Raw genomic sequence first — 57,011 nt, 5'->3', positions numbered from 1 at the left:
TACTGGTACACCACGTTTATTTAGTTTTCCTAAAAACTTCGGTGCTTTTCCTTGACGAGCTAAATCCCAAAGCATACGAGTAGAAGCATACATTCCAGAGTTTCCAGCAGATAGAACAGCAGTTAAAATAACAGCATTCATAACAGAAGCAGCGAAAGCGACACCAGCTTTTTCAAATACAAGTGTAAATGGACTCACGGTAACATCGCTTGCAGCAAGACTATCTGTTGTATAAGGAATCAATAATCCGATTACAAGAATAGCAAAAATATAAAATAGTAAAATGCGCCAAAAGATAGAACGAATTGCTTTTGGAATGCTGCGCTCTGGATCAGAAGTTTCGCCTGCGGCTACACCTAATAATTCAGTTCCTTGGAATGAGAATCCAGCTGCCATAAAGACACCGATAATAGCCATAATGCCGCCGCTAAATGGTGCATCTGCAACTGTGAAATTTTTAAAACCGACTGGCTCTCCGCCCATAATGCCGAAAATCATCATAAATCCAACAATTAAAAAGAGAATAACAGTTGCTACTTTAATGAGTGCAAACCAATATTCCGCTTCGCCAAATCCTTTAACAGATAAATAGTTTAAAAGAAACATAATAGCTAAACAAATGGCACTCCAAATAAGAGAAGGAGTATTTGGAAACCAAAATTTCATAATTAATGTCACAGCAGCAAGCTCTGCTGCAATTGTGATTGCCCAGTTATACCAATAATTCCAGCCAAGTGCAAATCCGAGTGATGGATCAACGAATTTTGTTGCGTATGTGCTAAAAGACCCAGCGACAGGCATATATGCTGCTAATTCAGCTAAGCTTGTCATTAAAAAATAAACCATAATTCCAATTGCGACATATGCGACAAGTGCACCGCCAGGACCAGCTGAGTGAATAACACCACCGCTGGCAAGAAATAAACCAGTACCAATTGTACCGCCGAGAGAAATCATTGTAAGGTGACGCGATTTCAGACCTCGTCTCAGTTCACCTTGATTTTGTGTGGATTGTTGCGTTTTAGAGGTAGCTTGATCTGCTATGTTATTCATGTGTAACACTCCTTTTTTTAAGATAGGAAGGAGCGGGGGAATATAAAAAAACGCCAAAGGACTTTGGCGGAACGTTTCAAAATAACCACCCCATCATACCCTTCCGTTAAGATAGCACCCCACGTTTACACGGTATTTTGTAAACGTGACAGTTCTGTTCCTATTCGGAGACAGCCCCAACTTATATTCCCAGAGAAGAAATATAAACTTCGGCAACTTTTCCTTTCAAACGGGGTCATAGACATTCTCTGTGTCTCATCCGCTTTACTCTTAAAAGCCGCAACCTCTACCTCATCGGATTGATGAGGATTTGTTTATTGTTATGATTTTTAATATATGGCAATTGTAATGACTTTTTGAAAATATTGCAAGGGATTTTTGTAGGAAAGGATCAAAAAAGTTGGTTATTACATCGGAAACGTTTTCAAAACTCCGCCCGAACCTATTTTGTATGTAAATAGAATGATAAAAAAGTTGTTATACAAATGTTTCGCAAAAAAGAAGAGAAAATCCTTTAAAAATTAAAAGAAAATTCAGAAAAAGACAAAATGTAACGAGATATGTAATGTTAAATGAACATTCATTATTTATTGATGGACTTTTAAAAAGCGTATTGAAGGAAGGGGAATGCGTTTAGCAACAAACAGATTATACCATGTACAGGAGAAACGCTTTATATTACGGCTGAACAAAGATACGATAACGGATCACATATTGAAAATTATGTGCGGAAATTAAAAGAAGATGCTTCTTTGTTGTATTGAGGAAGTTAGTTTGTTGTTCGAAAAAGCGATGGTGTGATGATTGGTGACATTGGATTTAAAGGCGCACCAAATAGATAGAAAGAAGTGGAAATTGGATAGGGGGTCTTGAGGAACGTTGGAACAAGAGATATGCAACGGAAGCAGCTGAAGTGCTGGTTCTCTGGGCATTTCAGACTTCAAAAGTTGAAACAATGCGAGCTAAAATACTTCATAATAACATCAAGTCTATTCGTGTGCTGGAAACATGAAATACGAAACAAGTAGGCAAAACGGAAAAGATGATAAAGCAACAATTAAGATAGCGTAGAATAGATAAAAAAGCATGATCCTTTAAGCGGTATCATGCTTTTGATATTAAGGTAATATTTGTTTTTGGTCAGTTGGATAGTTAACGCTTTGCTTTGTTAACTGGGAGTGGTTACGAATAGATAAAAATAGAGCGATAATAATGATAAGTCCTACAGCGATATAAGAAAGTGTAATAATCGTTGGATCTACTTGGAGTGCTGTAAGAAGTGTTCGAATATTTGTGAAGATAATCAATCCACCAACAAGTACGCCAAGTAAATGAGACGGTACAATTCGAACTAACCATGCTGCAATCGGAGCGGCAATAATCCCACCTAGCATTAAAGCGAATACCCAAATCCAGCTTACTTGTTCCCATCCTAAAGAAATAAAAAAACCAATTGTCGCTGCTAATGCGACAGGAAATTCGCTCGTATCTACAGAACCAATCACTTTTCTTGCTTCATTCCCACGCGCGAGAAGTACTGGTGTAGTGATAGGGCCCCAGCCCCCGCCGCCAGTTGAGTCAATGAATCCCGCAAATAAACCGAGAGGAATCAGTTGTTTGCTAGACATACGTGTATTAGATGTAACAATTTGTTTTTGAATAATAAATCGTAATAAAATATAGACACCTAAAGAGAATAAAAATAAAGAAATGTATGGTTTAATTACGTCACCAGGTAAATTGCTTAAAAAACAAGCTCCGACAAAAGCGCCGATTGCCCCTGGTAATGTAAGCCTTGAAACAGTATATTTATCGACATTTCCAAAGCGTGCATGAGAAAATCCAGATGCGGCTGTTGTGACCACTTCAGCTAAATGAACAGAAGCAGAGGCAACGGCTGGTGCGATTCCAAACATTAATAATAATGAGGTAGATGTGACCCCGTACGCCATTCCAAGTGCTCCATCAATGAGTTGAGCAAAAAAACCAATAATAGCAAAGACAATTAATTTCTGCATATATAATCCCCCTGTAATAATAAATAAAAAGGCTCTTTTCTCAAGTGAGAAAAGAGCCTTTGGTTTTTCCAATCAGCATAATATAAATTTTTAATTATTATAATGCATATTAAAACCATAAATCAACTAGGTTTTGAAAAGTTTTTTGAATTGATTGAAATAACGGAATGATTATATAATAAAAAGATGTAGATGAGAGGAGGGAAAAGCATGTTAGCATTTGATCATCTTGTTCATGCTGTTCGGTGTACACCAAAAGAAGCGGAAAGACAAATGAAGGAACTCGGATTTCATACAGTACAAGGCGGAGAACATACGAACTGGGGAACATGGAATAGTTTAAGTTATTTTGATTTATCGTATATTGAATTTTTAGCAGTTAGGGATGAGGAACAAGCAAAGCAAGCGGATAATCCACTCGTTCAGGAGACTGTGGAGAAACTACAAAATGGAGAAGGAATGCTCCAAATTGCGCTTCGTACAAATCGTATTGAAGAATTAGCTACAAAATTCGTAGAAAAAGGCATACAAGTGAAAGGACCATTCGAAGGTAAACGAATGAGAAATGATGAACATCTCATAGAATGGAAAATGTTATTTGTGGAGCAGGAAGAAAGTAGTCCGAAATTACCGTTCTTTATACAATGGGAAGAATGTGATACAGATAGAAGGAGAGATTTACAACAATGTGGCGTCATTGCACCACATCGTAATGATGTAAAAGAAATGCAAACTATATACTATACTGTGAAAAATGTATGTGAAACCGTGGAACGATGGAAGGAGCTATTGGAAGTACAAGTAAATTCTCCTCAAGTTTATAAAGAATGGAATGCGATTTGTCAAAGTGTATTTCTTGGAAATGTAACGATTCAATTTTGTGAGCCAATCGGTGAAGGGATTATACAGGAACAGTTAGAACAAAATGGGGAATATCCTTTTGCGGTGGAATTACAAGGAACGCATCATCTTAAGAGTAAAAAACAAGTGTTAGGTAGTGTATACATCTATTAAGCAGAGGAATCGATGTGCAAGAAGTTTTAACTGAATTAGAAAAACGATTAAATTGATCTCATATCGTAAAGTGTACCGTTATTTCAAAAGGGTTTTCGCCAGATCAAAAGTATAAAATTGAACTAGAAAACCGTGAGCGTTATTTTATAAAAGTATGTGATCGTGTAGCTCGTAAACGTAAAGAGGAAGAATACGGATATATGAGTCGTTTGGAATTATTAGCGATACCAATGCCTAAACTACTTCATGTTGTAAATCTTGATTCATGCAATCAATGTGTACAAGTGTTTGAATGGATGGAAGGAGAAGATGGAAAAGATATACTTGCTAAATTGACTAAGAAAGAGCAATACATAGCTGGAAAAAGAGCGGGAGAAGTATTAAAGGCAATTCATACTGTGAAGGAAAAGAATGTAGAAGAATCTTGGAAAACGTTACGATGGAATAAATATAAGAAATACTTGCAAGCATTAGAAGAATATGAGACGGATTTTATTGATATAAAACAAGTGTTAACTTTTGTAGAAACTCATAAACATCTATTACAAGACCGTCCGGTTGTATTTTTACATGACGACTTTCACCCAGCGAATCTTATGTTTTATCGTAATGAGTTTCGTGCTGTTATTGACTTTGCAAGATTTGATTTTGGAGATCCAATTCATGATTTTTATAAATTACCTTTGTTTACAGTCGATACGAGTGTACCATTTGCAGTTGGACAAATTCACGGATATTGCGAGGGTGAACCACCGCTTCATTTTTGGAAGTTATATGCCTTGTACGCAGCAATGATTTTTCCCGCAGATATTGTGTGGACACATCGAATCACACCTAACTTAGTAGAGAAAATGAAAATAAGGTTAAGAAGAATTGTAGAAGAGCATAATGGTTTTACATCGTATATTCCAAATTGGTATAAACCTTTAATAAATATAGAATAACAGGAGGTGTACGTATGGATAAAATAGCAATTATTTCAGATATTCACGGCAATATTCCTGCGTTAGAGACAGTTCTTGAAGATATAAAATTAAGAGGGATAGAGCGAATTTTTTGTTTAGGTGACTTAGTAGGGAAAGGGCCGCAGTCTAGCGATGTCATTGATATTGTTCGTAAAGAATGCGAGCAAGTTGTAATGGGAAACTGGGATGACTTCATCACAAAGCCGACTGAATTTGAAACATTAAAGTGGCATCAAAATCAGCTTTCAGAAGAACAAATGGATTATTTAAGAGAACTGCCGTTTTCAATAGAATTTATGATGAGCGGAAAATTGATTCGGATGTTTCATGCTTCGCCTAGAAGTGTATATGAAAGAATTCAGCCACATGCTACAAGAGAAGAGCGGATGAGTATGTTTGAAAATAGTCATGTGACACAAAATATAGAAGGTGATAGAAAGCCAGATATTGTTTGCTATGGAGATGTCCACCAAGCGTTTGTGCAAAACTTTAAAGGAAAAACATTATGTAATGCTGGGAGTGTAGGAAATCCACTTGAGATTACACAATCTTCTTATTTAATCTTTGAAGGTATATATGATCAAAAAGAGCCGGCGAGTTTTTCGATTCAACTTGTCCGCCTCCCATATAACATTGAACTTGCGATACAAATAGCGAAAGAATGTAATATGCCAGAAATTGATGCTTATATACAAGAATTGACGACAGCTCAATATCGCGGATTAAAAAAATAGATTCATACAGTCACGTAAGGGCTTGTAAGAGAAAGTTCTATTTTGATATATTAATATACAGCTTTTGGTATATAAATTATAATGAATACATATAGTTGTTGAAAAGATTATGGGGAAAGGGAGGAATAGTATGAACAAAAAGTTTGGGATATTAATGAAAATTACACCACCGTTTAGTGTAGTTTTTCTGTTGATTGGTTTAACAATGGGAGTATTGGGCGTATTCGATCAGAATGTAAAAATGATAACCGCATCATTATTTATTATGATTCAATCTGTGCTTGCTCTCCTATATGTGAAATCTTTTAAACAAATATGGGGAAATAAGCTATAAATAGAAAAGGCGCAAGGAATTTCCTTACGCTTTTTTCTATTTTAGACAAGTTTTCATTGCACGATGTAAACGAGAGATCCCCTCATCTATTTGATTGATATTTACTTTTCCATATGATAATCGAATATAGCCATTCTTTGCGCCAAAAATACTACCGGGCATAAAGGCAATACCTTGTTTTAAACTTTGCATAATAAGTTGTTTTTCATTAATAGGTTTCTTTACTTTTCCCCATATGTAGATTCCGCCATTTGGATTTGAAAAAGAAATGTAGTCTTGAAGATAACAGTTTAAGGAATGAACAAGAAGATTTCTTTTTTGCGCTAGTTGTCTTCGCAGTTGTTCCATATGTATATGAAACGGAACGGTTTCAAAAAACTGTTGCATGAGCCACTGCGGGAGCACGCTCATTCCTAACTCCATTTGGTGACGCGCGTCCGATAATCTTTCCACTACAGACTGCGGAGCAACGAGCCAGCCGATTCGAAGGCCTGGTGCAATCATTTTGGATAAGGAATGAACATAAATAACTGTGCCATTTTCATCAATGGATTTTAAAGTCGGACAAGGCTTTTTCTTTTCCAGTGTTAGCAAACTGGATGGATCATCTTCTACAATTGGAATACGTAAATCTGCGCATAGTGATAATAGTTTTTTTCTCCGGTTTGGATGCAGCATCGTACCTGTTGGATTTTGAAAATTTGGGTTTAAAAAAATCATTTTAATACGGTGCTTACGATATAATTCATGCACATCTTCTGGATGAATTCCATGCTCATCAACAGGTAATGGGAAAATTCGAATACCAGCAGACTGGAAGAGCGGTAAAGAATAACAATGCGATGGGCTTTCAAATGCAACCGCATCGCCTGGGTTTAATAAACATTGTACAATTAGGTGAAGTGCTTGCTGTGCACCAGATGTAATCATAATGGATTGTTCTGTTGCATCAATATATAGATACTCTCTCATGTATTTTACCGCTGCCTGTCTTAACGGAAGATAGCCTTGTGGATGATCATAGCTAAGCGACTGAGTGAAAGGTTGCTTTTGTAAAATCATTTGCAGTTGTTCATGGGGAAATAGATCATACCCAAGTTCTCCGTTGGCAAAATCAATGATATTTTCATTTTGTTGTACTTGTTCCCGAATATGGCGAAGGAGCGGTAAATTTGGTAAGAACGTACCTCCTTCTACGAATCCTCTCCAGTTCGGTGTTAATGTAGGAGAAACGCCCCACATATGCGTACTCACACGTGTGCCTCTCCCTGTTGCACTCTCTACAATTCCCATAGCGCGAAGTTCATTATAAGCAGTTGTAACAGTACTGCGATTGATATTGAGATGCATTGCAAGCTTTCGTTCTGAAGGCAGAAAACTACCAGGAGGAAGCTCTCCGTACATAATACGTCTTTCAATGAAATCAACAACTTGTTGATAAATCGGAACTTTACTATTCGTATCTAATTTCCACTCCATTTATATCGTCCCCTTATTTCTCATCTATCGTCATTATAACAAATTGGTTGGGTGAAAAAACAGCCAATTGGATGGTGTAGTGTCCAGCCAATTTTACTATGCTAGTAGTGGAAGGGGAGATTAAGATGAAGCGATGGCAAATGGAATGGCTCCTCATATCAGTTGCTTTAGTATGGGGAGCGAACTATACAATTGGAAAATATGGAGTGGCATATATGTCATCCATTCAATTTAACAGTTTACGGTTTTTAGTAGCTTCTCCAGTATTATTAGTTATTACATTTATGTTGGAGCGCTCGTTACGTATTGAAAGAAAAGACTGGCTTAGATTAGTAGTCGTTGGAATTGTTGGAACAACGTTATATCAAACGTTATTTATGTTATCTGTCAAATACACTTCAGCAACAAATGCATCATTATTAATCGCAATGTCACCAATTTTTACAGGGATTTTAGCAGTATTACACAAACAAGAACGCTTTTCAATGAAAATCCAAGTTGGTTCGGTACTATCGTTTGGCGGGGCAGCGCTCGTATTATTAACTGGACATACGAGTCAATCTACATATGAGTATGCTTGGCTTGGAAATGGAATCGGACTAGTCGCTGCCATTGCATGGGGATGGTATCCAATCCTTGCGCAACCACTTATTACAAAGTATTCAGCGATGCGAGTAACTTCTTGGTCTACATTAATTGGAATTGTACCACTCGTTATATATTGTTTATTCCATGCAAGTGCATTAACATGGCCGGCAGATCTATTAAGCTGGGGATCATTAACATATTCAATTGTATTTGCGACCATTTTCGGTCTTGCAATGTGGTACGTTGGCATTAGTCAAATTGGTTCTACAAAAGTAATGGTTTATATGTATCTTGTTCCGTTGTTTGCGGTTATTTTTGCAGCGATGACCATCGGAGAGAGAATAACGATCATGCAGCTAATAGGTGGCCTTGTTATATTTATCGGTTTATATGTTGTGAAAAAAGGAACAATTAAAAAGTCTTCTTTCCATTTGAACAAGGTGAGTGAATGATGAAAATGACCTCTTGTGCAGAAGAAGCCAATGAAAACGTTTACTTCATAAGAAAAAGGAGTCCATCATCTATATACAGTAGGTGATGGACTCCTTTTTATCTCCAGCATTTCGGTAAAATACGTGTTGTTTTTCAAAGGAATCGGTTTTTATTATGTTGTTCTATAATCCTTATGTTTAAGTTTCTTTCTAATTTCTATAAAGGAAAGGATCATTATTAGTGTGCAAATTAATGTTAACCAATAAACGGTATTAATATTTGCTAATTGTTTTCCACATATAATGGGATTCACTACTGATTCATTGAAGTTATGTAATTTTTCTTAATAATATCTTTCGCGTTGTTAATAAGGAACGCAAGGAAAAGAACAGCTAGAATACCACTAATCCATGCATATTTGCTGCCAGTTGTATACTTATTATAGAAGGTTAAGATATTCCATATAACAAGAATGATTGAACAGATCGTAGAGGTAACGATTGAACCAAAACTTCTCATAATTGACACCTCACTTTTAAAATTTATTATATAATTATACATTAAAATAAATAGATTTAAAATAAAATGTAAAGGAATGATTCTAGTAGGTGAATACAGTTAGAAAAACTGTTGCGATTCATCTTCAAGTGATTAAAAGTCTTACTCCCACCTCATTTTTTTGCTTTCGCTGAACTTTGAGGTGGGAGTCTTACTGTTCGTTAAAGAATATAATAGGGGTATTTATAACAGTTCTGTTCGTACAGGGAAAGTAAAAAATATAATTTAGATATTCACAATCTCTCTATACTTTTCATAAATCGAAGCCGCCACTACTGTATCCAAAAAGGCAACCCCAACTGATTTAAATAAAGTAATCTCATTCGGATTTGCTCGTCCTTGTTTCTTCCCTATAATAATATCCCCAAGTTCACTATATATGTTTGAAAAATCCCATTCATTTTGTTTGCTTGCAATCAAGAAATCTCCAGCTTCATGTTGTACACCTTCTATTGTATCTACAATAATTTTATCACTGCGCTGTAATGTAGTGACATCAAGTTCTTGCATATGGGGCTGATAAGACGTAGTATACGTGAGTTAACATATTTGTGATACGATCACTTTAAGCGGTCACTTTAAGCGGTCACTTTAAGCGTCACTAGCCTACGATGACTTTAGCGATTTCTTCAGCCACAGACTTTTGCATGTCAGGTATAACGTGACTATACGTATTAAGTGTCGTCTGTATGTCTGTATGACCTAATCTATCCGCAATTAATTTTACGTTTACATTTCGCTGTATCAGAATTGTTGCGTGAGTATGTCTTAGATCATGAAAACGTATATATGGGAGACCCAACTTGTCCGATAGGCTGTGGAACGCAACACGTAAATTACGTGGAAGAATCGGCTTACCTTCCTGGGTACATACGACTAAATCGAAATCTTGGTATTTATCACCTGCAAGCAATCGCTCAAGGTCAATTCTTTGCTTACGTTCCTTTAATTCCTCGATAAGACCAGTTGGAATGTGAATAGACCGGATGCTTGAGGCGTTTTTTGCGCCTGATTTAACTTTAGCGGCCCTAGTTATGGTTTGACGTACGTAAATAATTCCGTTCTCGAAGTCGATATCTTGCCAACGTAGTCCTAGTATCTCACCTTGGCGCATACCTGTTTGGATAGCAATTGAAAAAGCGATAAAATGACGTGTTAGTGCGTCAAGTTTTTTGGACTCTTGTAAAAAGAAGTTTACTTCTTCAATTGTCCATACTTTAATCTCTTTCTTTGGTAGTTTTGGTAAGGTAATACCTACTGTTGGGTCTTCTTTAATTAACTTTAATATTTTCGCTTTTTTCAAAGAAACACTAACAATGCGGAAGATTAGGTGTATTGTGTAACTTGAGTAACGCTTTTCTGATACGAGATTACTTACGAAATTTTGTAGTAATACAGGTGTCATTTGTTGTAAGTCTAAATGCCCTAACCGTGGTTGTATTATATTCTTGTAATAACCGAGGTTCATTTCGTAAGTAGATTCCTGTATACTAAACTCTCTTTCTTTGAACCATTGGTTCATATAGGTTCTGTATGTCATCTTTGATGTACTAATAAATTCGTTGTTTAAAACTTCCGCTTTTAACTTTACCATTTCTTCTTCCGCTTCACGTTTTGAAGAAAACCCACGTCTTCTAACTTGTCTTCGTTTCCCAGTCATAGGATCCTTCGCAATATTAAATATGAAATCCCATTTACCTGTTTGTTTGTTTTGTTTAATACTTCCACTCATAATCTTATGACCTCCATTTATAAGTCACAAGATACGATATTTAACGTTTATAGATACATTCTATCGCTAAAGTCACCAATTGTGTAGGGGTGTAAAGAGTAGAAAAACGTAAATAAATTAATTTTTTTTTCAAAAAAAGTGCGCGAAGTTACAAAGTGATGCGTCAAACGTTTTGTAAGGAGTTCACAAGGAATTACACGGAGGTGGAAACGGGTGAGTACAGTGAGCGAAAATAGCAACTTAGTATCAATCGAAGCCCAAACGGAATATTCAATAACGAGTGGAAAGCGAGAGACACGTATATTCCTTAAGATGTATGTCGACGCAGTACACTCTGGTTTAATAGCAGATTTAGGTCCGGAAAGATGGACGACACTTTGCGTCCTGGCGTCATTCATGGACGAAGATGGTGAATGTTATCCAACGCAAGATATGATTGCAAAACGATTAAATATAAGCCGTGAGAGCGCTAATAGACGCATCAAAAAGCTATGTGAGTATCGTTGGAATGGAAAGCCATTAGTCGTTAAGGAAAGACGCAGACACGAGCGTACACAACAGTGGGAGAATACGGTATATACGATTCTACCGATTATAAAGTTGGTGAGAGAATGAGCGAAAATAGGGATCGAGTAGTTGCGCTTAATACTCGTAAATACGTGAATATTGACTACGGCGTATTACATGATACGAAAAACTTCGGAAAAGTCTACGAGAAAATGGTCTACGTTATCTTATGTAAATACGCAGACTATGAAACGAAAACTTCGTATCCAAGTGTAAGCCGAATCGCTAAGGAGTGTGTGTGCTCCGAGAATACGGTTAGATCAGCGATTAGGAGATTGGAAGAGTTGCGGCTAGTGAAAGTGGAAAAACGCATCAGAGACGACGGTAAGGGGCAAACATCGAATCTATATACGTTGTTACCAATACCGGATGAGTTTCCGAAATTCCACCGCCCTTCAATACTTATAGAGGACTAAACTCATGGTATGAAGGGGGAGTACTTCAAGAAATGAACCGGGGTACTTCATGAGCTGAATACGAATTATTAGTTATTTATATATCAGTTATTTTATATATCATTTGCAAAACAAAAACCTTGAAGGCTATTTCTAGCGAAATATCCTTCCATCATTAATATATTCGGCGGTAATCACTTGTAAAAAGAACGCCGCTAATAGATGATGAGATGCAACGAGCGTAAGCGAAGTTGCCAGGGTTTAAATACTAAGGAGGTGTTATTAATGAGTAATGATTTAGTAGAGTTGCCAAACGATATTAAAGTAATCACCGCAGAAATAAATGCTTACCAACGAGTAGCGGGCGAAGCAATATTCGAAATAGGACGTCGTTTAAAGCACGTTAAGGAAAATGATTTGGTACACGGTCAATGGGAAAAATGGTTGCAATCTGTAGACATTGTACCAAGGACTGCAAGATGCATGATACAAGCATACGAACAGTTTGGAAAACGGCAGACATCTACCGATTTACCTGTAGGTAAAATATTCGAAATGCTTTCATTACCGCATAAGGTAGATCGTCAGCAATTCGTTGAACAACCGCACACAATCCCGTCAACCGGCGAAACCAAAACAGTCGGTGAAATGACGGTCCGTGAATTACGTGAAGTAAAAAAGGCGTTGAAACAAGCCGAAGAAGACAAACGAAAGCTCGGCCAGCTACTAACGGAAGAACGTAATAAGCCGCCGGAAGTGGAATATGTCAGCGATTCAGGGACTGAATCCGAATTGCAACGATATAAAGAAATGTTCGGTGACATATCAGTATACGAAGACGATTACAGATTCGTAGGGAGTAGTTCAAAAGTATCTGCGGCAATACAACGTTTTATACATAAGCAACGGAAGTTAATCGATGAATTTGCGTTTTTAAAAAATTACTCTAGTGCGGTCGATAGAATACCAGGGACAGTACGTGATGATTACGAGTTATTATTGCGAGCATTAAACGATTTTGTAGTCGATTTAGCAACGACAGCAGGGTTTACAGAAGAAGAAAAAGAGACTGCTGACGGCGTGATTGACGCCGAGTATACAGAATATGAGGAGGTACATTAGTATGTCATTTTTAAAGGGGATTTTTCCAATGAAAAGTAATACAACACAAGTGAGTCAAGCGGTAGTACAAGGCATTGACGGACAACTACTCAAAACAATTCGAGAAATTGTACAAGAAGAAGTGAAAACGATATTTAAAGATGAGGTACAAGCGTTAAAGGATTTATACCTAGAATCTTATAACGAAATATCTGAGGTCGTTAGACTAGAAGTTGATGATGTTAAAAAGACACAGACAAGTATTATCGTCGGAAAAGAAACTATTATTAATCCAGATTTACTTAACAGATATAAGGCACTTCCGTTAAAGAATCTAAGATCAGATACGTATCGAAAATCACAGAAATATCAGAAGTTACAACAAGAAGATCACGAACAGGGAGCAGGGTATCGAAAAGCCTATGATATTTTAAAAGAAGCTACTGGCTACGATGTGTATGAGCGTGCAGACAAAAACTGGGTCCAGCAAGTACAAGACGACGGTTATTTACCTCATTTAGCTGTTATTATGACGGATTTATTGCAACAAGTAGAACACAGCTAGGTAGTCAATCGAAAAACAATAACGATTTATACGAATGAAACGTAATAATAAACGGAGGTGTTAACGATGGAAAGCGTAACAGCACGCTTACAAAACATCCTAACTGAACTAGAAGCGCTAGAATGCGACTTGGAAGAAATAAATCGACTTCGTTCCGACGTTGATCTCATGCAACAAGACGTATTACATATCATCGAGGTTGAGTCGTTCAGTTCCGTCGGGGGCTATCATTTAGCGAAACGTTTAAAAGAAATACGTAGTCACAGGCGTCAAATAAAAGACGATTGGGAGCTTTTGTTTAACGCAAACCAAAAGTTAAAAGGTGTTAAAGATACCGTAAAACGCAGCCTAAAAAGTGTAACAGGGTTGCGACAACGACAAAAAACTCGCACGTATATACTGAAGAAGCTAGACGGAGATATAAAAGTAACAAGCTCTCATTTATCCGCTAAATAACTAGAGTTTTGTCTAGGAAATCACGAACGTATTTAACGATAGGTGTTATCGGTATGGGAAACGTTACATTACGAATTTATCAAGCAAATATAAGGAGGAAACGGTATGGAATTACAGGCAACAGAAACGAAAGTTTACAAAGGATTTGAAGCGATTAACCGCTTAGAAACAAATTGGATTATCTGCAAGACAAGAGAAGGAGTGTCGGAATCTCGCATTGCATATAAAGCGGAGGGGAGCGTATTGATCGGTCATTATTTAAACACTGGTCGTATTGCACCTATCAACACAACGATTAATTTCTTTTTCGAAAATGAATTCGTCGATTATGAAGAACCGTATCAACCCGGAGACTGGGTCGTCATTGACGAAAATGTCTGCAAAATATCTGACGTCCATGTATCAGGAAGACTTCTTGTAGATAAAATTTCACGACTCACAGATCAGCTTATTAGTACGAAATATATTAAACGAAAAGCAACGCCCGAAGAAATCGCACAAGAAAAACGACGTAGAGTATTCGCTAAGGTTGGTCGTGAGTTGGACGAGTTTAAGAAGGGCGATGTAGTAGCAATGTCAGCCGGTGATTTAAGTGAGGTAACAGTAGAAGAACCGTCTGCTGGATTAATTAAATGTGTACAGTTTGACCTTTATAATCAGACGTTTGATACGTTTAATGTTAACCCAAAATCATTGAATTTAGTTGTTCCCGCAGAGCACCGATTAGATAAGGAGGGTGAATAAACAGACGAATGTATTCAGCACTAAAAAACAACGAAGAGATACGAAAGCAGATTTATATCGAGGCGCTAATCCGTCGTAACATATTCAAAATGGAAGATGGACGAGACTTATGGCAGGCGTCTAACGATGAATTACATGCGATATTATTTGAATTATTTGACGAGGAGGGGAGCAAATGACCCGCATCTCAACGAAAGATTTCCGCAACCTACCAATCGAAAAGTGGAACGTAACGACATTCCGAGAGTATCTAAAGCACGAACATGAGGAGCGTTATAAAATTCCTTATGTCACTCGTAGCTATGCGATGGAAGGACGTATGTTGAAGACGTTTATTGCTGAGTATAAACCGGAAGCAACAAAACAATTCATCGACGCATGTTTTGCCGATTATAAGCCGACACGGGAGTATCCTGGATTAAACTTTGCGTTTATGTATTCGTATATGCGAGGGCGTATTCTACCGCGAGTGCTTGATGAGTTACGTAAGGAAGAAGCGAAGTTACAAAGACAGACGGAGGTTATGGAAGTTAGTACGGAAGAAATTATCGATTATTTATGAACGGAGGGAAGACAAATGGCGCGTTCTAAATTCACGTTCGAAGAAGTAAAAGCACTTTTTGATTCTAAAGGGTACGATTTACTAGAAACGGATTATATAAACGCAAGAACACCGATGCGTTGTAAATGCCGTCAGCATCCTGAAAGTATTATCCAGATAACAGCAGGTAATATGCGAAAGGGTTTCGGTGGTTGCCGTCAATGTAAACGACAACAACATAAATATCGTACTAGAACGATTGAAGAAGTACGTAAAGAGTTTGCGGAAAGAGGTTATACATTACTAGAGACGGTTTACAAAAATAACCGTACGAAAATGCGTTACACATGCCCGTATCACCCTAATGAAAAACCTTCGATTGCTTACATGCATTTTAAAAGGGGTGTGGGATGTCCGTCATGTGGTCGTGAAAAAACGTTATTAGCACGTAGGAATGAGTTTCCAAAGTGTACCTATAACAATATTGAAAAAGAAGAAGCACGTAGTAAGGTGCTTCGAATACTAAACAATCATTGCTTCGATTGTCCTTTTAACGAACTAATTCGAATGGGTGCCGTAGAAGATAAGTGCTATAAACAGTGTCCATACGGCATGGAGTTACGTAAAGGGGGCGCTGTTCTAGCGGGTGAGGACATCAAGGCTGTTACGGAATATTATGAGGATAAATTCGCAGGGGGGGCGTTGGTTTGATGCAATGTATTCTATCCGATCATTGCTCGCTGTACAAAAGCGAATCATGTAACCGTCAATGCCCTTCATACATCGCACTACACGGATTTAACGGGAAAGGTGGACGTATGGCAGCGACCAACTTACCAAAAGAATACCGTCATTTAACGCTACTGAATTCGCCTGTAAAAGATACACAACCGAAAGTCTATAAATCTATCGAAGCGTATGTAACGACTTTCTCACGACAATTTGAGGCGGATGAGGTAACGGATGTAAAAGACAAGATCAAATCGATGTATTTGTTTTCCGAAGAAACTGGTACAGGGAAAACGACAACAGCAGCCGTTATTTTAAATGAATGGCTAATCCGGCATTACATCGGTAGTTTGCAGCGAAATAGGCAATCGTTGCAGGTACCTGGTTATTTTTTAGATGTGAACGAATGGCAAACGTTATTTAACGAATTTAATCGGTCAAACATACCGCGTGAAACGGCGGAGAAATCCGCAAAGGAATACTACCGTCGCATGACTAACGCTAAGACGGCCCCTTTTGCGATATTGGACGATATTGGAGTACGTAGTGCAACCGAAGCATTTCGAGGCGATTTACACGCGGTGATTAACCACCGGATAACGAACGGATTACCTACGGTTTACACCTCGAACATTCCTATCGACGAGTTGGAAAGCGTGTTTGATCGTAGGTTGTACGATAGAGTGCGAGATTTATGCGTGGTGTTGCCGTTCGAGGGTGATTCGAAAAGGGGGATGCGAAGATGAAAAAATTAATATTAATCGTATTTCAATTCCTTGTTTTCGTACCTGTGTCATCATTCTCAATTTATATAGGACTTACTTTTACAGAGAATATTATATACACAGTATTACTACTATTAGGTTTACTAATGTTTTCAATCTTAGAAGGAATGAAGGAGAACTCATAATGAAAAAGATTATTATCGCAGTATTCATGTCTTTGCCGACGTGGTTTTGGCTTACGTATTTTTGTGGACTAAGTGGTATGGAAATAAAAGTTACCGCTTTTATTTTCGGAGTGACCTTCGGACTTTATAACGTTGTGTTGGAGGAAACGGAAAAGTAAGACCAAATTTGAATTTTGTAGAAAAAGGAGATGGAGATTTGACTTCAAAAATGGATGTTCATTTCAGCAGCAAAACTGATTTATGGGCTACACCGCAATATTTCTTCGATGAATTACATAAAGAATTCGACTTTGAATTAGATGTATGTGCATTAGAAGACAATGCGAAATGCGAAAAGTACTTTACTCCAGAAATGGACGGATTAAAACAGGAGTGGAATGGTACATGTTGGATGAATCCGCCGTATGGTCGAGGTATAGGAAAATGGGTTAAAAAAGCATATGAATCCTCATTAACAGGATCCACTGTAGTATGTTTGTTACCAGCAAGGACGGATACAAGATGGTGGCATGATTACTGCATGAAAGGTGAGATACGTTTAGTTAAAGGAAGGTTAAAGTTCGGCGAAAGTAAGAACAACGCACCTTTTCCTAGTGCAGTAGTAATTTTTGGAGAGAGAGCAAAGAAACATACATTAATAGCTATGTAGTTTTATAACAAAAGCGTTATTTTGGAGGGAAAGAGAATGAGAGAAATTAAGTTCGATGCAATATATAAACCGACAGGAGAACATTTCACTCCTGTAAACATTAATTTCGAAAGCAAAACAACACACGGTAATTTTGATGGTCAAGTAAATGATTGGTGTCACTTCTCACTTGATGGTAAATATGGTGATGCAATTTTAAGGCAATACACAGGCTTAAAAGACAAGAACGGTAAGGAGATTTATGAAGGGGATATTGTAAGTCGTCATGACGGAGGTATTCATTTCCAAGAAGAATCACTTGCTGAGCATGTTGTTAAATGGGGCAACTTCGGATGGTTACCTTTTGAAATTGGGGAAGGTTATCAAAAGTGTGTATACGGTGAAATTTATGAGTTTATAGTCATTGGAAACATCTACGAAAACCCAGAGTTACTGAAAAACCAAACAAAATAAAATCCTTATTTGAAAGAATACCAGCTTAAATATTGCGTACATACATTTAAGCTGGAACAAATAAAGTTATTGTTTGTGTTTTTCCTCTTTATTAAGGAAAAATACGACGAATATTGCTAGGAGTATAGGAAACCAAACTTCGTGTGGCATATTAAAACCTCCTTAAAACATGTTGTCACTATATTTTACCATATACAATGGTTTATAACAAAAACGCTATTTTAATAGAAACGGAGGAGGCTAATCAATGAGTTTATACTCAACAAAAGAACAAGAAACCGTATTGACTTTCGACAACGAAACGAAGGAATGGAACGCATACTCTTGCGTTCCAAAACACATTCGTAAGTTAGTAGGGATAATTGGTGAAGAAAACGTTACAGTTATCGAAAGTGACGACGATGGAAAACCGCTAGCAGTGCGTTGCACGTTAGGTGAAAAGCAGGTAAGTATGAAGCGATTACGTCAGTATAGCGAGGATCAGAAACGAAAGATGGCGGAGAGAATGCGAGCGGTTCGAACACTCCTGTAATCAAACTGCAAAACTACGTTCGGTTTGTTCGCTAAAATTAGTACATTTGTTGCCTTACACAATATTTATATAGATGGTAAATTGGAGGTGTAGTTAATGAACTACGGAGAAATGCTCTTATCGAAAGTAATAGATACGGCTAATCCGATACAATTGAATCATGTAACAGAGCGAGATTTTGTTACGGAAGCTGAACGTAAGGCGTATCGTTTTATTAAAGATTACGTAGAAACTAATCGCGGGCGTGTCCCCGACTTCCGTACGCTAGTAGCAGAAGTCGACGGATTCACTTACGTACCAAATGTCGAGGATAGTTTCGAGTATTTAACGAAACAAATCAAGTCTTATTCGGCAAAGGTCGAAGCGATGGAATTCTTACAAAACGAAGCGCCTGAACAATTTGAGCAACTAGACGGAAATTCTTTCCTAGAATGGTTGCGAGATAGAGTTGACAGCGTTATAATAAGAACAGACGTTCGTGATAAAGTGGGAACAAGTTTGAAGGCAGATACGTCTAAATTCCTAGAAGAATACGAACGTCGTAAAAAGGGCGAGTCTTATCGCATTTGGAAGTCTCGATTTTCATTCATCAATAAGGCGATTGGCGGTTACGTAAGCTCGAACGTATACACAATCTATGGAAAGTCAGGGCGTGGTAAATCCGCAACGACTATCGAAGAGGGCGTAGAAATGGCGTTTCAAGGTGCAAACGTGCTTATCTGGCTAATGGAAATGGGATGGTTCGAAGGGATGGTACGCTTATACACTTCAATCTCATCACGTATTGGAGCGACTGTAGCCGAACTAGACGGTATAAATTTAGAAGCTGGTTTTGATTCGAAGGAAATCCGTCATGGTAAACTATCAGAAGAATTTGAACAAGGGTTTAAAATGTTCCTAGCGAATATCAATGAAATTCTACCAGGTAATATTGTTGTCCGAGGCGTAGATGATTACGACTTTCATCGAAGGGATTTACGACAGTTAGAAGTAGATATAAGTGAGACAAATGCAGATGTCGTAATTGTGGACCCGTTCTATTATTTAGATTACGAAAAGAACACGTCAAAGACAGCAGGCGGGGACGCAGCGGCTACATCGAAGGCTTTACGTCGATTAGCCGGTAAAACAGGAGTGGTTATGTTCGCTATTACACAAGCAGACGAAGTCGATAACAGCGAGGACGAGGATGGCCAAAGAGAATTACGCTTACCGAAACGTAGCGAAGTAAAGAAAACGAAAGCACTCTTAGAGGATGCGGCGTTATTGATTGCGGTTGATACTGATGCAAAACAAGGACGAGGTATAATCGGTATTAATAAAGGTCGTGACGGTGGTGAAGGCGAAAGCGCCGAAATCATTTACATGCCGCAGATTGGCGTGATTAAGGAAATGGAAACAGGAGAGGAAGCAGCGAAACAATTTACGAGCGTGTTTTAATTTAAAAGAACGGTAGGTGGGTCACCTTGTCAAGTATTCAAATACGTGGGCAGGACGTAAATGTAGACATCGAGTATGAACTTCGGCAGTTTTCTTGGACTAACGAAAGATGGACTTCTTATAAACTAATTGCAGCCTCGCCATTTCGATATGAACACACGCCGAGCTTTTTCGTTAACTTAGACGGGGATTACGCTGGTACGTGGAAAGACTCGGGTGCATTTGATAGCGAATGGGAAAGCGGCAACTTTACCAGATTGTTATCTTACTTGCGAAATGAGACCTATGAAGAGACGGAAGCATACCTGTTAGAATCATATGGTACATGTTACACCTACGACAACCTCGTACTTAAGCCGCCGAAACTCCGGATTGAAAGCGGCCATAAGGCCCTCGATTTTGGTCGGTTGCAAGAATACGCTTATCGCCACCCGTATTTAGGACAGCGAGGTATTAGTGAGGAAGTACAACGGCAAATGAAGATCGGTTACGACCGCTTTAGGCAGGCGGTGGTAATTCCGTGGTTTGATACAAACGGTAGATTGGCGAATATTAAGTATCGGAAAACGCGCGGCAAAGCATTCTGGTACGAAAAGGACGGAAAGCCAATTGGAGATTTGATATACGGATTACATCTCGCTTATAAACGAAATATTAAGCGGGCAGTATATTGTGAGGCGGAAATAGATGCGATGTCATTTATGACGGCTGGGGTTTTCGGACTGGCAAACGGATCCTCGTCGTTTAACCAACGAAAGGCAGAGCAAATATTGAAGTCGCCGATAGAAGAATTAGTTATCGTAGCGGATAACGATCCAGCAGGCGAGAAACTTCGAAAAGAACTTGAGAAATATTTAAATGGCAAAATGCGCTTGACAAATGGATATGTTTGTGAATTTAAGGATGCGAATGACTCGTTACTAAAAGAAGGAAAGGATTCGTTGATATCTGTAGTTGATAATGCGGAGCCAGTTCGATTAAAATTATCATACGTGAATTCACGTATTTTCGGTCGGAGGGAAGATACGAAACCTTCCCGGTAAATAGATGTTATTCCGTTTCCCATTCGTACAATTCTTCGATGTCACAATGTAGCTTAGCGGCAATATTACGCGCTCTTTCTACGTTAGGCAAATTACGCAGGCTGACATAATCCGTTATGGATTGCGGTGTAATACCGACTTTTAGAGCGAGTTCAGCTTGTGTAATGCCGTTCTTTTTACATAGTTCGGGAATACGGCACCTTCCGACTTTTAACGATGTAATCACCTCCTTTCCTAAATCGGAGGCTTTGAAACTATTATTCTTGAGTATTTATAATTTTAACTACTTTTTCAATAGGAACATCTAGATGTAGACAAATTTCTTCTATTGTACTTAAATTCACAGACATTCCTTTGTTAATATTTGCGATTGTTCTTGAATTAAGAATTGTACCTCTTAGATCGCTAATTACCATTTCTTTTTCTTTTAGCGTCTCATGTAACGGGGAGTAATCAATCATTTTTACACATCCTCAAAATTTTCTCAATACACTTAGTGTTTACAAAAGTAAACATAAGAATTATAATTACATTATACCAAAATTTTCTTATACAGCATAGGAGGGTTTTCAAGTGTTAAGGTTTCATAGAGAGATATGCGATACCATCAATGATAGAGATGATATAACGTTTTCAAGTGTAGCGGAAAAAATAGGAGTATCTAAGCAGTGTATGTCTAAATTTAAAAAGGATGGAGCCATAGGGTTTAGAAAACTCTTGAGAATCTCCTATTACCTGTTTCCGGACGAACAACGCGAGAAGATGGAGAAATGGTGTTTACAATTAGATTCTGCTGAATCAATACAACAGAGTTTAGAGTATGCTGCGATAACTCGGAACGTAAAGCTACTAAGGCAGTTAATTCAAATACACAAAAAAAGTGACGGGGTAATTAGAGACTATATAAATGTTTATAGTATTATTTATAACTATATGCAGGGAAAAATAAAAGGAATTGATTTAATCGAGAATCTAAATAAGATCGGACGTGTGGAAGATAGTACGCTAAACATCCTTGTAAATATCATTAAATGTTATAACTATTTCGCACAGAAAAAAATCCATATCATGTTGGAGGTGGCACAGGATGTATCTTCCATGATAGGAGATTTGAGTGATAGTAGGAAATTATTTATTAAGGAGTGTTTTTTACATAGATTGGCTGAAATTCTCGCTCCAATTTTTTTACATCGTAATCAATTGCATTTAGCAAGAAAATACGCTTCTCTAATAATTAATGCCAATATTTGCGCGAAAACCGTTGCGGATGCGTCATACTATGTAGGGATGACGTATTTGAATGAGGATAATGAAAGATGTCTACAATACCTTCATGATAGTTACGTCATTGCCAAGACAATCGGAGTGGAGAGATTCGAAGTACAAGCAAGAGATAGATTAGATTGTGTTAAAATTTATTTAGGGATACCGTTAGGAGCGGAATCAGACACAAGACTTATCGAATATCAAAAGGATAATACAAAAGGACAATTAATAGATAGCATTATAAAAGAAAGGGGAGAAAAAGACTTTTTACTTTTATATAAAGCCCGCTCCTATAATTCATTCTCAGAACTTTATGAATGTTTTCAACACTTCTTTTCTGACTCAAACTTCTTTTTCTCTAGTCTAGTTGCTAGGGAAATCTACGAACGAGGAGATCGTTCGGGATTGACCGAATCGCTTATAAACTTTAAAGTAGATATTGAAAATGAAAAAGGAGGAATTCAATTTGAAGAAGATTTTATTAGGAGTTTCTGTGGGTTTAGTAGCGGTTCTAGGGTTGTTTGCGCTTAATACACCGTTAGACAGTAATGACGCAAAAATAATGGCACAAGAAACCACTCCTGGTGGCTAAATCATCGTATGCCGTTAGAGCTTAGAGCAACTATTGTAGTTGCTCGTTTTTTTTTTTTATGCAGAGAAAGTCTTTGTAAAAGTAAACGAAAAATAAAGTAAGATACTTGGTTGACTTTTCGATATTTCTGAAAATTATTTGTTAATATATATATATATATTTATAAAATACTTAAAAAAAAGTGCGCGAGCGTGGCAACTTATGCGTCATAGTTATTGTAAGGGGGAATAAGAAGTGAAAGACGAACAAAAATTAAATATTAACAATATGGCAATCGAGTATCTTCGAACAGGAGACGATTCTGTATTTACGGATTTGTATGTCAGTTTATTGGAGGTATACCGGGACAAGCTACGGTATTGGAGCACCACTACATACATGGCAAACGAACATGATATAACTGGGCTGTTCCACGACGTAATACAAAAGGTATTGGAAAGTTTACGAAATAACGTTGGCGGCGATTTCGTAAAAATATTCACGGTATCACTAGGTAATAGTTACAAGTCATTATTACGAAAGTTACGCACGAGAAGAAAGTATGAGTTATACGATGTATCAGATAGCGGTGAGGAAGAGAACACGGCAATGTTCGAAACTATCGCTGACGAATTCGATATAGAAGAGCACGTTATAAAAAAGAAAGAAGTCGACCAGCGAGAGCTAATCGACTTCTTATCTGACCCGGACAAGGTCAATGACGAAACAACGACGGCAATCGTTGAAACGTTTATTTCGAATGATGGACCAACTACTCCGACGGCAATCGGCAAAATGTTGGGGCTACATCACTCGACGGTTATACGCAAGCTCGAGCGCCTGGCAAAGCGCTTCGATGAAAGACAATTCGGTGACTACCGTGATTATCTTCTTGCGTAATGCGTTCTATATACTTAGGCATTGTATATAGAACGCATGATTCTGAATAAGTACGGAGGGGGCTAAATGCTACCCTTTGTACTTACAATCAACCGACTTGGCAGGTCGATCAATTGCAAATGTACTCCGTATTTTTATTATAACTTATGTTTGTAGTATTAACAATTGTTAATGAATTAAACTTCTATCGACAATAGTCAACGGAAAAATCGAAAAAAAAAAATGCACGTCGATATAACGTCATTACCCGTCGTTATCACCATCTTCACCTCCCCCGAATATGAACAACGGGTAGTGGCGTCATATGGGCGCTTGGCATTACAGCACGATGCGTTACGTCCAAAGTTCTTGATTTCTACCGATGTATCCCCCGCGTCGGTATTGCGTAATTGAAGTCAGTTACGTAATACGGGCGTGGGAGTCACCCAAGCACGAATTTATAACGAAGGAGTTGTTTCAATGGGTATTAGAGAAACGTTAAAAAAGCGTGAGGAACAACGTGAAGCTAGCCAAAACGGAGGGAATAGCGAATTTCCGGAAGGTGTGACGCGTTACGTTCGAATGGGAAAACACGGTGAAGTAAACGCAGAGGGGCGTACATTCATCTTACTAGCGGAACCAGACGATTGGTATTTCTACTTCGTACACGAAGATAAAACATTCGATGGTAAACGTACGATTCACCGATTCCGAAAACACTCTTGTCTCCATTCACCGCTAGAAACAAACGCAGACATTACGAAATACTTCAAGCCAGGTAAAACGGAGTGTCCATCATGTAAAGTCGGTGCAAAACGTAAGATGTACGCAATGATTCCTGTTTACGATTTGGAATACGAAACTTACCGCGTGATCGATACGGCTGAGTTCCATATCAACAACATTATCGCCGACTACGATAAAGCCGAAAAGATGGGACGTAAGTTTAACCCGCAATATTCACTAGTAGGTGAAGCGGTTCACTTTAAACAAGTGGACAAGTCATACGCCCTTGAATCCGGTGAAGCGTCCGAAGACCAACTCGAAAAGGCTAAATCGTTTATTGGTATTGACTACGGGTTTGAGGACTTAGCAAACTTCCGTGAAGAAAGCGACATCATTGCATTGTTACAAGATGCGGAAGATGAAGCGATTGATAAATCGAAATTGCCAACGGCTTCGAAAAGTGCAAGCAACGAAGGAACACCAATCGAAATTGATGACGATTCGCTTCCGTTTTAAGGGAGCGTTTGGAAAGGGGCGTTTAGATGGCACACGAAACAACAATTAAGGGCGGTTGCTCGGAATTACGAGTAGCCCTCGCGCTCTTAAACCTCGGTTGGGAAGTAGCAAAACCGCTCATCCCGGAGGTTTACGACTTGGTAGCGCGAGACCCGCTCAACAAACAATGGTATAAAATTCAAGTAAAAACAATTCGCGTACGTCAAGACCGCGACAATGCATTAGTAGTACGTGCGACAAAAGGAAACGACCAGGCTTATACGTCTGAAGATTGTGACTATATCGCAGGCGTCGAAGGTGATCGAGTATTTATGTTCGAATGTGCAGGTCAACGTGAGTATTGGGCGACGGAAACTAGCGCGAGCCAACGGTGGATTGAGTTAACAGCAGTAACTAATAACGAAGAAAACGAGGAGGAAATTAAACATGGCTAAATTAGACGGAGTTAAAGTTGTTAATGAAAATACGGTGGAATTTAACGGGTTTGTTTATGAGTTAGTTACAGACGGAGGTAGAGTTGACGATTTAATTCAATGTTTCGAAGAAGGGTATGATGATTTAACGTACGAAGCATTCTACGAAGTTGTAAGAACTAATAAAATTAATGATATGAAATTCCTCGATGATATTAATGATGAGCGTAGCCGTGATTGTAATGACGACGATTGGAAAGTATTCCGCAAATCCCACGCAATCGCTTCCGACAAACTAACCGACGCGGAAGGCGTAGTAAAAATCGAATTACCTGATGGAACTAAACTCGAAGGTACCCCGTCTGCCTTAGAAAAAATTACTCGTAGTATGCAGGCGTTGCAAAATGAGCAGCAAGGGCAGGCGGAACAAGGAACTTCGGAAGAAAAGAGTGCCGAGAACGAAAGTGAGCCAATGGTAGAGCGTCTACAGGTCGGTGATTATGCGAAGGTAATCGGAGAAAGTAATCATTCAGGTAAAGTCGGAGACATCGTGAAGATTTTCCACGATAGTGAAGATAATCAACCATTTAAATGCGAAGATTTACAAGGAAGAGAACTACTTTATCCTTGGTTTCGCGAGCACGAACTAGTAAAAGCAACCGACGAAGAAGTCCTCGAAGCTAAACAAGCATTATTGAAAGAAGGCGACTTTGCGAGGGTTATTGGTGGAGATCATACTGAATATGTTTGCGGGCCACGTAACTATGAAATCGGCACCGTCGTTAATCTAGTTGAATACGACAACGAAGATGGTGATGACTCGTTCAAAACCGCTTATATAAACGGTGGCGAAGCCTCAGCACCTTGGGTACACCGAAAAGACCTCGAACCATTAACGAAAGAAGAAGCGGAACATATCACCCGTGAAGCCGAGGAAGAAAAGAAAGCGAAGGCAGAGAAACTTAAGTGGGCGGCTATCGGTCGTGAGGTTGGTGAGATTAAGAAAGGTGATATCGTTCGTACGATTTCTCGCAGTTTAAGTGTCAATCCTGTAGGAACAATCGGAGTTGCTCGTGAGGACGGAACGGTAAATAGTTGTTCAACTGTCGCTTTAAAGGGTGATACAGGAAACTGGTCGAGAGTAGAACTTATCGTTCCAGTAGAACAACGCTTTGATAAAACGGAGTAACAAATGCGTATTTGCGAGAATTGTAGCGCCGTACTCAACTGTAAAGAATTCGTTTATGACGATCGCGAAGGTAACTCATTTTGCGATAAGCGTTGTTTCGAAGAGTGGGCGGAAAATAATCACGAAGTGGTAGTAACATTTTATTACCGATTAAATTGCAAGGAAACGGGGCGGTGAAAGTGACGCCAAAGTTAACGTTGAACTTAAAAATACCTGGCGCTGAAGCCGTTGAAGAAACGAAAGTACGGGTGGCAAAAGCGGTCGAGAGAAAGGCAAAGGCGATTGAAACGATGGAAGACGCATGGCAACGAATTCTATCGATGAAGAATAGTGAGTCTGATAGGCAGAGACTTGCGGAAGTAAAAGAAGCGATGATGAAGGGCGAAATTGGTCGTAGCCCTTCTGACCTCGCTAAACGTTTTAGTAAGGCGGAGGCTTTACGGTTATGGAAAGTGTTACACGGACGAAAGCGCGACGATAAAATACGTGAGATGGTGTTAGCTACACCGGATAATTACGTATTGGTTACCAATGGCAAGGTATTAAAGCAAATGTTAGACGATATGAAAACGTCCGATTTAGTTGGATTTGACTGTGAGACATTCGGTGAGGATAACGGAGCATTAGACCCGTGGAAAGGTGAAGTGGCTGGTTTTTCGATTTCGACGAGAACCCACAATTATTATGTACCGTTGAACCATGAAGAAGGTCCGAATTTAAGCGAAGAAGTTTTATTACAGTACGTTAAACCTGTACTAGAGCAAGTAAAAACCGTAATGCACAACGCACCTTTCGATTGTAAATGGTTTATGCAGCGTTATGGAATTAACTTAATCGATAACTTGCACGCGGATACACGTATTATGTCGATGGCATTAGACGAAAATCGAAACCATCGACTAAAGGATTTGATAACAGATTGGCTACGACAACCGAGTGATAACTTCGATGAGTTATTCGGTAAGACTGCGTTTAATGAAATACCGTTAGATGTAGCGTTAGTTTACGCAGCGGGCGATACGGAGAAAACCTTGAAACTTTACGATTGGATTATGGAATGGTTTGACAAACGAGAGGATTTACAAGATATCAAGTCGCTCGTTTTTAACATAGAGATGCCCGTATGTAGGCAGTTTATTAAGTCAGATTTAATCGGTATTAACTTCGATAAAGAGAAAGCGAAGGTATTAGATGAACAATTGGCAGAAGAAGAAGCGCAAATACAGCGTGAGATATACGAACTATTCGACGAAGAAATTAACTTAGGTTCACCGATGCAATTGAAGAAAAAGTTATTCGTAGATTTAAAGTTACCGGATATAGAAAACGGATCAACAGGCGTAAAAGCATTGAAGAAGTTGAAAGGGAAACATCCCGTAATTTCTAAGATTCTCGACTATCGAGGCGTCAGCAAACTACGTGAAGCATTTACGCAAAAGTTACCGAAGGAAATTAAACACGATAACAAAATACATCCGTGGCATAACACGTACGGAGCGGCGACAGGACGTTTTACATGTAAAAGCCCTAGAATGTTGGGGCGCGTACTAGTAATAGTGCGATGAAAACTCGGTGAATTGCGGGAAGTCCTCCAATTAACGGATAATCCGCAGCCAAGCTGTATGAACGGTTTTAGTAGTACAGAAGGTTCAACGACTAGATGGTGAGGAACCAAACCAATAATCCGTCCACGAGCGCCGAGTATCCTGCCTCTAAATAAAGGAGGTTTTACTATCGAAACCTGGAAAGACATCGAAGGTTTTGAAGGATTTTACCAAGTTAGTAATTTAGGGAAAATAAGAAGTTTGGATCGCTATGTACCAAAACGTAACGGCCAGAAACAGTTCTTTAGAGGGAAGATCATTAGCACTTATATAAACAATAGTGGTTATGAATGTGTGGATTTAGCTAGGGGCGGCAAAAAGGTGAAAAATACAGTCCACAGATTAGTAGCGAAGCACTTTTGTAAAGGCTACAGAGAAAAGTTAGATGTAAATCATATAGATGCAGATAGGTTAAACAACAAGGCTGAAAACTTAGAGTGGATGAGTCGAATAGAAAACATACGTGATTGTATAAAGAGAGGAACTCACAATGTAGACTCGGCACATAAAATTGCTCGGGAGAAAAATCAGAAGCCTGTAGCTATGCTCGACCTGGATGGTAATGTATTAAGAACTTTTCCTTCTATTAAAGAAGCTAGAGAACAAACTGGTGCAATAAAAATCGGAGAGGTATGTAACGGCAATAGAAGAATGGCTGGCGGTTACAAATGGCGATTTATTAGCAAGGCAGGATAATGAGATAGTCTGAACTTACGAGATGGTAAATCGTAAGAAGTGCCGGTTAAACTCCGGCACGGTAACATTTTTTGAACACTCAACAAATCCCCGCGAAACGTCCTGAAATACGTCACCTGTTTACATCGAGTGCAGGTAAAATACTCGTTTCTATAGATTACTCGCAAATTGAATTACGTGTCTTGGCACATATGGCCAAGGAGCCGGAACTAATCAAGGCGTTCAAAGAAGGACGCGACATTCACTCGACAACGGCAGCGATGATTAGTAACGGTAAATACACGTATGAGGATATCGAAACTAACAAAGATACAGACGGTTCACCTGAGCAGAAATTCCGTAAGCAAGCTAAGGTGGTTAACTTTGGTATTGTATACGGAATGAGCGACAAAGGGTTAGCCGATACGTTAAGCATTACGAGAACCGAAGCGCAAACAATTATCGATAACTACTTTAAAGGTTACAAAGGGATTCAACGGTATATGGACGAGCAGAAACTATTGGCTCGTAAGCAAGGTTACATTACGGATATTTTCGGTAGGAAACGTCGGTTACACACCGAGTACAAGTCGAAAGACCGTTTCTTACATTTTCGTGCGGATCGTATGGCTGGTAACTTTCCGATTCAAGCGTCAGCCGGTTCGATTTTAAAGAAAGCAATTGTAGATTTACAGCCCGTACTATTGAAATATAACGTAGATATATTACTCCAGGTACATGACGAATTGTTATTCGAGTGTCCGAGAGATATTTCGAAGGAAGCTCTATTCGAATTAAAAACTACGATGGAAAACGCAGTTAAATTACTAGTTCCCGTCAGATGTGACGTTGAGATAAATCCAGAACGATGGTTAGAAAAAGTTAGTATCGAAGAATGGTTTAACGAAGAGGAGGGTGTAAATGATTAACCTATCCGAAGTATCAACGAAAGAACTAAGCGAGGAATTAGAGCGACGAGAGGGTATTATCACCGTTCAGGTCGAGCCTTACGAAAAGATAGAAGTCGGAGGAATCGTGGTTAACGGACCGGCAATCGTTTTAATAAATCAAGATTAGGAGGCGTTGACTTATCGCAACGAAAACTAACGCAGCACAATTACTACGTCAGAATACGCAGGAAACATTCGCTTATGAAATCGCAGAGGAATTCCGTAACTTCCTCGAAACATGGCATTCTTATTCGGAGCCTTATGATACTTCGTTGGATATTTGGCTCCACGAAAGCTATGCGAGAGTATTAAGAAAAGGCGGATACTTAGACTATCGAAGTTTACCGTATTTCTCTCCTTCGTCAGCTAACTCATGTCCGAGGGAGCTTTACGAAAAGGCATTACGAAGTCCACGTGATCAAACCGAAGTGAAGCCATGGCAAAGACGATGGCAATTTCTTGGTACGTCAGTGGGCGATGCAATCCAACGTGATATTTTACTAGCGGAACGCCATTACGAAAAATTCACCAGTGAGAAACCACGTTTTAAATTTGAACGTACGAAAGACGGTTATCCAGCGTTTGAGGATTTCGTTAAAACTCGTAAGGTAATCGAACACAATAACCAACAATTCGCTTTAATCGGTACGTGTGACGGCATTTTAGAATACATCGATGAGCATGGCGTAATTACACGCGTCGGACTCGAAATTAAATCGAAACAGACTACCTACAGTAAAACTTCCGAATATTCACTGCGCGAACCTGGCGCCGACCACGTCAAACAAGTTACATGCTACTCGTTAATGTACGACTTAGATTATTACATCGTGCTTTACATGAATGCATCAAAGAAAGCATGGGATATGAGCGAAGAGGATTATGCGAAGTATCCGGATTTCAGAGCGTTTGGTGTTGCGATAACGGACGATATGCGTAACGAGGTATTGGACAAGTTTGCTAGTATTGTGGCGGCTGTAAAAACGAAGCAGCCACCGAAACTAGATATCGAACATTGGTTGTTTAATAACTTTAAGACAGCGTGTGCTCAGTCGCTAAGTGATGAAGAGTATGAGGAGATTAAAGCGCAAGTAGATAGAGTAAAAAGGTCTTCTTTATCCGATCTAAAGAAAAAGCCGTATATAGAAGCACTTCGTAAAATCGAAGAAATTAGAGGTGATGTAGTTGAGGCGTTCATTTGAGGAACGTTTTTGGGAGAAAGTTGATAAAAGTAATGAGGACGGATGCTGGGTTTGGACAGCTTCGCTTACATCTACTGGTTACGGAAAGATAAGTAAGAATGGAAAGTTAACTCCTGCACATAGAGTGTCATATGAGATGCTTAAAGGCCCGATTGAAGAGGGAATGGTTATTGATCATCTGTGTAGAAATCGAAAATGCGTAAATCCACTACATTTGGAACAGGTCACACAAAGGATAAATTTACTACGTGGTGAAGGGATGTCAGCAGAAAACGTTAAGAAAACGCATTGTCCTCAAGGTCATGAATACACAGAAGAAAATACTTATATCTCTAAAGCTGGATCAAGATATTGCCGAAAATGTAGGGCAATGTATTCAAACCGTTCTTATTGGAGGAAAAAAGGCCAGAGAAGGAAGGGTATCTTAATATGACCAGAAGTAAAAAAGCCTTCCGTACTCTAGCAATCGACACCTCATTAGGCTCACCCGGAATCGCAGTTATTGACGTAATCAACAGCAAGCCGAAATTAATCGATGTATCACACGTTAAAACGAAATCAACCGAACCAATCGCTTTACGTACGAAAACAATCGAATCATGGGCGCATTTGTTCATACGCAAGCACGCGCCCTACGATTTGATAGTCCGAGAGGGATTCGCTAGTAAAATACCGCATACGAACTACACAGTGTTCAGCGCCTGGAATGCGGTTGACCGTGCGTTAAATGATTTCGGTTTAAAAGTCGATGATAGTATCGGACAGGCTTCCGTTAAAAAGAAACTACTCGGCAAGGGACGAGCGGAAAAGGAAGAGGTCGAGGCTGGCGTGAGGAAGTACGTTGAGTGGGGCGAGTTTAAGACAAGTGATGAAAGCGATGCGTGTGCGATAGGGTTAGCGTATTTAATCGATAAAGGAATTATTACGAAGGAGGAAACGGAATGAGTGAAAGCACAAGATGCCCATTATGTCGCGGAAATGGTTGTGTTGGTGGTGTTTACGATGGAGATCAATTGATACCTGCCGAAACGTGTGAGTGGTGCGACGGCACAGGCGAGTATAAGGAGGTCACTAAATGAAATACGTACTCCACCGACTAGGAATCGTATTTTCACCGCCGCTCACACAAAAAGGAGTCGGACCGTTTCCTATCAATTTCGCAAGAAAACGTTTTGAACAACGTATTAGATTAATCGAAGAATTCTTACGTAAGCAAAGGGAGGACGTACAATGAGCGACAAGCTAAATGAGTTATTCGAATTACAATCCGAACTAGATAACCGAATCATCTCCGAAAGAAACATCAATAAATCAATCGATGAGTGGGTTGTAGGTATCACGTTAGCAATGGAAAGTGAGATTGATGAAATTAGACGTGAAGTAAATTGGAAGTGGTGGAAGAACGAGAAGGAAATCGATAAGGAAGCGCTACAAGGCGAAGTAATCGACATGTGGCATTTCTTAATCAGTCTTTCGCTTAAATGTGGGTTATCATCGGAAGATGTTTATCGAATTTACCTAGAGAAGAATCGAGAGAATCACGCAAGGCAGGACGGCACATCGTCGAAGGAAGGTTATGCGGTTGGACAGCTCGAATTTGATTTCGAAAACGGAGGCGTCAAATAATGAAGCCCGTCAAAGCACAATGTGAAACATGCAATCACGTATTTATCGCACGTTTCCATAAACTTCACCTACCTAACCGAGTAGACAAACACTTCTTTATCTGTCCGAATTGCAAGGAAGAGTACGTAAGTTACTATTCGAATAGAAAAATGCGTCAATTACAACGTGAGATATCCGAAATGTATGGTAAATTTCGTAAATGCAGAACGGAAGAAGAAGCCGAATTATTAAACATGAAATTACAGAAGAAACAAGCGGAGTATAGACGGGTTAGGGACGAATTGAAAACGGAAGTGGAGGGCGAATAAATGACGGTACTTGCGTGGATAGTTATCGCAATTTCATTAATGTTTATTGTAATGATAACAACGAATGAAAAATACAAATTAGCAGTACGAATTACAACGATAGTAATTTTCTCACCGTCGTTACTGTTAAGCGTTTTATACCTAATTAACTAAGGAGGACGTTAATATGGCGGAAATAGTTAAAATCGAAAGTAAAGACGGAAATATCTACGAGGTTGACGGAAAGAGATATCGTGAGTTGACGAAAGAGCCAGCGATTGGGGATACGGTGTTAGTCGTTGATGCTTGGGAAGATGGAGAGGGCTACGAAGAGGGTGAAGTTCATACACTTACTAAGATTCTTAGTCGTAATCACGAAGACGTAAATGCAGTAAGGTTCGTCGATAAGGAAGGCAGGAACAATTATCTTAAATTATCCGAATTCGTAATCGTTGAACCAATCGAAAGTGAAACTCCAGCCCATTTACCTTACTTGTCTGACATACTTGACGATATTAAAACGAAACTAACACGCCTAGAAGAACGAACGGAAGAAAACCATCGTAATATCCTAACGTTCTCACAAACGGCAGAATCCGCACGTAGTGATGCTTCGAAAGCAATTGGCGGTGTTAACGCACTAGACGAACAGCTAGATTTAGTACGTGAAGATATCGTATTCCTTGACGAAAAGATAGACGAGTTAAAGGAAACAACGCAGACGCAAGGTACACCGCAAAACATTACGATTAATATTAACGTTTTAGACATCGGATCGGCTAAAGCAATCGTTGAATCCTTTACGAAAGGGCGTGAGTAATTTGTTATGTAACGCTAAGAAAATCGCTATTACGGGCAAGGCGCGTTCTGGGAAAACGGAGTTATCTCATTACGCTTGGATGCTGTACGGATTCAAGGAATTCGACTTCTCCACCGTGTTAAAGGATGAGTTCCATCGACTGTTTCCGCATATCCCACGAGACCCGAAACCACGCGCTTATTATCAAAAGTTCGGTCAGTGGTTACGTGAGATTGATCCGGATATTTGGGTAAAGATGACGATGGATAATGTACACAAATATTGTTTCGAGGATTCGTTAAACAAAGTGAATCACAAGCCAAAAGTGTTAGTAAACGGAGTGAGACAGCCTAATGAGTATCAGTGGTTACGAGAAGAAGGTTTTATAATTATCCGAGTAAACGCATCGGATGACTTACGTATTGGTAGGGCGCACAGCGCGGGCGATGTATTTACCGAAGCTGACCTGGCACATGAAACGGAAAGTCATATCGATACTTTCGAAGTAGATTACGAGATTAATAACGTTGGTACTATCGGGGAGATGTATGGTCAGTTCGATGCGATTATGCGAGATATCGGAGTGCAGTCGGTTAGTAATAAGGAGATTATGGCAGATGCTTTTAGCGATTTGAGAGTTATTTTATAAACAGAAAGGTGGCGTTTCAATATAGGTAAGTTAGAGCTCGCTGGATTAAAGTTCGGCAGATTGACTGCTATCGAATGCGTAGGAAAATCAGATAGAGGAGCGTTTCTTTGGAAATTTAAATGTGATTGTGGAAATGAAGTCGTTAAAGAAGGTAGGACGGTAAAAAGAGGAGATATAAAGTCATGTGGTTGTTTAGTGGTTGAACATGCAAAGTACTTAAACTATTCGAATGGTTTTGGAAGAACAAAACTATACGGAGTGTATAAAGGAATACTTGATCGCTGTAATAATCCTGAAAATAAATCTTTTAAAGATTATGGTGGAAGAGGTATTAAGGTAATTGAAGAATGGGAAGCTGATTATTTAGTTTTTATGGAATGGGCTTTAGCGAATGGGTACAAAGATGGATTATCTATAGATAGAATTGACGTGAATAAGGGGTACTCACCGGAAAATTGTAGATGGGCTACTCGGGATGTACAAGCTAACAATAAACGAAATACTATATTGATAAATTACAAAGGGAAAACGCAATCATTAAAAAGATGGTGCAAAGAGTTAAATCTAAATTACTACACAATACACTCAAGAATAACTCGAAATAACTATTCGTATATAGACGCTTTAGAGAAGCCAATTAAATACAGAAAAGAGGAAACAAAATGACAAACGTAATCGTATACACAAAGAACGCGTGTCCAACGTGCAAACAAGTTTTATGGAGCTTAAACGCCGCTAACGTACCTTATAAAACTCGTAACATCGACGAAGACCCATCGCATGCTGCCTGGATGGCGGACAAGGGGTATATGAGCGCACCTGTAACCGTGTTTCCTAGCGGAAAGGAAGTAGTTGGGTTTGATATGGGAGAGTTTGCTGTGGAATTAGGACTTTAGGAGGCGGTGTAATGAAACGTTATTACTTACCGGAAATGGACGTTTTTAATCGATATGAACCAAAAGTACGTAATAAATTAATAAAAGGGTATCACAGAAAACTAGCGTCAAAGCATCGTTATTTTGTACGTTATCAAGTATCGAAGGAACGTCCTTTTTATACTGACGCTGATTTATCAGAAATCATTTCCGTTTTAGATGATATCGAAATAATTAACTGTAGATGGGATGCTAAAGAATGGAATATAACTCCTTGGAATTATTTCGTAAATAGCGGAAAGGTGTACGAAGGTTACAAGGATATGAATGCTATCCCATTTGCGCAAGGTTATAGCGGCGACGATGTAGGCAAACGAACTGACGACGGTTTTTATTACAAATACTTCAACGGCAATAACTGCGCGTACTGGCGCGACCGAAATTCCGAAACGCCTACATGGCATTTAAGGTACGGTAACCAATACGTGAATTTACGTAATGATAATTTCTACGTTGGTATTTTCGGAAGTACAAAGGAAACAAAACATGTGCCAGCCGAATTGGTTTTACCGTTATTAAAGCAAATGAACGCTAAGAAGTGGCGTGGATTTTACGACGACGAAATCGACTTTATTTTGGAGCAAACGGGAATTGAACGGAGGTTGTTATAACGTGAAAGTAACAAATTTAGAAGAGTGTGAACCTCGTTTCGTATCATTTTGTAAAGCGCACAACTTATCTGAAGGTGACGAATGGCAAACGTGGGATTACATGGTGTGGGTTGCGAACAAGGCGAATGAGTTTCGTAGATTACACGGTTTAAAGAATTGGGATTCGTTAGGTAAGTTAGAGAATGGGCAGGATCGGTTTACAAAGTATTTATTTGAGGAGGCGGTTCAATGACTTTTAAATACGTATCATTATTTTCCGGTGTAGGTGGATTCGAACAAGCGTTAAACAAACTCGGAGGGAAATGCGTTATGTCCTCCGAGATTGATAAATTTGCAAATCAAGCCTACGAGGTGCTTTACGGTCATAAAACAGTAGGTGACGTGACGAAAGTCGCTGCGGAAGATGTCCCAAATCATGACCTTTTAGTAGGTGGGTTTCCTTGCCAGGCATTCTCGGTAGCGGGCAAACGATTAGGGTTCGATGACACACGAGGAACGCTATTCTTCGAAGTTGCACGTATTGCTAAAGAAAAGCAACCGAAACTACTACTGTTGGAAAATGTAAAAGGACTTATTTCGCATGATAAAGGTAAAACACTAGATACGATTATTAAAACGTTAAATGACATTGGATATACGGTAGATTTCAATGTACTGAATTCGAAGTATTTCGGAGTACCGCAGAATCGTGAACGGATTTTTATCATTGGTGTTTTGAACGGGGAAACAGAGTCGTGGAAAATCGAAGGTAATAATGTAGTTGCAAAAGGTAAGCGACGTATCTCATCTTACGAGGGTGTAAAAACATTCAACTTTGACTGGCCTACGCAAGATGTAGTAACGACTAGATTACGAGATATTTTAGAAGACGAAGTGGACGAGCGTTATTATCTTAGCGAAGAGAAGACGGCTAAGCTGGTGGCGCAACTACATGATAATTACCCGATAAATCAAGACGGTAAGATTAGCGGTCTTTGTACCGAGGAAAATATATCGCCAACGTTGGATGCTAGTTACGCTAAAGGTATAGGGCCCAGCGATATTCCACTAAACAGGCACAGACGAACACATATTGTTGGGCCTCAAATGGTTGGTCGCATCGATATAAAAGGTCATGACGCAATCAAGCGCGTTTATAGCACGGAGGGTGTTTCACCAACACTAACGACAATGGGCGGAGGTAATACTGAACCGAAGATAGCGGAGCCTCAAGTAATCGCTAGAGGAGAAGACTTATCACTTTGTCTCACCTCAAGGTATACGGCAGGACCACGAATTGATAAGAAAATGCATACTCATATTTTAGAAGAAGTCCGACCTGTATTAGCGCCCGATCGTATCGAAAAACGACAAAACGGGCGTAGATTCAAAGAGAACGACGAACCTTCGTTTACATTAACCGCACAAGACAGACACGGAGTGGCAATCCGTGAGGCAACGAAGCAAGGATATGTAATCGCAGAGGTTGGGGATTCAATAAACGTTCAGTTTCCAAATAGTAAAACCCGACGCGACCGCGTCGGCAAAGGAGTTGCTCAAACGCTAGAGACATCATGTAATCAAGCGACACTTACATCTTCATATAGGATTCGTAAACTAACTCCAAAGGAATGTTTCCGACTACAAGGCTTTCCAGATTCCGAGTTTGATAAGTTAGTTGGCGCTGGTATATCGAACTCACAACTTTATAAGTTAGCCGGTAATGCAGTCAGTGTACCTGTAATTGAAGCAATCGGTAAGGAGTTGATTAATTACCTTGACTAAACGCTATGACGAGAAGTTAGAACAAGAGATTTGCGGCAGATATAAAAGTGGGGAATCAGCAACTTCTATCGCTAAAGATTTAAGAAAAGGCACTTTAGCGATAACTCGATGTTTAAAAAGGAACGGTATTGAGATTAGAAAGTGTGTCGGCGAGAATCACCCGTCGTGGAAAGGTGGTCGTATTTCGAAGGGTGATGGTTATATCGGAATATGGAAACCAGATCATGAAAGGGCAGATAAACAAGGATATGTATTCGAGCATACTCTCGTGGCGGAGAGAATGTTAGGCAGACTTCCAATAAAGGGAGAAGAAGTCGTACATCACATTAATTTAGATAAAACCGATAACAGAGAAGAAAATCTTTACGTGTGTGGCTACCGTAAACATACAAGAATTCATAGACAATTAGATCGGCTAACAAAACCATTACTAGAGTTAGGCGTTCTGTATTTCGATAAAAGTGATGGCGAGTATAAAATAAATCCTAAATTATATAACGAGATAGGCAGTCGTTATGTAACGGAAAAAGGAGCGTGAGTAAATGGGCGTAAGTAAATACGACAACGAAGCGGCTCACCGTCGCATTGAGCAAAACTACGCACTGGACAACCCGAAATCACTCGATTTATTACTACGACATTTACCCTATATGCAAGAGCGTAGATTTAACGGCGATTACGCTGCATCGGATATACTAATCGATTTAGAGACGGCAATCTCAACCGCGGACTTGACGGATAGGCAGCGTCAAGTCTTGCGCTTAGTGTACTTTGAAGACTTAAAACAGCGGGACGTGGCGGTCTCGCTTGGTATAACGGCACCTACGGTTAATTTGTATAAGCGGTTGTTAGCGAAGAAGATAGCGGCAGTGTTTGAGAGATGGGCCTGGGAAGACGAGGGTTATAAATTGACGGTAGTTAAAGTGAAAAGTGACGAAGTGGAGGCGGCTTAGTATGACGTTAGAGATGGGTAGAATTTATAATATGGATTGTATTGAAGGTATGAAAGAAATGGAAGATAGATCAGTAGATTTAATCGTAACAGACCCGCCTTACTTAATGAATTATCGTAGTAACAAACGTACAAAAACGGAAAAGTTTAGTCACATTCAGAACGATAAGGGCGCTGAACAACTACTTATTTCTTACATTGAGGAATATCACCGAATCTTAAAAGATGATTCAGCGATTTATATGTTCTGTAGTTGGCATCACATTGATTTCTTTAAGAGAGAATTCGAAAAAATGTTCAAACTAAAAAATAGCATCGTGTGGAATAAAAACAATCACGGGAGTGGTGACTTAAGAGGGGCTTATGCTCCTAAACATGAATTCGTTTTATTTGGACATAAGGGACGTTCATTGTTCCGTGAAAAACGTATACCTGACGTAATGAATTGCGCGAAAGTTCCCGGAAACAAGTTAGTACACCCTACTGAAAAACCGATTGAGTTACTGGAGGTATTTATTCGAAATAATAGTGATGTAGGAGATGTTGTATTCGATGGGTTTGCGGGGAGTGGTACTACGGCAGTTGCGGCTCTAAATAACCAACGGAACTTTATCGGCTTTGAAATAGATAGCCATTATACAGAAATCGGAAATGAACGTATCAGAGTAAAAGAAAATGTAGGTGCCGCAGTATGAATGAAAATACGAAGTATACATTCAATACCAACGGAGATTACAAAACGCAATTTGAAACGTACGTAAATACGCTAATCACCGCTCGCCGAGAAAGCGATTCTGAGACGATTAGTAATAGGATTACCCGTGCGAAAAAAATTAAATCGCTCACAGACGCTTATGTGGAAGCGGTAGGAGAGCGGCCTGATAGATTTCAATTAGAACGACTCACTGATTTACTTTTGTATGAAGAGTTACATGATGACACCGCGTGGAAAACACGTCAGTCTGACTATCCGTTCCTAAGTGAAACCCAATACAAAAGACGTAAGCACGGTGTACACCAAGCGAAGAAAGAAGCGGGCAATCGTGAGATATCGTTAAAACATGCGTATTCAACTATCGGACTAGGCGGAATTGACCACCGTATCCCAAAACGTAGAGAACGTTCAGTTAATGAAAACTTACTTATCGATTATAATACGAGATCACGTAACAAGAGACGTCACAAAGTATATCGAGAGTTTACGAAAGTACAACCTGTTAGGAGGTATTTTATTGGCGATACAAATAACGATGCCTGACGTAGATTTAGACTTTAATATAAACGACTTAGACGATTATACCGAGACATTTCATCTTAGTCCTGGTGGAGTATACGCGTTCTACGACGAAAGTAGGACGGTTTATATGTCGGTCAATCGAAGAGCTTACTATCACGTATAAAAACACACAAGTTAACAAGTCCGTTTAAAGCGTTGATTGATGTTGTTAATATTTACTTTATATTAGAAAAAAGATTAAAAAATTATCGTCTCAACTACAAATTTAATAGTGAAATTGTATCAGGAAAGGTGATGGGAAATCGTCAAATTTGAATTGCGGTGTTTATCTACGGATTGCACCGTTTTTCTTATTTTCAAAGGAAACGAATAAGACGGGTAGCTCCGTCCACCCTTTACGTATTTTAGTAGAAGAGGAGACGATAGTATGGTAGGTAATTATGCGATCGAAATTAAAGACATGGAAGGTAAAACGTATTTGCTATGTATGGAAGGACGTTCGGATATTTTACTATTCGAGACGTACGAAGAGGCGGGCGAATACAATTACGAATTCGAAGATACTTTAAAAGACGGACTTACAAGCCGAGTAACTACGGTAAGTGAGTACTTGAGTATAACGTAAACTTACGGCGGTCATTGCGACCGCCTTTTTATTTTACTTTAATTTATCGGAGGTTTTATATATGGAAAACAAAGAGTATTTCTATTGTTATTCGCCAGCGTTACACGTATTCTTACGAGAGCGCGGCATACGTTATATCTGCATGGCACTAAATGAAAATACATTACGTAAGTTTTGGCAGTATAAGAGTTCGCCAGAATTAGACGAAGCACTAGCTACTTGGGCAGCGAATAAACCTAAGTAGCTTTTTTACGCAAGGTTATATCGAATATATTTTATATGGAGGATGATACGTATGTCGAATAAATTTGAGTATTTAGCTAACGAAGCTGTCCAACGAAAAGAATACGCAATAACGCCAGAGAATGGGTTAACGGGTAATGCACCAATACCGCACGATTTATGGCGTAGAATTATTCCTATCGCAAGGGAGTACGATAAAGCGAATGCATCTATTGCACAGTTATATTCGTACTTATTAGCGTATGTAAACGGGGACAAAGGGAACGATCGTTATATGAGTGCGTTTCCTTCGGTCGATAAGATAGCGGAAGAAACGGGCATTGGACGTAATAGGATTGCGAAGTTATCAAACGTTTTGGTAGCGGTTGGTTTGATTAAAACAGCGTATGACTATACAACAAATAAACGAGATAAGTTATACTTTCCATTGTACTATTCGTCGTTGACTGACGATGAGATTAGACGAAATTTAGACGAGTTATACCGTTAATCACTGTAGAGTGATTTAGGTCAATCACCGAGGAGTGACTTAGGTAAATCACTGTAGAGTGACGGTAATAATAACAAACGTAATAATAACAAACGTAATAATAACAAACGTAATAATAACAAACGTAATAATAACAAACGTAATAATAACAAACAAAAGATTAAGCGCCTAAAAAGACAAAAAGAATAAAACCTTAAATGATATTCGGTAAGTATTCACTATCGTTCATACTTACCGGTAATCCTTTTCTATCGAAAAGAATTACTATATTATATATATAGTCGATTAATTACTTGTATAAAAGATACACCGCTAAATAGTAATAAAGATAAGACATAGGTATATTGGTGGGACGGTTGTTTATATCGGTGGATTATTATGTATATCGGAAGTCGTGTTATTTGTCGATGAATAACGTCCTATATAATAGGAAGAAACTCGGTTAGTATTACGTCAACAGGACGCTATGTATTTCCGAATTACCAGGCGACGCATTCACGACGAAGACGCCTCGAAAACTTCGACCCTAATGTTGTATAACGTATTCATTATTTCTTTATTCACTCGATGAATAAACCGCATGATATCAACGTTTGTAATCTATGCATAAACGATATAAATCATATGCAATAGCGGTAAGTAGTACAAACGTTGATATGACAAGGTTTATGCGTGTTTGTAACCAAGGTGATTACTTCGTATAACGTGAATTATGTAAACTAATAATGAATAAAATCCTGCATAAAACCTACGGATTAAAAAGCCCCGGGGGCGTTCGAAATGAACAACGGCGCGCAGGGCCCGAATGATTTCCTACAAATTTTAAAACCTCGGGTCTATTTTACCGATAACTTACTCGGAATCTATAAACGTAATCTATTACGAATACAAATACACTACAATTAATTTGCGTAGTCGAAACGCTAGAGTTTTGTCTACGTTTTTCGTGTTTAAAACGGAAAGGAGGACGTTACATGAGCGATAAAAAACGACGCCTTGAGACGCAACTTACTCGTGAACAAATTACGGCAGCAACTTTATTATCGATTAATAAATTCTTACCAAAAGCAAGTACGATTGATGATCCGGAAGAATTAGCGAAAGCAAAAGAAAACGGACAAGTACGCTTAACACTCGAAGAAATCGCTGAAAAATCGAATATCAGTGTACGTCAGCTTTATACGTGGCGGCATCGTGACAGCAACTTTATCGAATACGTCAATCTACTTTCTTCGGATGCTTTCATGTCGCACCTACCTGACGTCATGCAAAAGCATCTCGATATGATGTTAAAAGGACAAGGTTCGATGAAAGGTATCGAGTTATTCTATAAATTTGGCGGTCTATTAGTCGACAAACAAGAAGTTAAGACGGAATCGGCGGACGGCGGTTTATCGATGGAAGAACGTCTTGCTCGATTAAAAGAGCGTACGGGCGGCGGGCAGTAATGGCGTGGCTTGACGGTAAATGGCTAGCTAGACAAGAACGCCAACAAGCGATAAACGATCGTTTATTATTACGAAAAGAATACGAAAAACTCGCTTCAAAAGGCGACTTGCTAGAACACGACGTCACACAATGGGAAGCATTAGAGGACGAATTGGAAAAGTTACAACGCGTGCATGCTTGCGAGCACGACGTACTTCGTTTTACTTACGAATACTTTTCCGATGAACTAAACCCCGACAACGAATCGAATTTGATTCCGGCAGGGCAGACGTTAGCAACCGCAGCAGACTTTCACCGGACGCTTTGTTCGTTACTCGACGATATTACTGAAGGAAAAACGAAAAGTAATGTAGGTTGGTCGGTAGGGCGACGTCATGCAAAGACCGCTTACCTTTCGAATTCTTATCTGTGTCATCAAGTAGTCTATCGATTGCAGAAGTATATTGTAGAAGTTTCCGAAACTACAGACGTAGCAGGTGACTTCATTAAATGGACAGTAAACCAACTCAAGTTTAACGAAAAGCTACGTGAGGATTTCGGTGGAATACTGCACCCGAAGCCGTCCATGAACGAAGTCGATAACAAATACGAATTTATTACGTCTACTGGCACGAAAGTAGAAGCGAAAGGTATCGGGACTCAGATGCGTGGCTTGCGTCATTTATCTGAGCGTCCAGGCCTATTTATCCTTGATGACTTAGAAAGCGGAGAAAATACGAATACTCCGGAGTTGCGAGCGAAAAACTTGCATTGGTTTCGTTCAGAAATGATTGAAGCGTTGGGTTTCGGTGGTATTTGCGTTTACATGGGCACGATCGTTCACTATGATTCGTTGTTAAACCACGTACTTACTAAGCGTAAAGATTTTATATCACGTAAGTTCCCGGCTATCTTATCGTGGTCAGAGCGGGAAGATTTATGGGAAGAATGGCGAAAGCTCTACAATGCAGATGAAAAAGACGCAGTAGACCAAGCCGATGCCTTTTACGAAGCAAATAAAGACGAAATGCTACGCGGAACGCAGGTACTATGGCCGCAAGCATATGATTATAAGTATTTCATGGAAAAACGTGAATCGATGGGCGCTAGGGCATTCAATCAAGAATATCTCGGAAACCCTGTCGATGAGGAGTCGCAAGTATTTAAACCTGAGTATTTCACGTACTGGACTGATAAGGATGTAGAAAACAAGCAATTAGAATATTTTTGCGGGATAGACTTCGCCATGGGTAAGGAAAAAGGCGATTATTCTGTTATTTTAACCGTCGGGCGCTCACCTAACGGTATTTTTTATGTCGTTGATACGTTTATTGAGCGTGTGCATCCCGATGTTTTGTTACAAAAAGCGGTGGAGAAGTCATTACAGTATCAATACTCGGGCATTGCAGTAGAGGCACAACAGGCGCAAGAATGGTTTGCGGATAAGTTATCGCAAGCATTGCAACAAGCCGGTTACCCGTCGTCTACTCGCATGAAACAAATTAAACAAAGAACGCGCAAAGCCTTACGTATTGAGTCATTATTACCGGACATTCAAGCGGGGCGTATCCGATTTAAACGGGACCAACGATTACTACTTGAAATGTTAGAGATGTATCCGAATCACAACCATGACGACGGACCTGACGCCTTGCACATGGCGGTTTCGACAGGAAGCAATAGTAACACAATTGTAAGAACGATTAGAAAAAGGATGAGATAGAAAGGAGGTAGCCTATGAATCGACCTATGGCAGACTACAACATATTAAATCCGTCTGACATGGACGAACTGTTATTTTCGCCATGGCAACAGGCTATTGGTAAAGAAACGTGGGATCGTATCAACCGACAAATTCGTTACTACGAGTATTATGACGGAAAACAGCACGTTGACCCAAATACCGGACAACTTGTAAGAGCTAGAGAATTACCACGCCCAGACGGATTAGATTATGACCCAACTCGTTACGCTACGAATTATTTTAAAGTTATGATTAACGAGAAGGCGCGTTGGCAAATGGCGGGTAAACATGGTATTTCTGTGTCTCCGATGCAGATCGATTCAATCGAGGAAATGCTACAGATGGACTACAAGCCATCCGAGGCACAAATAACTGAAAACCAGCGAGCAGACAGTTACGAAAAGTTGTTGTACAAGCTATGGAAAGAAAATAAAATGCGCGAAAAACTGATTCAAGCAGCAAGGGATAGGCTAATCGTTGGTAGAGTCGCTTGTAAAATCGTATTTAATCCTAATAGTGGGAAAATCAAGTGGGTTTTCCGTCCAGATACTGAAGTTATCCCGATTTATTCAGATGACGATTATGATGAATTAGAAGCGGTACACTTCGTTAACTTTAAACGTCTAAATAATGAGGAAGTTATCTATAAACAAACGTTTAGTCTCGAAGAAGGGCAGTGTTACTTGGAAGAAGCCTATTACGATAAAACGTTGAAAGTTGTCAAGGAAATTCAACCTAAAACGGCAATGGGTATTGACTTCATTCCAGTAGTTCTGTTTCCTGTTAATGATTTAAGTGCTTCTGACGCAAATAACACGGAAGTTGACGATATGAAAGAGCAAACGGATATATTAAACCGCATGAATGAAGACGCTCTTGACTCGCTTAAATTTGAAATGTTCTCAATGACCGCCTTGTTGAACGTACCTGAAGGAACAGCAAATAAATTACAAATCGCCCCAGGTGCTGTACTTGAAGCAAAAGGCGGAATGGACGGGCAAACGCCCGACATTAAAAAAGTCGAAGGTGGTTTCCGTTGGAAAGAAGCGTTTAAGGATCAGTATGCAAGGGTAAAAGGAGCGTTACATGAAATCACTTCGTTACCACAAATCGTACCGTCCGAAATGAACTTCGGGGGATTAAACAGTGAGACATTACACGTACTGTTCCATGATATTATCCAAGAAACCGAAGAGCATTGGTTGTCGTGGGGACCACGTTTGGAAGAATTACACGAAAAGACAATCCGATACTTACAAGCGAGGGTTGACCGACCTAAATTCGGATACGACCGAGAAGTAGTGAAAGCTATCGGTGACAACTATGACAATGAGATTCGATTTGTTCTTCCTTTACCAGATAATCGTAAAGAACTAGTCGAACTATTGACAGAAGAAACGACAGCAGGATTCGAATCCATTGCTGGCGCGATGAACCGTTTAGGTGTAGAAAACATCACCGCTAAGAAACAGGAAATTTCAAACGAGCAACAACGACGAAAACAAATAACTGATCCATATGGAGGTAGTGAATAAATGAAATTAGTAAATCGAAAGAAAACGTCATTCAGACTACGCCTAGGGAATTTACAACACTTTTCAGACCCTAATCCTGGCGACCCGCAAGACCCACCAACACCGAAGCATACTGACGAAGATGTTCAGCGAATGATTGACGAGGCTTTAGCAAAAGCGAAAGCAGAAGCTGATGAAAAGGCGGAGAAAGAACGTCAAAAGGCAGAGCAGGAACGATTAAAAGAGAAAGAAGATTACAAGAAGCTGTATGAAAACTTACAGCAACAATTAGCTCAGCAGAAAGCAAAAGCACTGGACGCTAAAAAAGAGGCGATTTTAGCAAGCGCTAATTATGCGCCAGAACAAATCGTTTTAGTCAAAGACCTGTTAAAAGGCGAGACGGACGAAGAATTGCAACAATCGTTGGAGTCCGTAAAATCAGTAGTTTTACCTTTAGGGAGTGGCGCCGATCCTTCGCCTGGTAATTCGAAAAGAGATAATCCAGAACCGAAGGATTTAGCAGACGTTGGTCGCGAGTTATACGCGAGATTAAAAGCCAACGGTAAATTATAAGAAAAAATAAGGAGGAATATTAATGCCAGTTTACACACCGAAATTTACAGAACAGCCGTTTAAAAGCGGCAAAAACATTTTAGCGAGTGAACACTTGCAGTATATCGAAGGAGGAGCGACATTAGACGCTACTAAATTCGGTGCAAAATACGTTGAATGTGGTACGGCTATTGCTCGTAACACATCTACAGGTAAGTTTGAACCTTATAAAGACGGTACAGAAGGTGCACTGCCGACTGGATTCGATGAGTTCGCTATTCTCGATATTGATTGGGATTGCGACGGCAAAAATGACGGAGTAGTCGGTCAAGTAATTATTCGAGGTTCAGTATACGAAGCAAAACTCGTAGGTGTTACAGAAACATTCAAAAAAGCCACACCACTAATTCGATACGTAAAACACATCTAATCAAGTCGCTATTAAAGCGGCTTTTTATTATGAACTTTAACGGAAAATTAAGGAGGAATATAAATGTCAGGTATTACACAACTAAAGGAATTTCAAAAGCCCGCACTTCGCGGTTTGGTAGACGCATTAGAAAAGGAAAAACAAGACGCACCATCGTTAGCAGACCGTTTCTTACCAAATGATCAAATCTTTTCTACGACATTTGCTTACGATGTAATTAAGAAATCGAATCATATTGCAGCGATGATTGGTTACGGTGCAGAGCCGCCAGTAGTTGACCGTGATGCAGTAGCGTCTAAAATGGGCGAACTTGCGAAAATGGGTCTTAAATATATCGCTACGGAAGAGGAGTTATTAGCGTTAAATCAATCACGTTCTGATACTGAACACAAAGCGATGATTGATAAATTAATAGTTAAAGGTGCTGACTTAGTAAAAGCGTTACAACGTCGAGTTGGTATCGCTAAATTAGAAGCGGTTACGAAAGGTAAATTCGACTATAACAAGAACGGTGTAAAAATCGTTGTTGATTACGGAATTCCAGCAGATCAAAAGATTGCTTTGACAGGCACGAACGCGTGGACGGACGTAAATGCAGACGCACTAGGTAACTTAATCGAATGGAACGATAAGTACTTAGATGTAAATGGTAAAAAAGCAGACGTTATCTTAATGACACGTGAAACACAAGCACTATTACAAAAGAACGCTGGTATTATCGCAGAAGTGCGTGGCGTAGCAAAAGACGGCGTTACACGAGTTTCTGTCGCAGAATTAAACGATGTTTTAGATGGGTACGGCTTACCACCAGTACAAATCGTAGAGCAACGTAAGGTTACGGTACGTAACGTTTATACAGGCGTCGACGAAGTAATCGAGTTTATGCCTCAATATCGTGTAGTATTCGTTTCCGAAGGACTAGGTAATTTCGTTTATGGTCCAACAGTAGAAAACGATTTTAAACCAGGTATTGTACTTGATGCTTACGATAAGAAAGAGCCAATCGAATCTGTATTACGTGCAGTAGCAGCAGGATTCCCTATCGTTGAGAAACCTTCATTATTACTACATGCTGACGTGGCGCAATAATGCTAGTTAACGTAAAAGTAATAGGCGGTATCGTAGACGGACACGGTATCGGCTCACAAATCGAAATCGACGAAAAATCGGCGTTATATTTAGCGTCGATTGGTTATGTCGAAATTATTGAAACGCAAGCGGTTACGGGTGAAAAAGGCGAGTCAGCGCCGAAAAAGCCCGCTACACGCAAGCGTACCACAAAAGTAACTAAAGGAGAGTGACGGCTATGGCGACGGAAGGTTTTATTAGCGTAGAAGAATTGAAACAACGGTTGCAAGCCGACGAAACGCTTTTTGACGAAGCATTAATCGCGAATGGCTTTTCGTCGCTAACCGTTCTTAACGAGAAACAAGCGCAATTAATTACGTTCTATTATCGCTATGTTGATTTAATGGCGAAAGCAACAGCCGAAGCATCTTCGTTTAAATATACGGACGGTGAAGAAAGCGTAGATAAGTCTAGTGTATCGAAGAATTACCGTGACTTGGCGCAACACTATTATGATTTATGGCGCAGCAAACGAACGGAATACGACGGTACAGGCTCTAGTTTTCGAATTGCTAAGCGGGTTGATCGTCCATGAGTGAATTACAAAACGACTTTGATAAAGCGCTCGATGAAATATCGAAGCAATACGAAAAAGAAAACGAAAAACAAGTAGAAGAGACGGTGAAGGAGATACTCTTAATCCGTCTTTTTTTAATGGATTTGATTAACGACTATCAAAAAGACGGTGTAATTAAACGGGGTAGATTAAACGCTTTATTACGAGATTTAGACTATTACGAAAAGGAGTTTCGCAAGCAAGCAGGAGCGTCATTCGAAAAAATAATAGATGATACAGCGAAGTGGACGACTTCTAAACTTGCTGAAACGCCTCTTAATGTAAAGGCTTTAGACTCCGTAAATAAACACGTTGTGAAAGATATGGTTAAACGGGTAGGAGATGACGGCTTAATACTGTCTGACCGAGTGTGGAATCTAGCGGGTGATATGCGAGCAGAGTTAACGAAGGTAATCCGACCGGCCATTCTTAAAGGTGAAAGTGTCAGTTCAATCTCACAAAAAATAAGAGAAGTACACGATAATGAGAAATGGAAAATCGAACGTGTAGCAATTACTGAGAGCAACAATACACACCGAGCAGCTACAATTTATAATGGAAATGAAAGTGATATTGTTACAGGTTACAAATTAGTAGATAATGGACACCGTCATAGATATCACTCGAAGCATATGTGTTACAAGTTAGCTAGACGTGACGATTACGGACTAGGTCCAGGTAGATATCCGAAAAAGATACCTGAAAGTTTATTAGCTCAACTGATTAGTCCGCATCCTCAGTGTTCATCTCGTTTAAATTACATTATCGGAGAGGAGGAATAACGAGTGCTAACTGAAAAAGATATCGAACAAATTAGAGCCAATCGTGAATTAATCGAACAGAATCGACGCGAATCTATTATTATATGGCGCAAAGGCGTGACGGAGGAAGATCCGATTACAGGCGAAGAAATTCAAGGTGAAGATATTCAAGAAATGGCGCAAGTCGTATGGAAGAAATTTACGCTTGAAGATAAGGCAAAGTTTTCAGGTACTGACGTAAAAGAAGGTGAAGCGCTTGTTACTTTCCGACTCGATGTCGATTTAAGTAACGTCAAGTATCTCGAAAGAAATGGTATCCAATACGTAATCATGCTTGTTGATGAACGAGGACTAGGTGGAGTCAACCGTCGAGAAGTAGTCGTAAAGAGGGTGATTTAGTGAAGGTAAGTGTAAGGGTTAAAGGTTTAGAAGATGTTTATCGCATGACTAACCCAAATCGTTATAAAACACCTGTTGCAAATACTGTAGAGAAACATGCGAGGTTGCAAGCGAATACAGCTTCTAATAGAGCACCTGTTGATTCAGGTAATTTAGCGGGAAGTATTCCACCAAGTGTAAAACCTTTTAACGGAGACAAAACGGGATGGTTATACGGTTCAGATGTTGAATACGCAGCCATACAAGAATACGCGCACAGAACGAAAAAAGGCTTCATGCGTAAGACGGCATTTGAGGGAGAGCAGCCGCTAGTTTCAGACTTAGAAAAAGCTATACAACGGACAACGAGAGGTTTATAACAGTGTATACAGTAAATGACGTAATGTACTCGCTGAAGAAATCATTAGAGGAATTCGCACCTACTATTTGGGTATATGACGGTGTTTCTCTAACCGGAAAAGCAAAGCCGTTTCTAACGATTGAATCTTTAACGGGGACAATCGATAGGTATTCAAAGGATAATTACGCACGAAACCATCTAATACAAATCGGAGTGTATTCCGATACAGTATCCAATCGAAACGAAATCCAAGATAGAATCATCGACCGACTAGAAAGACGGCCTATCGACTTGTACGATACGAGTTCGAATACGCCTAAACTAGTCGGTTATTTATATGCGGAAGTTTCTTCGTTCGAACCTATTCCCCAAGAAAGCACGGAACAGGTAACAGCGAAGCACCGCAGTTTCACCACGATAACTATATGAATTTAAGGAGGTATATGCATGGCAGGGACAGCAGCAGCGCCAGAGTTTAAAGGGAAAGAGACATTGTATCTAATCGACATTCCACAACCGGATGGAAAAAGTAAAACAGTTCGTTTATTTAACCAAACGTCTGGTTCACGTTCTATTGAAGCAGGGGAGATCGAGTTAAAGACAAAAGATAAGAGTGGTTCGGATTACGGAGATGTAACACAATCAGTATCTATTGAAGGTGTGAGTACCGAAGGAGATGAGGCGTTGGATTACATCGAGGAGGCTATTACGAATAAGAAACTCGTTAAAATCCACGAGGTTTCCTTACGTGGTGCTTCCTCTACGTCTTTCAAAGCAAAGAGTGGCACGTTTATGTTAAGTAATGTGGAATTATCACATGAAAACGAGGAGTTCTCTAAGTATTCTATTGAAGCGAAATTAAACGGTACGCTTTCGGTTGGGACAATTAGTACGTTACCACCAGGAGCGCCTGACGGAGGAGTTACTAATCCTGACACTCCAAGCACACCAAGCGAACCAGAAACACAAGGCAAATAAGAGAGATGGGCTAAAATGCCCGTCTTTTTAATTTAGATAATAACGGAGGTTTTTATAATGGCTAAATCATATACACGATTCGAGGTAAATGGAAAAGAATACGAATTAAAATACGGTTTTGAAGCAATTAAATTAATCGATAGTAACGGAGGTGCGTTTGAGTTTGTGCAAAAAGCAATGCGAGGTGGTCTTGAAGATTTCGTCGATGTTATTTACTACGCACTGATTCATACGGGCGAAGGTATTACACGTAAGGACGTAGAGGCGGAGGTTGAGCGTAAATTAATGTCTGAAGAATTATCTTTCGATGACATTCTAAAGGTAAACAAGGCGGTCGTTCTTAATAGTTTTTTCTTCAAGAAAACAGTGAACAAGTTACTGGCGAGTATGGGCGAGGATCAGAAGAAAGCGTTCGAGAGCCTGTACGAATAAACGTCGATGATTTACAAGCGGACTGTTTTCGGTATTTCGGTATGGATACACTTAGGTCGAAGCGATTGAGTATTAAGGAGTACCACATTATGCTAACTGGTTATCGTGAACGCCTTCTAGATACTTATGAGTTCGCTAGTATACAAGCGTTATTTAACCGAAATGCCCAAAGCGATAAGATCAAGTCTTTAGACGACATATACAAGCGTCCTGAAAACTCTCGAATGATTGAAGCCAAAGAAAAAGAACGGGAACAACTTACGAAAAAGATTCAGGCCAATGAGTCGTTATTCGACGATATCGAACGAGCGTTACGAAGTCAAAATGGAAAGGCGGTGAATAGCAATTATCCAATATAAAGTAGAAGTACAACTACTCGCTGATATATCGAACTTGCAAAGAGGCATGCAACAAGCGACGCAAGCAGTACGTAACTTTCACCAATCAGTAAGCCGACCAATAAATATACCAACACCTAATATGAGTGGTTGGAATTCCGCTATGCAAAGCGCTAGTCAACAAGTACGACAAATGAACGATCGTATGCGTAATATGACACCACCTCCACCGCCAAACATGAGTGGTTGGCAGTCTACGTTTCAGAACGTAGGTAACCGAGTGCAGGAGATGGGACACCGAGTACAACAAGCTGGTCAAACTATGCAAAATGCGTTTGCCCCTGCGGCCGCCGCTTCGGGTTTGTTTCTTGGGCGAATGATTAACGACTCGCGTGAATTCGAAAGTCAAACACGTAAAGCTGCCGTGTTAACAGGCGGTGCTTATAACAAGGTTAAATCGGACATTCTCGATATGGCGAAAACGTCTGTATACAGTACTGGCGAAGTAGCCGCCGCTTATGCCGAAATGGGAGCGAAAGGGTTCGACGCAGCCCAAGCAACCGCCGCTTTACCTGGTGTGCTTAGTGCCGCTGCCGCGTCTCAAGAGGATTTAGCGTTAGTTTCTGACACTGTAACTAGTGCGCTTAACGCTTTTGGTATGGAAGCTTCGAAAAGTGGGCATATAGCGGACGTACTAGCCCAAGCGGCAAACCAATCCGCAGCGGGCATATTAGATATGAATTATGCGTTTAAATATGCGGCTGGTCCAGCTAATGCACTAGGCATTTCGATGGAAGAATTGGCTGCAAGTATAGGAATCATGGTTGATGCAGGCTCTACAGGTGAGAGCGCGGGTACATCGTTGCGTTCTGTCATGCTAACCCTTGCAAAAGCAGCAAAAGAACCTCCTAAAGAATTGAAGAAGTTAGGGATTTCAGTTACTGACCAGAACGGAAAAATGAAATCTTTAGCGCAGATTATCGGAGAAATTAAAACAGGTATGAATGGTTACAGTGACGCTCAAAGAGCTGCTGCATTATCAGCTATTTTCGGTACTGAAGCAGTTACAGGTGTTTTAAATTTAATGAACGCCGGGCCAGAAAAAATCGAAAAGATGACGAAAGCGCTTGAATACAGTGGGGGCGCTTCGAAAAAAGCAGCGGACGCAATGCTTGAGGGTTGGGCAGGGGCGATATCAAGAATGGAATCTGCGGTAGACGTGGCGGCTCGTGCTTTTACTGATGCACTTGCGCCAGCCGTCACTGCGGTTGCTGGGGGCATTGAAAAATTAGCGAACGCGTTTACGGGGTTGCCCCAACCGATGCAAACAGTAATCGCAACTATAGTGGCAACCACGACCGCGTTCTTAGTCATTGGAACCGTAGTCGGTATAATGGCTAGCGCAATTGGAACTGCGCTCATCCCCCTAGGTGCTCTTATCGGCTGGCTCGGTAAAAGCACCACAGTAGCCAAACTAGCAAGTGCAGCAATGGTAGGATTACGAGCCGCCTTCGCATTTCTAACAGGACCTATCGGCATTGCAGTTATGACCTTAACCGCCGTAGGTGTAGCATTAACTCAACTATACCAACGTAATGAGTCGTTTAGAAACAGCGTTAATAGCGTAGTAGGTAGTATAAAAGGGTTTTGTACAACGCTATCAGCACTTGGTAAATATCTATTTGCAGTTGTAGAAGATGGGGATTATCTAAACGATTGGATTACCCATTTACCAACAGGATTCCAAGATGCCGCTCAGAAAATAGGCGAGGCGGTTAGTAAAATTCGAGACGGTATAATACAACTTTTTGACGCTACTAAAGCCGTATTTTCCGGAGATTTCAGTCAAATAGGTGAGATATTCAAAATGATCGGACCTTCTATCGCAGGCGCTATTGTTGGCGGAATTCCTGGCGTTATTATCTCTATATCTCGTTATCTACCAGCGATAGCCGAATATCTTAACGCTAACAAAGGAATTGTAGTAGAAGCGATTACAAACGTATTTAATTCTATCGCAGAATTTTTAACTACATCCTTACCGCAATTAATTGAAGTTGGTTCGCAAATGATAATGAGTCTAGTAAACGGTTTAGTCCAAGCGGCACCTTCAATACTAGAAGCGATGGTTGGCGTGATTAATACGATTATGCAGTCGATTGCTACGTATCTACCTATGCTAATTGAGGCCGGTATGCAAATTTTACAGGCGTTAATCACTGGAATTGTACAGGTACTACCTACAATTATCCAAACGGGATTACAACTAATCCTTACGTTAATTCAAGGGATTATGCAGATGATACCTATGTTAATTCCCGTAGCTGTAACGATTATTGAGACGATTGTTAACGGATTGATGTCGTTCTTACCTCAATTAATTGAGATTGGCATTAACGTATTAACCTCGTTAATCACCGGAATCACACAGGCTATCCCGATGATTGTACTAGTGATTATTACGGTAATTACAACGTTAATTGACGCAATTACAGCAAATTTACCAGCTATTGTACAGGCGGGGGTTTCGATTCTTACGACGTTAGTTGACGGGATAGTAAAAATGCTACCTCAACTTATCGACTTAGCGGTTATTTTGATTACGAAAGTAGCTGATACGATTCTAGCGAATTTGCCAGCAATCATAAACGCAGGGGTAAAAATATTAATGGCATTGATTGACGGGATTGTTAAGATACTGCCTCAATTAATTAACGCAGCGTTAACGCTCATCGCCAAAATTGTAGAGACTCTCATAGCTAACTTACCAAAAATCATAGACGCTGGTGTAAAGATATTAATGGCACTGATTGCCGGTATCTTTAAGATAATTCCACAGTTGATAGTGGCGGCAGTTATGTTAGTCGTAACGTTAGTCGGTGAGTTAATTAAGAATTTACCGAAAATACTAGAAGCGGGCGTAAAGTTAGTCGAGGCGTTGATTAAAGGATTATTATCGCTTCTGGGACAGCTTGGAAAAGCCGCTTTAGACTTAGGGAAAAAGATACTAAATACGATCAAGGAAGTTAATTTATTCGACATCGGCGTAGATATCATCAAAGGTTTGGTTAATGGTCTCGGCTCTATGTTTAGTTCCGTGTGGGGCAAGATGAAAGAACTTGGTAACGGCATCAAAGATCAAATAGCTGGAATCCTCGGTATCCACTCGCCTTCACGTGTAATGCGTGATTATGGGGTATATATTGGACAAGGTTTAGTTATTGGGATGGATAGTATGGTGGGCACAATTGAAAAAGCTGCTGGCCGAATGGCAGACGCCGTAACACCACGTTTCGAAACGATTGCACCGTCAGAATTATTCCAGTTTACAGGTGACAACCCACTCGCTAATTACTTTAACGCTATTTTCGAAGATGGTGACTATCTTAACGACTGGATTACACACATACCTGAATCAATTCGAGATGCCGTAAGAGATATTGGTAAGCAGATGGAACGATTTGAAGGATTAACAAAGGCAGAGGTTAATAGTTTAGCGAGACGTAGACTGCAAGTCGGACCAGCTAACGAATTGACTTACCGTATTGTAAACGAAGGGGTTAAACCTCAGAGGGATAGCCAATACGCCCGAGCGAACGAAATCATAAATAGACAACCTGCGTATATTAACGTGCAAATCGGTAAGCAAGAATTTGCGAAATTTGTTGACGATATTACTAACGAGCAAAAAGCGGCTGAAGAGCGAAGAGCAATATTCTAAAGGAGGGCGTTAGATTGCTAGTTTTTAACGGGATAGATTTAGAAGAGTATTTCGCAAAAAAGTATGAACAGGGATTTTTTATGGTTAACGATGTAAGAGGCCGCGGGGTTTTAAGCGACGAGGTTAATATGCTAACAGTTCCGCACCGTCCTGGATCCTATCACTTAAACAAAAGGACTCCCAACAGAGAGTTAGAGGTTGACTTCTCTCTCAAGGGAGTCTCCTTTTTTGAATTAAGAAAGCGAATTGATGAGCTTAGTGGTTTACTAAGTACGGACGACCCCGTGCCTATCTCGTTTACGGATGAACCAGACGTAATATACTACGGCACTAAAGAAAAAGTAGAAGAGAATTTGGAGAAGTCTAAAATTCACCAAGCGACCATCACTTTTGTCTGTTCAATGCCCTACAAACTGGGTAAGGTACAGACTCATCAATTCGAAAGAAACTGGACCACAGAAATCACATCGTACTTTACGAACAAAGGTAGCGTAGAAGCGCCGGCATTAATTAAAGTTGATATAGAAAATCCAAGCACTTTTTTAGACGTTTGGTATGGTTCGTATCCCAATGATCGTAATTATTTTCGAATTGGTTATCCCCTCACTGTAGAAGAAAAAACAGTACAAGAACGCGAACGCGTTATGTGGGATGAAATGTCTACTACAGTAGGCTGGACTCCTGTAAGCCAGTTTGATGATATGAAGGGGACAGGCTCTTTCAAAGTACGGGATGGTTACGCGCTTTATTGTGAAGATTACGGACAAGAACGAGGATTCCACGGTGCCATCGCCAAGAAGAATATTCCTGTTGGACCGTTGCAAGACTTTGAAATGGAAGCATGGGTACGCTTGAAATCAACGAATATCGGACAAATGGGGCGTGTGGAAGTGCTTCTTTTGGATGAAGCGAGTAATATTGTTGCACGCATCAATATGAATGATCTGTACTGGGATGCTGAAATGACAAAAGCATATATGCGAATCGGAAATACTGGAACGCCTAATAGTGTTCGAAAATTAGTCGATACAAGTGGCGCTCACCCGAACACTTTTAATCAATTTTATGGGCGTTTGAGAGTCGCTAGACGAGGGAATCAGTGGTCTGTATATGTTGCTAGATTCCGAGACGGAACAGAAATCGACGATGCTTCATTAGTGGAACGCTGGATTGATGAGAGTGGAAATCCAATGACAAATCGTAAAGTAGCTCAAGTCATGATCGCGATCATGGCATGGGATATAAATGATCCAGTTTCAGTGATGTCTATTGACGACTTAAAGATTTGGAAAGTGAATAAAGTACCAGAAAACACAAAGCCGTACATTTTCGATAAAGGAGATAAAGTGGTTATCGATACTGAAAACAGTTTGGTGACGATAAACGGTGAGGACGCAGTGGGTATCAAAGACATTTTCAGTGATTTTCCAGTCGTAGTACGTGGTGATA

The 57,011-nt window shown here is 39.8% G+C and carries 75 protein-coding genes, 1 pseudogene and 1 riboswitch (2 of these 77 cut by a window edge); of the genes and pseudogenes, 69 read left to right on the top strand and 7 right to left on the bottom strand.

The genetic code is table 11. The annotated features are described in order from the left end of the window. Positions 1-1,053: the 5' portion of an amino acid permease gene (locus MR059_RS12720; protein ID WP_012094513.1), read on the bottom strand. The gene continues 414 nt to the left of window position 1, outside the view; 1,053 of the gene's 1,467 nt are visible here — the first part of the coding sequence; it begins with the start codon at positions 1,051-1,053; the stop codon falls past the left edge of the window. 104 nt (positions 1,054-1,157) lie between these two features. After that, a riboswitch (Lysine riboswitch) is annotated at positions 1,158-1,350 on the bottom strand. Positions 1,351-1,891: 541 nt separating this feature from the next. Between MR059_RS12720 and MR059_RS22290 the strand changes: the two genes are divergently transcribed. Beyond that, the gene (locus MR059_RS22290) at positions 1,892-2,065 is read left to right on the top strand and encodes a GNAT family N-acetyltransferase (protein WP_087098814.1); all 174 of its coding nucleotides are present in this window, start codon (positions 1,892-1,894) and stop codon (positions 2,063-2,065) included. Between the two features lie 106 nt (positions 2,066-2,171). On the opposite strand, the gene MR059_RS12710 is transcribed toward MR059_RS22290, so the two are convergent. Next, positions 2,172-3,071, bottom strand: coding sequence for a sulfite exporter TauE/SafE family protein (locus tag MR059_RS12710; RefSeq protein ID WP_012094512.1), 900 nt, complete (start codon positions 3,069-3,071; stop codon positions 2,172-2,174). A 210-nt stretch (positions 3,072-3,281) separates the two neighbouring features. Between MR059_RS12710 and MR059_RS12705 the strand changes: the two genes are divergently transcribed. The 4 genes from MR059_RS12705 to MR059_RS12690 all read left to right on the top strand — a co-directional run bounded on the left by MR059_RS12705 (position 3,282) and on the right by MR059_RS12690 (position 6,118). Continuing rightward, entirely contained in the window at positions 3,282-4,085 is an 804-nt protein-coding gene (locus MR059_RS12705; protein WP_012094511.1) for a VOC family protein, read from the top strand. Positions 4,086-4,147: 62 nt separating this feature from the next. Continuing rightward, positions 4,148-5,029, top strand: coding sequence for an aminoglycoside phosphotransferase family protein (locus MR059_RS12700; protein WP_237701333.1), 882 nt, complete (start codon positions 4,148-4,150; stop codon positions 5,027-5,029). A 14-nt stretch (positions 5,030-5,043) separates the two neighbouring features. Beyond that, a complete protein-coding gene (locus MR059_RS12695; protein WP_012094510.1) occupies positions 5,044-5,784 on the top strand; it encodes a metallophosphoesterase family protein in 741 nt (246 codons plus the stop codon). Between the two features lie 130 nt (positions 5,785-5,914). Further along, positions 5,915-6,118 (top strand): hypothetical protein, encoded by a 204-nt coding sequence (locus MR059_RS12690; protein WP_041809796.1) that lies wholly within the window; start codon positions 5,915-5,917, stop codon positions 6,116-6,118. Positions 6,119-6,154: 36 nt separating this feature from the next. Here MR059_RS12690 and pdxR read toward each other — a convergent pair whose 3' ends face one another. Then, complete coding sequence (gene pdxR / locus MR059_RS12685) at positions 6,155-7,597, bottom strand: MocR-like pyridoxine biosynthesis transcription factor PdxR (RefSeq protein ID WP_012094508.1); 1,443 nt, start codon at positions 7,595-7,597, stop codon at positions 6,155-6,157. Positions 7,598-7,722: 125 nt separating this feature from the next. Here pdxR and MR059_RS12680 point away from each other — a divergent pair, with 125 nt between their 5' ends. Beyond that, positions 7,723-8,637 carry a DMT family transporter gene (locus MR059_RS12680; RefSeq protein ID WP_012094507.1) on the top strand — a complete coding sequence of 305 codons (915 nt, stop codon included), beginning with the start codon at positions 7,723-7,725 and terminating at the stop codon, positions 8,635-8,637. Between the two features lie 763 nt (positions 8,638-9,400). Here MR059_RS12680 and MR059_RS12670 read toward each other — a convergent pair. Both MR059_RS12670 and MR059_RS12665 read right to left on the bottom strand, forming a co-directional pair. Beyond that, positions 9,401-9,700 (bottom strand): annotated as a pseudogene (locus MR059_RS12670) (ornithine cyclodeaminase family protein); the annotation flags it as partial. A gap of 76 nt (positions 9,701-9,776) precedes the next feature. Further along, positions 9,777-10,907: a site-specific integrase gene (locus tag MR059_RS12665; RefSeq protein ID WP_242161818.1), complete on the bottom strand. Its 1,131-nt coding sequence runs from the start codon at positions 10,905-10,907 to the stop codon at positions 9,777-9,779. A 213-nt stretch (positions 10,908-11,120) separates the two neighbouring features. Between MR059_RS12665 and MR059_RS12660 the strand changes: the two genes are divergently transcribed. The 16 genes from MR059_RS12660 (at position 11,121) to MR059_RS12590 (ending at position 21,032) form a co-directional block, all read left to right on the top strand. Continuing rightward, entirely contained in the window at positions 11,121-11,522 is a 402-nt protein-coding gene (locus MR059_RS12660; RefSeq protein ID WP_048723702.1) for a helix-turn-helix domain-containing protein, read from the top strand. After that, positions 11,519-11,890 (top strand): helix-turn-helix domain-containing protein, encoded by a 372-nt coding sequence (locus MR059_RS22285; protein ID WP_396021798.1) that lies wholly within the window; start codon positions 11,519-11,521, stop codon positions 11,888-11,890. Before MR059_RS12660 ends, MR059_RS22285 begins: the two co-directional genes overlap by 4 nt. Positions 11,891-12,091: 201 nt before the next feature. Then, positions 12,092-12,991, top strand: a complete 900-nt coding sequence (locus tag MR059_RS12655; RefSeq protein WP_396021797.1) for a DUF3102 domain-containing protein — start codon at positions 12,092-12,094, stop codon at positions 12,989-12,991. Between the two features lies 1 nt (position 12,992). Next, positions 12,993-13,535: a hypothetical protein gene (locus tag MR059_RS12650; protein ID WP_242161816.1), complete on the top strand. Its 543-nt coding sequence runs from the start codon at positions 12,993-12,995 to the stop codon at positions 13,533-13,535. A 66-nt stretch (positions 13,536-13,601) separates the two neighbouring features. Beyond that, positions 13,602-13,991, top strand: coding sequence for a hypothetical protein (locus MR059_RS12645; protein ID WP_242161815.1), 390 nt, complete (start codon positions 13,602-13,604; stop codon positions 13,989-13,991). Positions 13,992-14,096: 105 nt separating this feature from the next. Next, positions 14,097-14,735: a hypothetical protein gene (locus MR059_RS12640; RefSeq protein ID WP_242161814.1), complete on the top strand. Its 639-nt coding sequence runs from the start codon at positions 14,097-14,099 to the stop codon at positions 14,733-14,735. An 8-nt stretch (positions 14,736-14,743) separates the two neighbouring features. Further along, entirely contained in the window at positions 14,744-14,914 is a 171-nt protein-coding gene (fbpA, locus tag MR059_RS12635; protein WP_242161813.1) for a Fur-regulated basic protein FbpA, read from the top strand. Further along, positions 14,911-15,297, top strand: coding sequence for a hypothetical protein (locus tag MR059_RS12630; protein ID WP_242161812.1), 387 nt, complete (start codon positions 14,911-14,913; stop codon positions 15,295-15,297). Before fbpA ends, MR059_RS12630 begins: the two co-directional genes overlap by 4 nt. Positions 15,298-15,312: 15 nt before the next feature. After that, complete coding sequence (locus MR059_RS12625) at positions 15,313-15,987, top strand: DUF723 domain-containing protein (RefSeq protein ID WP_242161811.1); 675 nt, start codon at positions 15,313-15,315, stop codon at positions 15,985-15,987. After that, positions 15,987-16,751, top strand: a complete 765-nt coding sequence (locus MR059_RS12620; protein ID WP_242161834.1) for a P-loop NTPase family protein — start codon at positions 15,987-15,989, stop codon at positions 16,749-16,751. The genes MR059_RS12625 and MR059_RS12620 overlap by 1 nt, the downstream gene beginning before the upstream one ends. Positions 16,752-16,914: 163 nt before the next feature. Beyond that, positions 16,915-17,073 (top strand): hypothetical protein, encoded by a 159-nt coding sequence (locus tag MR059_RS12615; RefSeq protein WP_164468644.1) that lies wholly within the window; start codon positions 16,915-16,917, stop codon positions 17,071-17,073. 38 nt (positions 17,074-17,111) lie between these two features. Further along, positions 17,112-17,564, top strand: a complete 453-nt coding sequence (locus MR059_RS12610) for a phage N-6-adenine-methyltransferase (RefSeq protein ID WP_242161810.1) — start codon at positions 17,112-17,114, stop codon at positions 17,562-17,564. Positions 17,565-17,600: 36 nt separating this feature from the next. After that, the gene (locus tag MR059_RS12605) at positions 17,601-18,017 is read left to right on the top strand and encodes a YopX family protein (RefSeq protein ID WP_048723694.1); all 417 of its coding nucleotides are present in this window, start codon (positions 17,601-17,603) and stop codon (positions 18,015-18,017) included. A gap of 247 nt (positions 18,018-18,264) precedes the next feature. Beyond that, positions 18,265-18,549, top strand: a complete 285-nt coding sequence (locus MR059_RS12600) for a hypothetical protein (RefSeq protein WP_048723693.1) — start codon at positions 18,265-18,267, stop codon at positions 18,547-18,549. Positions 18,550-18,645: 96 nt separating this feature from the next. Next, the gene (locus MR059_RS12595; RefSeq protein WP_087095132.1) at positions 18,646-19,989 is read left to right on the top strand and encodes a DnaB-like helicase C-terminal domain-containing protein; all 1,344 of its coding nucleotides are present in this window, start codon (positions 18,646-18,648) and stop codon (positions 19,987-19,989) included. Positions 19,990-20,015: 26 nt separating this feature from the next. Further along, positions 20,016-21,032, top strand: coding sequence for a toprim domain-containing protein (locus MR059_RS12590; protein WP_242161809.1), 1,017 nt, complete (start codon positions 20,016-20,018; stop codon positions 21,030-21,032). 7 nt (positions 21,033-21,039) lie between these two features. On the opposite strand, the gene MR059_RS12585 is transcribed toward MR059_RS12590, so the two are convergent. After that, positions 21,040-21,258: a helix-turn-helix transcriptional regulator gene (locus MR059_RS12585; RefSeq protein WP_235436449.1), complete on the bottom strand. Its 219-nt coding sequence runs from the start codon at positions 21,256-21,258 to the stop codon at positions 21,040-21,042. Between the two features lie 31 nt (positions 21,259-21,289). Next, a complete protein-coding gene (locus MR059_RS12580; protein WP_242161808.1) occupies positions 21,290-21,493 on the bottom strand; it encodes a helix-turn-helix domain-containing protein in 204 nt (67 codons plus the stop codon). Positions 21,494-21,605: 112 nt separating this feature from the next. Here MR059_RS12580 and MR059_RS12575 point away from each other — a divergent pair, with 112 nt between their 5' ends. The 47 genes from MR059_RS12575 to MR059_RS12350 form a co-directional block, all read left to right on the top strand. Then, on the top strand, positions 21,606-22,829 hold the full coding sequence (locus tag MR059_RS12575; protein ID WP_242161807.1) for an AimR family lysis-lysogeny pheromone receptor: 1,224 nt from the start codon (positions 21,606-21,608) through the stop codon (positions 22,827-22,829). Positions 22,830-23,124: 295 nt separating this feature from the next. After that, a complete protein-coding gene (locus tag MR059_RS12570; RefSeq protein WP_242161806.1) occupies positions 23,125-23,769 on the top strand; it encodes a sigma-70 family RNA polymerase sigma factor in 645 nt (214 codons plus the stop codon). 459 nt (positions 23,770-24,228) lie between these two features. Then, the gene (locus tag MR059_RS12565; RefSeq protein ID WP_242161805.1) at positions 24,229-24,990 is read left to right on the top strand and encodes a single-stranded DNA-binding protein; all 762 of its coding nucleotides are present in this window, start codon (positions 24,229-24,231) and stop codon (positions 24,988-24,990) included. A gap of 26 nt (positions 24,991-25,016) precedes the next feature. After that, on the top strand, positions 25,017-25,424 hold the full coding sequence (locus tag MR059_RS12560) for a group I intron-associated PD-(D/E)XK endonuclease (RefSeq protein WP_048723686.1): 408 nt from the start codon (positions 25,017-25,019) through the stop codon (positions 25,422-25,424). After that, positions 25,417-26,592 (top strand): hypothetical protein, encoded by a 1,176-nt coding sequence (locus MR059_RS12555; protein WP_242161804.1) that lies wholly within the window; start codon positions 25,417-25,419, stop codon positions 26,590-26,592. Before MR059_RS12560 ends, MR059_RS12555 begins: the two co-directional genes overlap by 8 nt. A gap of 179 nt (positions 26,593-26,771) precedes the next feature. After that, positions 26,772-28,157 (top strand): DNA polymerase, encoded by a 1,386-nt coding sequence (locus MR059_RS12550; RefSeq protein WP_242161803.1) that lies wholly within the window; start codon positions 26,772-26,774, stop codon positions 28,155-28,157. Between the two features lie 114 nt (positions 28,158-28,271). After that, positions 28,272-28,892 carry an NUMOD4 domain-containing protein gene (locus MR059_RS12545; RefSeq protein WP_306298515.1) on the top strand — a complete coding sequence of 207 codons (621 nt, stop codon included), beginning with the start codon at positions 28,272-28,274 and terminating at the stop codon, positions 28,890-28,892. 71 nt (positions 28,893-28,963) lie between these two features. After that, positions 28,964-29,800, top strand: a complete 837-nt coding sequence (locus MR059_RS12540) for a DNA polymerase A family protein (RefSeq protein ID WP_242161802.1) — start codon at positions 28,964-28,966, stop codon at positions 29,798-29,800. Then, positions 29,793-29,948 carry a BC1881 family protein gene (locus tag MR059_RS12535; protein WP_048723684.1) on the top strand — a complete coding sequence of 52 codons (156 nt, stop codon included), beginning with the start codon at positions 29,793-29,795 and terminating at the stop codon, positions 29,946-29,948. Before MR059_RS12540 ends, MR059_RS12535 begins: the two co-directional genes overlap by 8 nt. Positions 29,949-30,093: 145 nt before the next feature. Further along, a complete protein-coding gene (locus tag MR059_RS12530; protein WP_242161801.1) occupies positions 30,094-31,023 on the top strand; it encodes a hypothetical protein in 930 nt (309 codons plus the stop codon). A gap of 124 nt (positions 31,024-31,147) precedes the next feature. After that, positions 31,148-31,456 (top strand): HNH endonuclease signature motif containing protein, encoded by a 309-nt coding sequence (locus MR059_RS22280; RefSeq protein ID WP_396021799.1) that lies wholly within the window; start codon positions 31,148-31,150, stop codon positions 31,454-31,456. Then, the gene (locus MR059_RS12525; RefSeq protein ID WP_242161800.1) at positions 31,453-31,968 is read left to right on the top strand and encodes a crossover junction endodeoxyribonuclease RuvC; all 516 of its coding nucleotides are present in this window, start codon (positions 31,453-31,455) and stop codon (positions 31,966-31,968) included. The genes MR059_RS22280 and MR059_RS12525 overlap by 4 nt, the downstream gene beginning before the upstream one ends. Positions 31,969-32,098: 130 nt before the next feature. Then, the gene (locus MR059_RS12520) at positions 32,099-32,257 is read left to right on the top strand and encodes a hypothetical protein (protein ID WP_164468643.1); all 159 of its coding nucleotides are present in this window, start codon (positions 32,099-32,101) and stop codon (positions 32,255-32,257) included. Then, positions 32,254-32,649: a dUTPase gene (locus MR059_RS12515; protein WP_048723680.1), complete on the top strand. Its 396-nt coding sequence runs from the start codon at positions 32,254-32,256 to the stop codon at positions 32,647-32,649. Before MR059_RS12520 ends, MR059_RS12515 begins: the two co-directional genes overlap by 4 nt. Further along, complete coding sequence (locus MR059_RS12510; protein WP_048723679.1) at positions 32,649-32,957, top strand: hypothetical protein; 309 nt, start codon at positions 32,649-32,651, stop codon at positions 32,955-32,957. The genes MR059_RS12515 and MR059_RS12510 overlap by 1 nt, the downstream gene beginning before the upstream one ends. Then, complete coding sequence (locus MR059_RS12505) at positions 32,958-33,110, top strand: hypothetical protein (RefSeq protein WP_164468642.1); 153 nt, start codon at positions 32,958-32,960, stop codon at positions 33,108-33,110. It begins immediately after the preceding gene. A gap of 13 nt (positions 33,111-33,123) precedes the next feature. Then, positions 33,124-33,756 (top strand): hypothetical protein, encoded by a 633-nt coding sequence (locus MR059_RS12500; RefSeq protein WP_210351693.1) that lies wholly within the window; start codon positions 33,124-33,126, stop codon positions 33,754-33,756. A gap of 1 nt (position 33,757) precedes the next feature. Further along, a complete protein-coding gene (locus MR059_RS12495; protein ID WP_048723677.1) occupies positions 33,758-34,384 on the top strand; it encodes a nucleoside/nucleotide kinase family protein in 627 nt (208 codons plus the stop codon). A gap of 60 nt (positions 34,385-34,444) precedes the next feature. Beyond that, positions 34,445-35,050 (top strand): hypothetical protein, encoded by a 606-nt coding sequence (locus MR059_RS12490; RefSeq protein ID WP_087095122.1) that lies wholly within the window; start codon positions 34,445-34,447, stop codon positions 35,048-35,050. Further along, the gene (locus tag MR059_RS12485) at positions 35,047-35,280 is read left to right on the top strand and encodes a glutaredoxin family protein (RefSeq protein ID WP_048723674.1); all 234 of its coding nucleotides are present in this window, start codon (positions 35,047-35,049) and stop codon (positions 35,278-35,280) included. The genes MR059_RS12490 and MR059_RS12485 overlap by 4 nt, the downstream gene beginning before the upstream one ends. A gap of 11 nt (positions 35,281-35,291) precedes the next feature. Next, positions 35,292-35,930: a hypothetical protein gene (locus MR059_RS12480; RefSeq protein WP_087095121.1), complete on the top strand. Its 639-nt coding sequence runs from the start codon at positions 35,292-35,294 to the stop codon at positions 35,928-35,930. 1 nt (position 35,931) lies between these two features. Continuing rightward, complete coding sequence (locus MR059_RS12475; protein WP_242161799.1) at positions 35,932-36,162, top strand: hypothetical protein; 231 nt, start codon at positions 35,932-35,934, stop codon at positions 36,160-36,162. Then, positions 36,159-37,694, top strand: coding sequence for a DNA (cytosine-5-)-methyltransferase (gene dcm, locus MR059_RS12470; protein WP_242161798.1), 1,536 nt, complete (start codon positions 36,159-36,161; stop codon positions 37,692-37,694). Before MR059_RS12475 ends, dcm begins: the two co-directional genes overlap by 4 nt. Then, positions 37,687-38,232, top strand: coding sequence for an HNH endonuclease (locus MR059_RS12465; RefSeq protein ID WP_242161797.1), 546 nt, complete (start codon positions 37,687-37,689; stop codon positions 38,230-38,232). The genes dcm and MR059_RS12465 overlap by 8 nt, the downstream gene beginning before the upstream one ends. A gap of 4 nt (positions 38,233-38,236) precedes the next feature. Continuing rightward, positions 38,237-38,647 carry a sigma factor-like helix-turn-helix DNA-binding protein gene (locus MR059_RS12460; protein ID WP_210351300.1) on the top strand — a complete coding sequence of 137 codons (411 nt, stop codon included), beginning with the start codon at positions 38,237-38,239 and terminating at the stop codon, positions 38,645-38,647. A gap of 1 nt (position 38,648) precedes the next feature. Beyond that, entirely contained in the window at positions 38,649-39,341 is a 693-nt protein-coding gene (locus MR059_RS12455; RefSeq protein ID WP_242161796.1) for a DNA-methyltransferase, read from the top strand. A gap of 161 nt (positions 39,342-39,502) precedes the next feature. After that, the gene (locus tag MR059_RS12450; protein WP_242161795.1) at positions 39,503-39,904 is read left to right on the top strand and encodes a hypothetical protein; all 402 of its coding nucleotides are present in this window, start codon (positions 39,503-39,505) and stop codon (positions 39,902-39,904) included. A 406-nt stretch (positions 39,905-40,310) separates the two neighbouring features. Continuing rightward, on the top strand, positions 40,311-40,508 hold the full coding sequence (locus MR059_RS12445) for a hypothetical protein (protein ID WP_242161794.1): 198 nt from the start codon (positions 40,311-40,313) through the stop codon (positions 40,506-40,508). A gap of 61 nt (positions 40,509-40,569) precedes the next feature. Next, a complete protein-coding gene (locus MR059_RS12440; protein ID WP_097891545.1) occupies positions 40,570-40,752 on the top strand; it encodes a hypothetical protein in 183 nt (60 codons plus the stop codon). A gap of 51 nt (positions 40,753-40,803) precedes the next feature. Further along, complete coding sequence (locus MR059_RS12435; protein ID WP_242161793.1) at positions 40,804-41,241, top strand: helix-turn-helix domain-containing protein; 438 nt, start codon at positions 40,804-40,806, stop codon at positions 41,239-41,241. 974 nt (positions 41,242-42,215) lie between these two features. Further along, entirely contained in the window at positions 42,216-42,689 is a 474-nt protein-coding gene (locus tag MR059_RS12430) for a phBC6A51 family helix-turn-helix protein (protein ID WP_242161792.1), read from the top strand. Continuing rightward, positions 42,689-44,392, top strand: a complete 1,704-nt coding sequence (terL, locus tag MR059_RS12425; protein WP_242161791.1) for a phage terminase large subunit — start codon at positions 42,689-42,691, stop codon at positions 44,390-44,392. Before MR059_RS12430 ends, terL begins: the two co-directional genes overlap by 1 nt. Positions 44,393-44,406: 14 nt before the next feature. Then, positions 44,407-45,948 carry a phage portal protein gene (locus MR059_RS12420; RefSeq protein WP_048723652.1) on the top strand — a complete coding sequence of 514 codons (1,542 nt, stop codon included), beginning with the start codon at positions 44,407-44,409 and terminating at the stop codon, positions 45,946-45,948. After that, entirely contained in the window at positions 45,949-46,500 is a 552-nt protein-coding gene (locus tag MR059_RS12415; protein ID WP_210351308.1) for a hypothetical protein, read from the top strand. Between the two features lie 22 nt (positions 46,501-46,522). Beyond that, complete coding sequence (locus MR059_RS12410) at positions 46,523-46,909, top strand: hypothetical protein (RefSeq protein ID WP_048723649.1); 387 nt, start codon at positions 46,523-46,525, stop codon at positions 46,907-46,909. A 63-nt stretch (positions 46,910-46,972) separates the two neighbouring features. After that, on the top strand, positions 46,973-47,998 hold the full coding sequence (locus MR059_RS12405) for a major capsid protein (RefSeq protein ID WP_048723647.1): 1,026 nt from the start codon (positions 46,973-46,975) through the stop codon (positions 47,996-47,998). Then, on the top strand, positions 47,998-48,210 hold the full coding sequence (locus MR059_RS12400; RefSeq protein WP_048723645.1) for a hypothetical protein: 213 nt from the start codon (positions 47,998-48,000) through the stop codon (positions 48,208-48,210). The genes MR059_RS12405 and MR059_RS12400 overlap by 1 nt, the downstream gene beginning before the upstream one ends. Before the next feature lie 5 nt (positions 48,211-48,215). Next, positions 48,216-48,572, top strand: a complete 357-nt coding sequence (locus MR059_RS12395) for a hypothetical protein (RefSeq protein ID WP_048723643.1) — start codon at positions 48,216-48,218, stop codon at positions 48,570-48,572. Further along, positions 48,569-49,375, top strand: coding sequence for a hypothetical protein (locus MR059_RS12390; protein WP_242161790.1), 807 nt, complete (start codon positions 48,569-48,571; stop codon positions 49,373-49,375). The genes MR059_RS12395 and MR059_RS12390 overlap by 4 nt, the downstream gene beginning before the upstream one ends. 3 nt (positions 49,376-49,378) lie before the next feature. Then, on the top strand, positions 49,379-49,753 hold the full coding sequence (locus MR059_RS12385) for a hypothetical protein (protein ID WP_048723640.1): 375 nt from the start codon (positions 49,379-49,381) through the stop codon (positions 49,751-49,753). Continuing rightward, a complete protein-coding gene (locus MR059_RS12380) occupies positions 49,753-50,112 on the top strand; it encodes a hypothetical protein (RefSeq protein WP_242161789.1) in 360 nt (119 codons plus the stop codon). The genes MR059_RS12385 and MR059_RS12380 overlap by 1 nt, the downstream gene beginning before the upstream one ends. Before the next feature lie 2 nt (positions 50,113-50,114). Beyond that, a complete protein-coding gene (locus tag MR059_RS12375) occupies positions 50,115-50,522 on the top strand; it encodes a hypothetical protein (RefSeq protein ID WP_242161788.1) in 408 nt (135 codons plus the stop codon). An 18-nt stretch (positions 50,523-50,540) separates the two neighbouring features. Further along, positions 50,541-51,071: a phage major tail protein, TP901-1 family gene (locus MR059_RS12370; RefSeq protein ID WP_048723636.1), complete on the top strand. Its 531-nt coding sequence runs from the start codon at positions 50,541-50,543 to the stop codon at positions 51,069-51,071. 57 nt (positions 51,072-51,128) lie between these two features. After that, positions 51,129-51,503, top strand: a complete 375-nt coding sequence (locus MR059_RS12365) for a tail assembly chaperone (RefSeq protein ID WP_242161787.1) — start codon at positions 51,129-51,131, stop codon at positions 51,501-51,503. An 89-nt stretch (positions 51,504-51,592) separates the two neighbouring features. Next, a complete protein-coding gene (locus tag MR059_RS12360) occupies positions 51,593-51,862 on the top strand; it encodes a hypothetical protein (RefSeq protein WP_048723631.1) in 270 nt (89 codons plus the stop codon). 46 nt (positions 51,863-51,908) lie between these two features. Next, positions 51,909-55,562 carry a phage tail tape measure protein gene (locus MR059_RS12355; protein WP_242161786.1) on the top strand — a complete coding sequence of 1,218 codons (3,654 nt, stop codon included), beginning with the start codon at positions 51,909-51,911 and terminating at the stop codon, positions 55,560-55,562. Between the two features lie 14 nt (positions 55,563-55,576). After that, positions 55,577-57,011, top strand: the 5' portion of a protein-coding gene (locus MR059_RS12350) for a distal tail protein Dit (protein ID WP_242161785.1). It continues 68 nt past the right edge of the window; only the first 1,435 of its 1,503 coding nucleotides appear in the window; its start codon is at positions 55,577-55,579; its stop codon lies off the right edge, out of view.

The organism is Bacillus cereus group sp. BfR-BA-01522 (assembly GCF_022662635.1).
GTDB classification, from domain to species: Bacteria; Bacillota; Bacilli; order Bacillales; family Bacillaceae_G; genus Bacillus_A; species Bacillus_A cytotoxicus.
Note: the sequence above shows the minus strand (reverse complement) of the source record. Positions and strands in the feature narration are given on the sequence as shown.

Excerpts from the sequence above, each read along its gene's own strand:
- MR059_RS12710 (WP_012094512.1), bottom strand. The coding sequence starts at position 3,071 with ATGCAGAAATTAATTGTCTTTGCTATTATTGGTTTTTTTGCTCAACTC.
- MR059_RS12705 (WP_012094511.1), top strand. The coding sequence starts at position 3,282 with ATGTTAGCATTTGATCATCTTGTTCATGCTGTTCGGTGTACACCAAAA.
- MR059_RS12695 (WP_012094510.1), top strand. The coding sequence starts at position 5,044 with ATGGATAAAATAGCAATTATTTCAGATATTCACGGCAATATTCCTGCG.
- MR059_RS12690 (WP_041809796.1), top strand. The coding sequence starts at position 5,915 with ATGAACAAAAAGTTTGGGATATTAATGAAAATTACACCACCGTTTAGT.
- pdxR (WP_012094508.1), bottom strand. The coding sequence starts at position 7,597 with ATGGAGTGGAAATTAGATACGAATAGTAAAGTTCCGATTTATCAACAA.
- MR059_RS12680 (WP_012094507.1), top strand. The coding sequence starts at position 7,723 with ATGAAGCGATGGCAAATGGAATGGCTCCTCATATCAGTTGCTTTAGTA.
- MR059_RS12665 (WP_242161818.1), bottom strand. The coding sequence starts at position 10,907 with ATGAGTGGAAGTATTAAACAAAACAAACAAACAGGTAAATGGGATTTC.
- MR059_RS22285 (WP_396021798.1), top strand. The coding sequence starts at position 11,519 with ATGAGCGAAAATAGGGATCGAGTAGTTGCGCTTAATACTCGTAAATAC.
- MR059_RS12655 (WP_396021797.1), top strand. The coding sequence starts at position 12,092 with ATGATGAGATGCAACGAGCGTAAGCGAAGTTGCCAGGGTTTAAATACT.
- MR059_RS12650 (WP_242161816.1), top strand. The coding sequence starts at position 12,993 with ATGTCATTTTTAAAGGGGATTTTTCCAATGAAAAGTAATACAACACAA.
- MR059_RS12645 (WP_242161815.1), top strand. The coding sequence starts at position 13,602 with ATGGAAAGCGTAACAGCACGCTTACAAAACATCCTAACTGAACTAGAA.
- MR059_RS12640 (WP_242161814.1), top strand. The coding sequence starts at position 14,097 with ATGGAATTACAGGCAACAGAAACGAAAGTTTACAAAGGATTTGAAGCG.
- fbpA (WP_242161813.1), top strand. The coding sequence starts at position 14,744 with ATGTATTCAGCACTAAAAAACAACGAAGAGATACGAAAGCAGATTTAT.
- MR059_RS12630 (WP_242161812.1), top strand. The coding sequence starts at position 14,911 with ATGACCCGCATCTCAACGAAAGATTTCCGCAACCTACCAATCGAAAAG.
- MR059_RS12625 (WP_242161811.1), top strand. The coding sequence starts at position 15,313 with ATGGCGCGTTCTAAATTCACGTTCGAAGAAGTAAAAGCACTTTTTGAT.
- MR059_RS12620 (WP_242161834.1), top strand. The coding sequence starts at position 15,987 with ATGCAATGTATTCTATCCGATCATTGCTCGCTGTACAAAAGCGAATCA.
- MR059_RS12615 (WP_164468644.1), top strand. The coding sequence starts at position 16,915 with ATGAAAAAGATTATTATCGCAGTATTCATGTCTTTGCCGACGTGGTTT.
- MR059_RS12605 (WP_048723694.1), top strand. The coding sequence starts at position 17,601 with ATGAGAGAAATTAAGTTCGATGCAATATATAAACCGACAGGAGAACAT.
- MR059_RS12600 (WP_048723693.1), top strand. The coding sequence starts at position 18,265 with ATGAGTTTATACTCAACAAAAGAACAAGAAACCGTATTGACTTTCGAC.
- MR059_RS12595 (WP_087095132.1), top strand. The coding sequence starts at position 18,646 with ATGAACTACGGAGAAATGCTCTTATCGAAAGTAATAGATACGGCTAAT.
- MR059_RS12580 (WP_242161808.1), bottom strand. The coding sequence starts at position 21,493 with ATGATTGATTACTCCCCGTTACATGAGACGCTAAAAGAAAAAGAAATG.
- MR059_RS12565 (WP_242161805.1), top strand. The coding sequence starts at position 24,229 with ATGGGTATTAGAGAAACGTTAAAAAAGCGTGAGGAACAACGTGAAGCT.
- MR059_RS12560 (WP_048723686.1), top strand. The coding sequence starts at position 25,017 with ATGGCACACGAAACAACAATTAAGGGCGGTTGCTCGGAATTACGAGTA.
- MR059_RS12555 (WP_242161804.1), top strand. The coding sequence starts at position 25,417 with ATGGCTAAATTAGACGGAGTTAAAGTTGTTAATGAAAATACGGTGGAA.
- MR059_RS12535 (WP_048723684.1), top strand. The coding sequence starts at position 29,793 with ATGATTAACCTATCCGAAGTATCAACGAAAGAACTAAGCGAGGAATTA.
- MR059_RS12525 (WP_242161800.1), top strand. The coding sequence starts at position 31,453 with ATGACCAGAAGTAAAAAAGCCTTCCGTACTCTAGCAATCGACACCTCA.
- MR059_RS12520 (WP_164468643.1), top strand. The coding sequence starts at position 32,099 with ATGAAATACGTACTCCACCGACTAGGAATCGTATTTTCACCGCCGCTC.
- MR059_RS12515 (WP_048723680.1), top strand. The coding sequence starts at position 32,254 with ATGAGCGACAAGCTAAATGAGTTATTCGAATTACAATCCGAACTAGAT.
- MR059_RS12510 (WP_048723679.1), top strand. The coding sequence starts at position 32,649 with ATGAAGCCCGTCAAAGCACAATGTGAAACATGCAATCACGTATTTATC.
- MR059_RS12505 (WP_164468642.1), top strand. The coding sequence starts at position 32,958 with ATGACGGTACTTGCGTGGATAGTTATCGCAATTTCATTAATGTTTATT.
- MR059_RS12500 (WP_210351693.1), top strand. The coding sequence starts at position 33,124 with ATGGCGGAAATAGTTAAAATCGAAAGTAAAGACGGAAATATCTACGAG.
- MR059_RS12485 (WP_048723674.1), top strand. The coding sequence starts at position 35,047 with ATGACAAACGTAATCGTATACACAAAGAACGCGTGTCCAACGTGCAAA.
- MR059_RS12480 (WP_087095121.1), top strand. The coding sequence starts at position 35,292 with ATGAAACGTTATTACTTACCGGAAATGGACGTTTTTAATCGATATGAA.
- dcm (WP_242161798.1), top strand. The coding sequence starts at position 36,159 with ATGACTTTTAAATACGTATCATTATTTTCCGGTGTAGGTGGATTCGAA.
- MR059_RS12460 (WP_210351300.1), top strand. The coding sequence starts at position 38,237 with ATGGGCGTAAGTAAATACGACAACGAAGCGGCTCACCGTCGCATTGAG.
- MR059_RS12455 (WP_242161796.1), top strand. The coding sequence starts at position 38,649 with ATGACGTTAGAGATGGGTAGAATTTATAATATGGATTGTATTGAAGGT.
- MR059_RS12445 (WP_242161794.1), top strand. The coding sequence starts at position 40,311 with ATGGTAGGTAATTATGCGATCGAAATTAAAGACATGGAAGGTAAAACG.
- MR059_RS12440 (WP_097891545.1), top strand. The coding sequence starts at position 40,570 with ATGGAAAACAAAGAGTATTTCTATTGTTATTCGCCAGCGTTACACGTA.
- MR059_RS12435 (WP_242161793.1), top strand. The coding sequence starts at position 40,804 with ATGTCGAATAAATTTGAGTATTTAGCTAACGAAGCTGTCCAACGAAAA.
- MR059_RS12430 (WP_242161792.1), top strand. The coding sequence starts at position 42,216 with ATGAGCGATAAAAAACGACGCCTTGAGACGCAACTTACTCGTGAACAA.
- terL (WP_242161791.1), top strand. The coding sequence starts at position 42,689 with ATGGCGTGGCTTGACGGTAAATGGCTAGCTAGACAAGAACGCCAACAA.
- MR059_RS12420 (WP_048723652.1), top strand. The coding sequence starts at position 44,407 with ATGAATCGACCTATGGCAGACTACAACATATTAAATCCGTCTGACATG.
- MR059_RS12415 (WP_210351308.1), top strand. The coding sequence starts at position 45,949 with ATGAAATTAGTAAATCGAAAGAAAACGTCATTCAGACTACGCCTAGGG.
- MR059_RS12410 (WP_048723649.1), top strand. The coding sequence starts at position 46,523 with ATGCCAGTTTACACACCGAAATTTACAGAACAGCCGTTTAAAAGCGGC.
- MR059_RS12405 (WP_048723647.1), top strand. The coding sequence starts at position 46,973 with ATGTCAGGTATTACACAACTAAAGGAATTTCAAAAGCCCGCACTTCGC.
- MR059_RS12400 (WP_048723645.1), top strand. The coding sequence starts at position 47,998 with ATGCTAGTTAACGTAAAAGTAATAGGCGGTATCGTAGACGGACACGGT.
- MR059_RS12395 (WP_048723643.1), top strand. The coding sequence starts at position 48,216 with ATGGCGACGGAAGGTTTTATTAGCGTAGAAGAATTGAAACAACGGTTG.
- MR059_RS12390 (WP_242161790.1), top strand. The coding sequence starts at position 48,569 with ATGAGTGAATTACAAAACGACTTTGATAAAGCGCTCGATGAAATATCG.
- MR059_RS12370 (WP_048723636.1), top strand. The coding sequence starts at position 50,541 with ATGGCAGGGACAGCAGCAGCGCCAGAGTTTAAAGGGAAAGAGACATTG.
- MR059_RS12365 (WP_242161787.1), top strand. The coding sequence starts at position 51,129 with ATGGCTAAATCATATACACGATTCGAGGTAAATGGAAAAGAATACGAA.
- MR059_RS12360 (WP_048723631.1), top strand. The coding sequence starts at position 51,593 with ATGCTAACTGGTTATCGTGAACGCCTTCTAGATACTTATGAGTTCGCT.
- MR059_RS12355 (WP_242161786.1), top strand. The coding sequence starts at position 51,909 with ATGCAACAAGCGACGCAAGCAGTACGTAACTTTCACCAATCAGTAAGC.